This is a genomic window from Corynebacterium pilosum DSM 20521 = CIP 103422 (genome assembly GCF_000373805.1).
Classification (GTDB): Bacteria; Actinomycetota; Actinomycetes; order Mycobacteriales; family Mycobacteriaceae; genus Corynebacterium; species Corynebacterium pilosum.
This window is the reverse complement of sequence record NZ_KB892446.1, coordinates 1-46,327: the sequence shown is the minus strand read 5'-3', so window position 1 is coordinate 46,327 and position 46,327 is coordinate 1. Positions and strand designations below refer to the sequence as shown.

46 protein-coding genes and 1 pseudogene are annotated in these 46,327 nt (G+C 59.2%); 32 read left to right on the top strand and 15 right to left on the bottom strand.

Translation table 11 applies throughout. The annotated features are described in order from the left end of the window. Positions 1-277: helix-turn-helix domain-containing protein (locus B097_RS13255; protein WP_155879220.1), on the top strand; the 277-nt coding region annotated here is incomplete at its 5' end. Between the two features lie 15 nt (positions 278-292). On the opposite strand, the pseudogene B097_RS0104640 reads toward B097_RS13255, so the two are convergent. The 3 genes and pseudogenes from B097_RS0104640 to B097_RS0104630 all read right to left on the bottom strand — a co-directional run. Then, positions 293-574: pseudogene (locus B097_RS0104640) on the bottom strand (MFS transporter); the annotation flags it as partial. A gap of 133 nt (positions 575-707) precedes the next feature. Further along, entirely contained in the window at positions 708-2,024 is a 1,317-nt protein-coding gene (locus tag B097_RS0104635; RefSeq protein WP_018581375.1) for an AMP-binding protein, read from the bottom strand. Positions 2,025-2,216: 192 nt separating this feature from the next. Then, the gene (locus tag B097_RS0104630) at positions 2,217-2,822 is read right to left on the bottom strand and encodes a TetR/AcrR family transcriptional regulator (protein WP_018581374.1); all 606 of its coding nucleotides are present in this window, start codon (positions 2,820-2,822) and stop codon (positions 2,217-2,219) included. Positions 2,823-2,959: 137 nt separating this feature from the next. Between B097_RS0104630 and paaI the strand changes: the two genes are divergently transcribed. From paaI to B097_RS0104580, 10 genes are all read left to right on the top strand, one after another. Next, positions 2,960-3,412 carry a hydroxyphenylacetyl-CoA thioesterase PaaI gene (gene paaI, locus B097_RS0104625; protein ID WP_018581373.1) on the top strand — a complete coding sequence of 151 codons (453 nt, stop codon included), beginning with the start codon at positions 2,960-2,962 and terminating at the stop codon, positions 3,410-3,412. A gap of 153 nt (positions 3,413-3,565) precedes the next feature. Further along, positions 3,566-4,543 carry a 1,2-phenylacetyl-CoA epoxidase subunit PaaA gene (gene paaA / locus B097_RS0104620; protein ID WP_018581372.1) on the top strand — a complete coding sequence of 326 codons (978 nt, stop codon included), beginning with the start codon at positions 3,566-3,568 and terminating at the stop codon, positions 4,541-4,543. A gap of 26 nt (positions 4,544-4,569) precedes the next feature. Continuing rightward, complete coding sequence (paaB, locus tag B097_RS0104615; RefSeq protein ID WP_018581371.1) at positions 4,570-4,860, top strand: 1,2-phenylacetyl-CoA epoxidase subunit PaaB; 291 nt, start codon at positions 4,570-4,572, stop codon at positions 4,858-4,860. Then, positions 4,857-5,690 carry a 1,2-phenylacetyl-CoA epoxidase subunit PaaC gene (gene paaC, locus B097_RS0104610; protein ID WP_018581370.1) on the top strand — a complete coding sequence of 278 codons (834 nt, stop codon included), beginning with the start codon at positions 4,857-4,859 and terminating at the stop codon, positions 5,688-5,690. The genes paaB and paaC overlap by 4 nt, the downstream gene beginning before the upstream one ends. 19 nt (positions 5,691-5,709) lie before the next feature. Next, positions 5,710-6,249, top strand: a complete 540-nt coding sequence (gene paaD, locus B097_RS0104605; RefSeq protein WP_018581369.1) for a 1,2-phenylacetyl-CoA epoxidase subunit PaaD — start codon at positions 5,710-5,712, stop codon at positions 6,247-6,249. Then, a complete protein-coding gene (gene paaE, locus B097_RS0104600; RefSeq protein ID WP_018581368.1) occupies positions 6,249-7,403 on the top strand; it encodes a 1,2-phenylacetyl-CoA epoxidase subunit PaaE in 1,155 nt (384 codons plus the stop codon). Before paaD ends, paaE begins: the two co-directional genes overlap by 1 nt. 10 nt (positions 7,404-7,413) lie before the next feature. Further along, on the top strand, positions 7,414-8,199 hold the full coding sequence (locus tag B097_RS0104595; RefSeq protein WP_018581367.1) for an enoyl-CoA hydratase/isomerase family protein: 786 nt from the start codon (positions 7,414-7,416) through the stop codon (positions 8,197-8,199). A 14-nt stretch (positions 8,200-8,213) separates the two neighbouring features. Continuing rightward, positions 8,214-9,413 carry an acetyl-CoA C-acyltransferase gene (locus tag B097_RS0104590; protein ID WP_018581366.1) on the top strand — a complete coding sequence of 400 codons (1,200 nt, stop codon included), beginning with the start codon at positions 8,214-8,216 and terminating at the stop codon, positions 9,411-9,413. Beyond that, the gene (locus tag B097_RS0104585) at positions 9,414-10,169 is read left to right on the top strand and encodes an enoyl-CoA hydratase/isomerase family protein (protein ID WP_018581365.1); all 756 of its coding nucleotides are present in this window, start codon (positions 9,414-9,416) and stop codon (positions 10,167-10,169) included. An 11-nt stretch (positions 10,170-10,180) separates the two neighbouring features. Continuing rightward, the gene (locus B097_RS0104580) at positions 10,181-11,032 is read left to right on the top strand and encodes a 3-hydroxyacyl-CoA dehydrogenase family protein (protein WP_018581364.1); all 852 of its coding nucleotides are present in this window, start codon (positions 10,181-10,183) and stop codon (positions 11,030-11,032) included. Here B097_RS0104580 and B097_RS0104575 read toward each other — a convergent pair. Next, positions 11,029-11,436 carry a PaaI family thioesterase gene (locus tag B097_RS0104575; RefSeq protein ID WP_018581363.1) on the bottom strand — a complete coding sequence of 136 codons (408 nt, stop codon included), beginning with the start codon at positions 11,434-11,436 and terminating at the stop codon, positions 11,029-11,031. The two genes, B097_RS0104580 and B097_RS0104575, sit on opposite strands and share 4 nt — an antisense overlap. A 124-nt stretch (positions 11,437-11,560) precedes the next feature. Between B097_RS0104575 and paaZ the strand changes: the two genes are divergently transcribed. Then, on the top strand, positions 11,561-13,615 hold the full coding sequence (paaZ, locus tag B097_RS0104570; protein ID WP_018581362.1) for a phenylacetic acid degradation bifunctional protein PaaZ: 2,055 nt from the start codon (positions 11,561-11,563) through the stop codon (positions 13,613-13,615). Here paaZ and B097_RS0104565 read toward each other — a convergent pair whose 3' ends face one another. Then, on the bottom strand, positions 13,616-15,232 hold the full coding sequence (locus B097_RS0104565) for an alkaline phosphatase D family protein (protein ID WP_018581361.1): 1,617 nt from the start codon (positions 15,230-15,232) through the stop codon (positions 13,616-13,618). Positions 15,233-15,372: 140 nt separating this feature from the next. On the opposite strand from B097_RS0104565, the gene B097_RS12505 reads away from it, so the two are divergent. After that, complete coding sequence (locus B097_RS12505) at positions 15,373-16,911, top strand: purple acid phosphatase family protein (RefSeq protein WP_018581360.1); 1,539 nt, start codon at positions 15,373-15,375, stop codon at positions 16,909-16,911. A 31-nt stretch (positions 16,912-16,942) separates the two neighbouring features. Here B097_RS12505 and B097_RS0104555 read toward each other — a convergent pair whose 3' ends face one another. Further along, on the bottom strand, positions 16,943-18,058 hold the full coding sequence (locus B097_RS0104555) for an MFS transporter (protein ID WP_018581359.1): 1,116 nt from the start codon (positions 18,056-18,058) through the stop codon (positions 16,943-16,945). Between the two features lie 96 nt (positions 18,059-18,154). Here B097_RS0104555 and B097_RS0104550 point away from each other — a divergent pair, with 96 nt between their 5' ends. The 3 genes from B097_RS0104550 to pth (B097_RS0104540) all read left to right on the top strand — a co-directional run bounded on the left by B097_RS0104550 (position 18,155) and on the right by pth (B097_RS0104540) (position 20,919). Next, positions 18,155-19,492, top strand: a complete 1,338-nt coding sequence (locus B097_RS0104550) for an MFS transporter (protein WP_018581358.1) — start codon at positions 18,155-18,157, stop codon at positions 19,490-19,492. Positions 19,493-19,661: 169 nt separating this feature from the next. Beyond that, complete coding sequence (locus tag B097_RS0104545) at positions 19,662-20,315, top strand: 50S ribosomal protein L25/general stress protein Ctc (RefSeq protein WP_018581357.1); 654 nt, start codon at positions 19,662-19,664, stop codon at positions 20,313-20,315. Between the two features lie 58 nt (positions 20,316-20,373). Then, positions 20,374-20,919 carry an aminoacyl-tRNA hydrolase gene (gene pth, locus B097_RS0104540; protein ID WP_018581356.1) on the top strand — a complete coding sequence of 182 codons (546 nt, stop codon included), beginning with the start codon at positions 20,374-20,376 and terminating at the stop codon, positions 20,917-20,919. Between the two features lie 60 nt (positions 20,920-20,979). On the opposite strand, the gene B097_RS0104535 is transcribed toward pth (B097_RS0104540), so the two are convergent. Both B097_RS0104535 and B097_RS0104530 read right to left on the bottom strand, forming a co-directional pair. Next, a complete protein-coding gene (locus tag B097_RS0104535) occupies positions 20,980-22,356 on the bottom strand; it encodes an FAD-dependent monooxygenase (protein WP_018581355.1) in 1,377 nt (458 codons plus the stop codon). Positions 22,357-22,420: 64 nt separating this feature from the next. Next, on the bottom strand, positions 22,421-23,782 hold the full coding sequence (locus B097_RS0104530; RefSeq protein ID WP_018581354.1) for an MFS transporter: 1,362 nt from the start codon (positions 23,780-23,782) through the stop codon (positions 22,421-22,423). Between the two features lie 64 nt (positions 23,783-23,846). Here B097_RS0104530 and B097_RS0104525 point away from each other — a divergent pair, with 64 nt between their 5' ends. The 5 genes from B097_RS0104525 to B097_RS12500 all read left to right on the top strand — a co-directional run bounded on the left by B097_RS0104525 (position 23,847) and on the right by B097_RS12500 (position 29,087). Then, positions 23,847-24,623 (top strand): IclR family transcriptional regulator, encoded by a 777-nt coding sequence (locus B097_RS0104525; RefSeq protein WP_018581353.1) that lies wholly within the window; start codon positions 23,847-23,849, stop codon positions 24,621-24,623. A gap of 133 nt (positions 24,624-24,756) precedes the next feature. After that, a complete protein-coding gene (locus tag B097_RS0104520) occupies positions 24,757-25,875 on the top strand; it encodes a cupin domain-containing protein (protein WP_018581352.1) in 1,119 nt (372 codons plus the stop codon). Positions 25,876-25,878: 3 nt separating this feature from the next. Further along, the gene (locus B097_RS0104515) at positions 25,879-26,706 is read left to right on the top strand and encodes a fumarylacetoacetate hydrolase family protein (RefSeq protein WP_018581351.1); all 828 of its coding nucleotides are present in this window, start codon (positions 25,879-25,881) and stop codon (positions 26,704-26,706) included. After that, on the top strand, positions 26,706-27,422 hold the full coding sequence (locus B097_RS0104510) for a maleylpyruvate isomerase family mycothiol-dependent enzyme (protein WP_018581350.1): 717 nt from the start codon (positions 26,706-26,708) through the stop codon (positions 27,420-27,422). Before B097_RS0104515 ends, B097_RS0104510 begins: the two co-directional genes overlap by 1 nt. 363 nt (positions 27,423-27,785) lie before the next feature. Continuing rightward, positions 27,786-29,087, top strand: a complete 1,302-nt coding sequence (locus tag B097_RS12500) for an HNH endonuclease (RefSeq protein ID WP_051078014.1) — start codon at positions 27,786-27,788, stop codon at positions 29,085-29,087. Between the two features lie 18 nt (positions 29,088-29,105). Here the strand turns inward: B097_RS12500 and B097_RS0104495 are convergent, their stop codons facing one another. Genes B097_RS0104495 through B097_RS0104485 form a run of 3 tightly spaced genes read right to left on the bottom strand, consistent with a single transcriptional unit; the run spans position 29,106 to position 32,510 of the window. Beyond that, the gene (locus B097_RS0104495; RefSeq protein ID WP_018581348.1) at positions 29,106-30,158 is read right to left on the bottom strand and encodes a hypothetical protein; all 1,053 of its coding nucleotides are present in this window, start codon (positions 30,156-30,158) and stop codon (positions 29,106-29,108) included. A 19-nt stretch (positions 30,159-30,177) separates the two neighbouring features. Then, positions 30,178-31,560, bottom strand: coding sequence for a DUF5129 domain-containing protein (locus B097_RS0104490; RefSeq protein WP_018581347.1), 1,383 nt, complete (start codon positions 31,558-31,560; stop codon positions 30,178-30,180). After that, positions 31,557-32,510 (bottom strand): nitronate monooxygenase, encoded by a 954-nt coding sequence (locus tag B097_RS0104485; RefSeq protein WP_018581346.1) that lies wholly within the window; start codon positions 32,508-32,510, stop codon positions 31,557-31,559. The genes B097_RS0104490 and B097_RS0104485 overlap by 4 nt, the downstream gene beginning before the upstream one ends. 11 nt (positions 32,511-32,521) lie before the next feature. On the opposite strand from B097_RS0104485, the gene pth (B097_RS0104480) reads away from it, so the two are divergent. Beyond that, complete coding sequence (gene pth / locus B097_RS0104480) at positions 32,522-33,157, top strand: aminoacyl-tRNA hydrolase (protein ID WP_018581345.1); 636 nt, start codon at positions 32,522-32,524, stop codon at positions 33,155-33,157. A 184-nt stretch (positions 33,158-33,341) separates the two neighbouring features. Beyond that, complete coding sequence (locus tag B097_RS13560; RefSeq protein ID WP_018581344.1) at positions 33,342-33,506, top strand: hypothetical protein; 165 nt, start codon at positions 33,342-33,344, stop codon at positions 33,504-33,506. Between the two features lie 78 nt (positions 33,507-33,584). Here the strand turns inward: B097_RS13560 and B097_RS0104470 are convergent, their stop codons facing one another. Beyond that, positions 33,585-34,139, bottom strand: coding sequence for an NADPH-dependent FMN reductase (locus B097_RS0104470; RefSeq protein ID WP_018581343.1), 555 nt, complete (start codon positions 34,137-34,139; stop codon positions 33,585-33,587). Between the two features lie 108 nt (positions 34,140-34,247). Here B097_RS0104470 and B097_RS0104465 point away from each other — a divergent pair, with 108 nt between their 5' ends. After that, a complete protein-coding gene (locus tag B097_RS0104465; RefSeq protein WP_018581342.1) occupies positions 34,248-35,879 on the top strand; it encodes a peptide chain release factor 3 in 1,632 nt (543 codons plus the stop codon). Here the strand turns inward: B097_RS0104465 and B097_RS0104460 are convergent. Next, the gene (locus tag B097_RS0104460) at positions 35,876-36,736 is read right to left on the bottom strand and encodes a patatin-like phospholipase family protein (protein ID WP_018581341.1); all 861 of its coding nucleotides are present in this window, start codon (positions 36,734-36,736) and stop codon (positions 35,876-35,878) included. The genes B097_RS0104465 and B097_RS0104460 overlap by 4 nt on opposite strands. Positions 36,737-36,919: 183 nt before the next feature. Between B097_RS0104460 and B097_RS12495 the strand changes: the two genes are divergently transcribed. The 5 genes from B097_RS12495 (at position 36,920) to B097_RS0104435 (ending at position 42,346) form a co-directional block, all read left to right on the top strand. Next, positions 36,920-37,630 (top strand): ATP-binding cassette domain-containing protein, encoded by a 711-nt coding sequence (locus B097_RS12495; protein ID WP_040429376.1) that lies wholly within the window; start codon positions 36,920-36,922, stop codon positions 37,628-37,630. Beyond that, on the top strand, positions 37,627-38,370 hold the full coding sequence (locus tag B097_RS0104450) for an ABC transporter ATP-binding protein (protein WP_018581339.1): 744 nt from the start codon (positions 37,627-37,629) through the stop codon (positions 38,368-38,370). The genes B097_RS12495 and B097_RS0104450 overlap by 4 nt, the downstream gene beginning before the upstream one ends. 134 nt (positions 38,371-38,504) lie before the next feature. Beyond that, on the top strand, positions 38,505-39,899 hold the full coding sequence (locus tag B097_RS0104445; RefSeq protein ID WP_018581338.1) for an ABC transporter substrate-binding protein: 1,395 nt from the start codon (positions 38,505-38,507) through the stop codon (positions 39,897-39,899). A gap of 10 nt (positions 39,900-39,909) precedes the next feature. After that, positions 39,910-41,628, top strand: a complete 1,719-nt coding sequence (locus B097_RS0104440) for an ABC transporter permease subunit (protein ID WP_018581337.1) — start codon at positions 39,910-39,912, stop codon at positions 41,626-41,628. Between the two features lie 10 nt (positions 41,629-41,638). Further along, positions 41,639-42,346: an HNH endonuclease family protein gene (locus B097_RS0104435; protein WP_018581336.1), complete on the top strand. Its 708-nt coding sequence runs from the start codon at positions 41,639-41,641 to the stop codon at positions 42,344-42,346. 6 nt (positions 42,347-42,352) lie between these two features. On the opposite strand, the gene B097_RS0104430 is transcribed toward B097_RS0104435, so the two are convergent. Continuing rightward, positions 42,353-43,516, bottom strand: a complete 1,164-nt coding sequence (locus B097_RS0104430; RefSeq protein WP_048403093.1) for a YihY/virulence factor BrkB family protein — start codon at positions 43,514-43,516, stop codon at positions 42,353-42,355. A gap of 40 nt (positions 43,517-43,556) precedes the next feature. Between B097_RS0104430 and B097_RS0104425 the strand changes: the two genes are divergently transcribed. The 3 genes from B097_RS0104425 (at position 43,557) to B097_RS12490 (ending at position 46,171) form a co-directional block, all read left to right on the top strand. Beyond that, entirely contained in the window at positions 43,557-43,967 is a 411-nt protein-coding gene (locus B097_RS0104425) for a hypothetical protein (protein WP_018581334.1), read from the top strand. 111 nt (positions 43,968-44,078) lie between these two features. Further along, a complete protein-coding gene (locus tag B097_RS0104420; RefSeq protein WP_018581333.1) occupies positions 44,079-45,329 on the top strand; it encodes an NAD-dependent epimerase/dehydratase family protein in 1,251 nt (416 codons plus the stop codon). Then, positions 45,326-46,171: a glycosyltransferase gene (locus B097_RS12490; RefSeq protein ID WP_018581332.1), complete on the top strand. Its 846-nt coding sequence runs from the start codon at positions 45,326-45,328 to the stop codon at positions 46,169-46,171. Before B097_RS0104420 ends, B097_RS12490 begins: the two co-directional genes overlap by 4 nt. Here the strand turns inward: B097_RS12490 and B097_RS0104410 are convergent. Continuing rightward, the coding region (locus B097_RS0104410) for an integrase core domain-containing protein (protein ID WP_026254303.1) at positions 46,134-46,327 on the bottom strand (194 nt) is incomplete at its 5' end. The genes B097_RS12490 and B097_RS0104410 overlap by 38 nt on opposite strands.

Below are 46,327 nucleotides of genomic sequence, written 5' to 3'. Positions count from 1 at the left end.
CGAGGAGGGATTGTCGAAAAGGGAGATTATTCGCTGCCTGAAGCGCGCGATCGTCCGGGAGATCTACCGGGTCATATGCACCAGGCGCAGTACGCCACAGCCCAGGGATCTTCGTCGGGATGAGTTGAAAGAACTGCGTATCGCGAAGCATCTCACCCAGGTGGTTGTAGCGAAGCATTTGGGGTGTGCCCCGGCGAGGATCAGTGACATCGAGACTGGAAAACGTCCGTTGACGGAATTAGCATCGGCCTACGAAAAATTTCTGAAAAGCGCTTGACACAATATAGGAGCATCGGAAAAGAAAGGACACGCCTAGGGATGCCCAGGAAATGATCTGGGCCAAACTGGGGTTGTCGTTTGTGGCCGGGTTGAAATACTGCGTGGCGAAAATCAGGCCGGCCGCCTGAGCATAGATAAAGAAGTCGAACCACTCGATGGTGGTGCCTACCATCGCGCCGCCGAGCACTCGCTTGTGTTCATTGGTCAGCGATTCTTTTTGGGTTGGCGGTTCAGGCGCGAGCCGCGTCGCGGCTGTGGGCTCTTGGTGGTCATGCGCGGAAGCATTGGCGGTCATCAGAGTCTCTTTTCTTGAGATCGGGCACTGATGTGCTGATTAATTTGGAAAGAAAACACCGCGACACCACCAGGTGACGTAAATATATTGAATCGGTGGTGCGCGGTGCTACAGCGCTAGAAAGTGCGGGCTTTTACTTATCTTTCGGGCGGTTGTCGACGATGCGCTTCGCCTTACCTTCACCGGAATCGACGACATCTCGAACCTCAACATCGACGGTGATGCCGATACGGTCCTTAATCTGACGCTTCAAGGCCGCCTGAGACTTCTCAATTTCTTCGTCAGTCTTGTGCGGCGCGCGTTCTACCAACAGTGTGAGATGATCCATTCGCCCCTTCTTCGTGAGCACGCACTGGTAGCGCGGACGAAGGTTCTTATCCTCGACGATAAGTTCTTCGAACTGACTTGGGAAGCAGTTCACACCGCGCAGGATGATCATGTCGTCGTTACGTGCCGAAATGCGGTCGAGGCGACGCATCGCTCGTGCGGTGCCCGGAAGGAGCCTGGTCAGGTCATGAGTGCGGTAACGCACGACCGGGAAAGCTTCCTTGGTCAATGGGGTAATCACTAGCTCGCCAAACTCTCCGTCTGGGACCGGCTCCAGCGTGTCAGGGTCCAGGATCTCTGGGTAGAAGTGATCCTCCCAGATTGTCAGGCCGTCCTTGGTTTCGATGCATTCCTGCGCCACACCCGGACCCATGACTTCAGACAGTCCATAGATGTCAGTGGCATCGATTCCGAATCCTGCCTCAAGCTCGTGACGCATACCTTCAGACCATGGCTCAGAACCAAAAACACCGACGCGTAGCGATGTATCGCGAGGGTCTCGACCTTCTTTACGCATCCGGTCGAGAACATTAAGCATGTATGACGGCGTACCCAAAATGGCATCCGGCTTGAAGTCTTCCATGATCTGCAGCTGACGCTCAGTCTGTCCGCCGGAGGTGGGAATAGCTGTCGCACCAAGCTTCTCGACGCCGTAGTGCGCACCCAGGCCGCCAGTGAACAGACCGTAGCCGAAGGTGACCTGCACTTTGTCGCCTGGACGCACGCCACCCGCACGCAGGGAGCGCGCCATCAACTCTGCCCAGATCTGAATGTCGTTCTGGGTGTAAGCGACGACAGTGGGGAGTCCAGTGGTACCGGAAGAAGCATGCACTCGGGCGATCTGGTGCTGCCGTACCGCGAACATTCCAAACGGATAATTGGCGCGCAGAGTCGACTTATCGGTAAAGGGGAAAAGAGCGATGTCCTTCAGTTCCTTGAAGTCATCTGGATGGACACCCTTCTCGTCGAAAGCTTGACGATAGTGCCGCACGTTGTAGTAGGCGTGGCGCAGAGAGTTCGCCATACGCCGCGTTTGCAGCTCAGTGATTTCATCACGTGAGGCGAACTCAATGTTCGTAGAGGGGCCGTGGTGGGTGGAAGTAATGTCATACAAAGAGGGCACTGTAGGTCTCCCTTTTTTCGGATCGAGCAATGTAAGCGATTCATCGACTTACCGACCATCCGGTCAGTAGGTTGTGAGCCACGCTACAGAGATTTCCGATGTGATGTCTACAACACATAAAAAGGTGTGACGATAAATTTTCNCCCCACTACCCCCGCCTGCAAAAGACGTGAAAACAGTCTTTCACACGATCTATCTGCGGTTTCTCAATCCCAACGCGACAACAGCGAGGGTTTGCTGCGCGATCTCCTCGGGGGTAAACCTTCCATTTGGTTCATACCAATCCGCAATAGAGTTAACAGCACCAAAAATGATGCGCCCTGCGAAGCCCGGGTCCACATCGCCCCGCACTCCACCCTCTTCTTGCGCACGCCTTACCAGGTCAATCATGGCTCGGGTCAGCCCTCGGCGCTTTTCCATCGCCTCCACTTCCGCCTCCGAATTGCCTCGCAGCCGAAGCAAAAGGGTGACTTCAGGCTGACGTTCGCACAAGACCTTTACCGAACCGGTAATCACATAACGCAGCTGCTCGAGTGCGCCGCCCGGCAGCTCTTGCGCCTCCGCAACCACCGCCCCCAGGGACACAAGAGCCAAGTCCGTCGCCTCTTGCAAGATCTGCTCTTTCGAATCGACGTGATGATAAATCGCCGATTTGGAAATACCGAGCGTTTTCGCCAGAGCCCCCATAGATGTCGCCTCGTAACCGTGGACGTTGAACTCCTCGACGGCCGCCGCAATAACCTGCTGCCGAGAATATCCAGGGCGTCCACGCTGCCCACCCGCTCCACCGTTAGCCATAAATAAATACCTCCTGGTCGCTCGGTAAATTTACCTGGCTGCCCTACGATTACACGAAAACATGACGCAGGACACAATACTTTCGGTAAGCTCAAACGTTCAGGCGGCACCTCCACACCGAAAGGACACCACGACAAATGACTACCCCCTCCCGCCCCCCCTTCGCCGAAGACCTCAAATTTGGCCCTGGCCTGGAGTTTGTCGAAACGATGTACAGTCAGGACCGCTCCCTGACCACGTTGGACATCACCATCACAGACATCAGGCCGGGCTTCACAGAAGGCACCATGACAGTGACTGAAGAGCTATGTAACGGGCACAACACGATCCAAGGCGGCTTCCTGTTTACGTTCGCCGATGCTCTTTTTGCGGGCGCATGCAACTCGTCAGCAGGCGCGACTACCGTTGCCTCCCAGGTGAATATCCACTTCATCGCTCCCGCTTACGTTGGCGACGAGCTGCGCGGAGTAGCCAACGAACGGCGCAGCTACGGCCGCAACGGAATCACCGATGTCACGATTTACCGTGGCGACGCGATCATCGCTGAGTTCCGCGGCACCTCTCGCACCGTGGGAAAACCAAGCAAGTAAGGCTCACCCCAAACCCACTTTCCAACATTTGATCAACCCCATCTACCCCCACATTTCATGTGACCTACCCAAATTTCATTGACCTAGATCACAATTCGCCCATAAACTGACCGAACGATCGGTTATTTAATCCGAATTCCGAGGAGGATCATCATGACACCCGCTCAACTCAGTTCTGTAAAAGACGACGACGTTGCCGGACAGCAGCGTTTCGACGAAATCATCGAGGCGGATTCCCGCATCGAGCCAACCGACTGGATGCCAGAGGCTTACCGCAAGACCCTGACTCGCCAGGTCTCCCAACACGCACACTCCGAGATCATCGGTATGCAGCCAGAGGCCAACTGGATCACCCGCGCACCGTCACTGAAACGTAAAGCCATTCTGATTGCCAAGGTCCAAGACGAAGCCGGTCACGGTCTCTACCTCTACTCCGCTGCAGAAACGCTTGGCACCTCCCGCGACGAGCTCGTGGACCAGCTGCTCTCCGGCAAGGCTAAGTACTCCTCTATCTTCAACTACCCAGCACGCACCTGGGCAGACATTGGCGCAATCGGTTGGTTGGTCGACGGCGCTGCCATCTGTAACCAGGTCCCCTTGTGCCGTGCTTCCTACGCACCGTATGCCCGCGCCATGGTGCGTATCTGTAAGGAAGAGTCCTTCCACCAGCGTCAAGGCTGGGAAATCCTGTATGAACTCTCCCACGGCACCGAGGAGCAGAAGCAGATGGCACAGGAAGCGATCAACCGCTTCTACGGACCCGCACTCCAGATGTTCGGCCCACCAGACGCCGACTCCCCGAACTCCAAGCAGTCTATGGCATGGAATATCAAGCGTTTTTCCAACGATGAACTTCGTCAGCGCTTTGTCGACATGATCGTCCCACAGGTCGAAGCCCTGGGACTGTCCTTCGATGACCCAGACCTCAAATGGAACGAAGAGCGTGGCCACTATGACTACGGCGAGCTTGACTGGGATGAGTTCAAGGGCGTCATCAAGGGCCATGGTCCACTGAATTCGCAGCGCCTCAAGCGTCGTCGTGAGGCGTTCGACAACGGCGCATGGGTTCGCGAAGCCGCCGCGGCATATGCAAAGAAGAACCACGACGTCGATTCCAAGCTCATCGTCTAATCCCCACACGACACGAAGGAAAAACAATGTCTGATTCAAACAACTGGCCTCAATACGAGGTTTTCGTCCGCTCCAACCGTGGCCTCTCCCATGTCCACGCAGGTTCCCTGCACGCCCCGGATGCCACGATGGCTTTGCGCAACGCACGTGACCTCTATACCCGCCGCAACGAAGGTACGTCGGTATGGGTTGTCCCATCGGAGGCCATCGCATCCTCGGACCCTGATTCCAAGGGCGGCTTCTTTGAATCTTCCAACGGCAAGGCTTACCGCCACGCCACCTACTTCGAGAAGTCGGAAGGGGTGCCACACCTGTGAGCTTCGCAACGAACGACTCAGCAACCAAACAGTCTCAGGGGGACGCGATTACCCCGGAGGATGTGGTCGCAGGTGGCGTAATCGCTCCTGAGAAAACAGCAGAGTACGCCACCATGCTTGGCGACGATGCCCTCATGCTCGCCCAGCGCTTGAGCTGGTGGGTCTCCCGCGCACCCGAGATGGAAGAGGATATTGCTCTAGCCAATATTGCTCTCGACCTCATCGGCCACACCCGCTTCCTCTACTCCTATGCAGGAACTGCTTGGGGCAAAACCGAAGATGACCTCGCATACTTCCGCGATGAGGAGGAGTTCCGCTCTGCTGCAATCACCGAGCAAGAAAATGGCGACTTTGGTCAAACTATCGCACGCCAGCTAATCGTCAGCTACTACATGTTCGGCCTGTACACCGCACTGGAGAAGTCCGCCGACGAGACCCTCGCTGCCATTGCAGCGAAGGCTGTCAAGGAGCTGGAGTACCACGTAGACCACGCCAACCAGTGGATGTTGCGCCTTGGCCAGGGCACTGAAGAGTCTCACCGTCGCATCACCGACGGGATCCACTACATGTGGCCGTACGTCGACGAACTCTTCGAGGACCTGCCAATCCACACCGAGCTTGCCGGCGAAGGCGTAGCGGTGTTGCCGTCGACCCTGCGCGATGAGTTCGACACTCGAATCGAAGCCGTGCTCGAGGCAGCAGGCGTGGATAAGCCCGAAGTGCCACAGGCCGTCAGTGGCCAGCGTACCGGCCGTTACTCCGAGTACCGCGGCTTCATCTTGGCTGAAATGCAGTCTCTCGCCCGCCAACATCCAGGCGTGACCTGGTAATACACCCCTCAGGAGGATCATGATGGCTGGAGTCAACCTAGACCACCCGCTCCGTCCAACCGATGAGCGTGAGCGCCGCGTGTGGGATATTGCTGCGCAAGTTCCAGACCCCGAAATTCCCGTGATCTCGATTGCGGACCTGGGCATTCTCCGCAATGTCTATTTCGAGGAAGACACCGCAGTCATCACGATCACTCCCACTTATTCGGGCTGCCCCGCAATGGACACGATCACGTCGGACGTTTCGGATGCACTCCGCGATTCCAACGTGGAAGATTTCCGAGTGGACCTCGTCCTCAATCCCGCCTGGACCACGGACTGGATCACCAACCATGGTCGCGACAAACTGCGCGACTATGGGATCGCTCCTCCGCAGGGCCTAGCCGAACGCTCTTCGGGCCCGGTATTGCTCAAACTTGAGGCACCCAAGCCTATTACTTGCCCCCATTGTGGCTCTTCCAACACCGCCCAGATCGCGCGTTTTGGTTCTACCGCCTGCAAGGCGCTGTACAACTGCAAGAGCTGCTTCGAACCTTTCGATTACTTCAAGGTGCACTGATGACCACCCCTGCAAAGAAAAAAGCAAAGTTCAACACCCTGTCTGTTTCCCGAGTTCGTCAGCTTACGGACAATTCCGTGGAAGTTAGCTTCGATATACCGGAAGAACTGCAAGAAGATTACGACTACATTCCTGGCCAGTACGTGGCGCTGCGCGCCACCATCGATGGCGAAGAACTACGTCGTTCGTACTCCATTTGCGATATCCCGAACAAGGGCACCATCCGCGTTGGCATCAAGAAGGACCTCGGTGGCAAATTCTCCACCTGGGCTAATGAAGAACTCCAGCCAGGCGACACGATGGATGTGATGAACCCACAGGGCGCATTCACCTCCAAGATTCACGTCACAAGTCTGAACGACGCGAAAGAACTTGTAGATAAGGATCTCTCGAAGGTCGAATCCCCACATTTGGTCGCGATCGCAGCAGGCTCTGGCATCACCCCGATCATGGCGATCGCTACCGCCGTACTGGACGCTATCCCAGACGCAAAGTTCCAGCTGGTTTACTCCAACAAAGGTGGAAGCGATGTAATGTTCGCCGACAAGATCGGCGATCTTAAGGATAAATACCCAGCTCGTTTCGCGGTACACCACGTGCTTACCCGCGAGCAACGCGTCAATCCTCTTTTCTCCGGGCGCATCGATGATGAGAAGCTAAAGACGCTTCTCGACGAAGTCATCCGCCCCGAGACTGTCGATGAGTGGTTCCTCTGCGGTCCATTCGAACTGGTCCAGCTATGCCGCGACACTTTGAAGGATCGTGGCGTCGATGACAAGAACGTACGCTACGAGTTGTTTACCACTGGTGATCCTAAGAACGAGCCAGGCGGTAACAAGGGCCGTGCCGTGGTTGCGGATCCTTCCGGCAACAACATCGACATCCAATTCCAGCTCGATGGCCTCTCTGGGTCTGTGGAATCTCCAGTCTCAGCAAAGGAAACCGTGCTCAACGCCGCACTGCGTGTGCGTCCCGACGTTCCATTCGCTTGCGCAGGTGGCGTGTGTGGTACCTGCCGCGCCAAGGTTGTCGAAGGTGAGTACGAGATGGACGAGAACTACGCGCTCGAGGCTGACGAGGTTGAGGCTGGTTACGTATTGACCTGCCAGACCCGCCCCACCGGTAAGTCAATCACTGTCGATTACGACGCATAAAGGAGCCCCCATGATTGATCTTCATATCCACGATGTTGCTGAGGGCGCGAAATACGCAGAGGTCGTGCTCAATGATCCAGCAACGCTCAATGCCATCGCGGAACCGGACTTGCTAGAAATCTCTGAGGCCTACTCCGAGGCGGAAAAGGCTGGCGTGCGCGCCTTGTTGTTGCGTGGCGAGGGCAAGGGATTTTGCTCTGGGCGCAATATCAAGGGATTAGATCCGGCCGAGGATGATGCCACTGATTACCTTGCCAACAAGGTCACCCCGGTACTTAAGCAAATGAGCCAGTTCCCTGCCCCTACCTTTGCGGCCATCCACGGCGCGTGCTTAGGTGTCGGTTTGGGATTGGCGATCGCCACCGACATTGTGTACGTGGCAGATCGTTCCAAGTTTGGTTCCCCCTTTGCCAACCTCGGCGCGACGTTAGATTCCGGCGGCCACGCCTTATTCGTTGAACGCTTAGGTGCACACCGCGCAATGGACCTGATCGTCACTGGCGAACTGATCAGTGGCGAAGAAGCGGTAGCTGCCGGATTGTTCTCGCGAGTCATAGCCGCAGATGAATTGCTGGACTTCACCCGCGAAAAGGTTGAACGTGCAGCCCAGGGCGCCACCCAAGCCTTTTTGACCAGCCGCAATCTAGTGCATGACATCCGCGATAACGGTACGGGACTGTGGGCTTCCGTCGAGGAAGAAAACAAGGAGCAGGGCCGTCTTTGCTCCTCTGCTGATTACGCCGAGGGTTTTGCCGCCTTCAACGAAAAACGATCCCCAAATTTCACTGGCCGCTAGGAGGGACCACAACAATGACTAACGCATATCTCGTATCTGGAAAGCGAACCCCCGTCGGCCGTTACGGTGGCGCTTTGTCATCGGTCCGCCCCGATGACCTGGCTGCGCTAACCATCAAGACTGTTGTCGAGGAAGCCGGAATCGATCCATCGCTTGTCGACGAAGTAATCTTCGGCAACGCCAATGGCGCCGGTGAGGAAAACCGCAACGTCGCCCGGATGGCATGGTTGTTAGCCGGTTTCCCCGATACTGTTCCCGGTATCACCGTCAACCGACTGTGCGCTTCCGGTATGTCAGCCATCGCTCTTGCGACGGCAATGATTGAGTCCGGGCAAGCCGACATCATCGTTGCCGGCGGTGTGGAGTCGATGTCTCGTGCGCCGTGGGTCGTCGAAAAGCCAACGAAGGCATTTGCAAAACCGGGCGAGGCTTTTGACACGTCGATCGGCTGGCGTTTCGTTAACCCGATCTTCCAAGCAGAGGAGAAGACCACTTTCTCGATGCCGGAAACTGCCGAGGAAGTTGCCCGTGTGAAGAACGTTTCAAGGGAAGATGCTGACGCATTTGCCGTCCGGTCGCAGGAGCGTGCGCTAAAGGCCATTCAGGATGGTCGCTTTAAATCAGAAATCGTGCCCGTAGAGGTTAAGGACCGCAAGGGCAACGTGACGATCGTCGACACCGATGAGGGTCCACGCGACGGCACCACTGTGGAAGTGTTGGCGAAGTTGCGCCCCGTCGTCAAGGACGGTGAGGTTGTCACTGCCGGCAACGCCTCGTCGCTTAACGACGGCGCGTCTGCAATCATCGTGGCCAGCGAAGAGGCAGTAGAAAAATATGGCCTCCGGGCTCGCGCCAAAGTTGTTGCTAACGCTGCTTCTGGGCTGGAACCAGAGATCATGGGCATGGGTCCTGTCCCAGCAACTCGCAAGGTTCTGGAGCGCACCGGCTGGTCCATCGATGTTCTTGATGCGGTGGAGCTCAACGAAGCCTTCGCCACCCAGTCTCTCGCGTGCATGCGTGAACTCGGTGTGGAAGAAGACAAGGTGAACAGTTGGGGCGGGGCTATCGCTTTGGGCCACCCGCTGGGCTCATCAGGTTCCCGGATCACGATCACTTTGCTCAACCGCCTAGAGCAGGAAGGCGGCGCCCGTGGTGTGGCCACCATGTGTGTGGGCGTAGGCCAAGGCACCGCTATCGCGATTGAGAGGGTTTAGATGTCACTGGAGAATAATTTCACCGCCCTGAACTTACGCGAAGACGGGGACCTGCTCACCATCGAGCTTTCCCGCCCCGAAGTGCGCAACGCCATCGACCAGACCATGGTCGACGAGCTGCACGAGGTCTGCGCTTACCTAGAAGAAAATCCCAAGACGGCCATCATCATCGGCACCGACGGCGTATTCGCCTCCGGTGCTGACATCAGCCAGCTGAAGGAGCGTCGTCGTGCCGACGCCTTGCGAGGAATCAACAACACAATCTTCCATCGCATTTCTCAACTGCCCATGCCGGTCATCGCGGCCGTGGATGGCTACGCCTTGGGTGGCGGACTGGAATTAGCCCTAGCTGCAGATTTTCGTGTTGCCACGGAGCGGGCCAAGTTCGGCCAGCCGGAAGCCAACCTAGGCATCCTTGCTGCGGCTGGTGGCACCTGGCGTCTCAAGGCTGCTGTGGGTGAGCCACTGGCGAAAGAAATTTTACTTGCCGGCCGCATCATCGACGGCACCGAGGCCAAGCAATACCAGCTGGTTTCCGGACTTTCCACCCCAGAATCACTTTACGACGAGGCGTTAGACCTTGCCGCTCGCATCGGAAGGCTTGATCCCCTGGCGGTTCGCATCACCAAGAGCGTCATGGGCATGCCAGAATCGGCTCACCCACAGGTGGACAACCTGGCTCAAGCCATTCTGTTTGAGTCAGATGCGAAATTCGAACGCATGCAGGCATTCCTTGACCGCAAAAAGAACAAGTAAGGAAGTTTTTGATGAGTATTCCCAACAAAGTAGGCGTTCTCGGTGGCGGTCGCATGGGCAGCGGTATCGCGCATGCATTCTTGCTGGCCGGTGCTGAGGTCACCGTCGTCGACATTAACGACGACGCCGTAGCCGCCGCCGAGGCACGCATCACCAAGGACATCGATGGGTCGATCAACCGTGGAGTCATCGAGGGCACGACCGAACAGTGGTCGGAAAAGCTGCACTTTTCCACCGACCACGCCGCTTTCGCCGGCCACAGCCTGGTCGTGGAGGCTGTCCCAGAGTCCTTCGAGCTGAAGACCGATGCCTTTGCCAAGATCGCAGCAAACGCTCCCGAGGCGGTTATCGCGACCAACACCTCGTCGTTAAGCGTCTCTGATTTAGCAGCCACCGTTGCCAATGACGTGATCGGTCTACACTTTTTCAACCCGGTCCCAGCGTCCAAGCTCGTGGAAATCGTGGTGGCTGAATCGACTCCGGAATCGCTTGTCGACGAGGCCCGCGGCTGGGTCGAATCCATCAAGAAAACGCCGATCGTGGTGAAGGATTCTCCAGGTTTCGCGTCCTCGCGCTTGGGCGTGGTTATCGCACTTGAAGCCATCCGCATGGTGGAGGAAGGCGTAGCCAGCCCTGAGGACATCGATAATGCGATGGTGCTCGGTTATAAGTTCCCTATCGGTCCGCTGGCGCTTACCGATATCGTGGGGTTGGACGTTCGTCTAGGGATCGCGGAATATCTCGAGTCCACCCTCGGCTCCGTATTCACCCCGCCACAGTTGATGCGCGACATGGTCGAACGTGGCGAACTGGGACGCAAATCTGGGAAGGGGTTCTACGATTACTCGGAGTCCGCGCGTTAATCGGTTCGCGGGTTCACGATCGCGTTCGTGATGCGCGCCGTGCACAGCCGCTTCCCTGCGTCGTCCGTGAGGATGACGTCGTGGCTGGTCAAGGTGCGCCCCAACTTAATAGCGGTGGCTGTCGCAGTCGCGTAACCCTCGCGTCCCGACGAATGATGGGTGGCATTGATGTCCACCCCCACTGCGACTTTGCCCATCGAGGAAGCGTGAATCACCGCGGCCCAACTACCCACCGCTTCAGCGATGGCAACCATCGCACCACCGTGAAGCAAACCTAAGGACTGCCGATTTCCATCGATTGGAATCCGAGCAACAACCTTTTCGGCTGATTGCTCGAGAACTTCCACCCCCATTTTCTCGTCCAGTTCCCCGAGTGTGATTGTCCAGATCTCATGCTCGTTCATTTTTTGCAGTTTACACAACCTCTACACACGAAGTGTGATCTTCGTTATACTAGCCCAAAATGCCTACCGTCCGGTCGGTCATAAAATCAGGAACACAGCTCACAACCCGAAAGGCACCTCATCAATGACTCTTGTACAGAGCTTTCTGCAAGGTAAGTGGATCACCCCGGAGAACCCAAGCCGCGTCAACGAAGTTGCAGATTCTTCTACCGGCGAGATCGTAGCCCAGGTGTCCACCGACGGTCTCGATTTCAAGGGAGCCGTTGAATACGGTCGCACCGTCGGCCAGAAGAATTTGAAGGCGCTGACCATCCATGAACGCGCGCTGAAGGTCAAAGAACTCGCGCTCTACCTCAATGAGCACAAAGAAGTTCTCTATGAATTAGCCAATAAGGCCGGCGCGAACAAGCGCGATAACTTCGTCGATATTGACGGGGGCATTTCTACCTTGTTTACCTTCTCCTCGAAGGGCCGCCGCGAGATGCCAAACTCCAATGTTGTTGTCGACGGCCCTCCCGAAATCCTCTCCAAGGATGCCTCTTTCCAAGGCCAGCATATTTACACCGCATTGACTGGAGTGGCCATCCAAATTAACGCTTTCAACTTCCCAGTGTGGGGCATGCTGGAAAAGTTCGCTCCGTCGTTCATTGCTGGCATGCCGACGATCGTGAAGCCCGCCACCCCCACCGGCTACATCACCGCCGAGTTGGTTCGTCTCATGGTCGAGTCCGGCATCCTGCCCGAGGGTTCCCTGCAGTTGATCTCCGGTTCTGCCGGCGACCTGCTCGATCATCTGGATTACAACGACCACGTCGCCTTTACTGGCTCTGCCTGGACTGCCGATAAGCTGCGCAACTCTGAGTCCGTGCGCAACAATGGGGTGCGCTTCTCTGCAGAGGCAGACTCTCTTAACGCTGCTATCTTGGGCCCCGACGCAACTCCCGACACTCCTGAGTTCGAGGCTTATGTCAAGTTGCTGTTCGCTGAGCAGACTTCCAAGGCGGGCCAGAAATGTACCGCTGTGCGCCGCGCGATCGTTCCGAACGACTTAACAGACGATGTGGCACAGGCGTTGAAGAAGCGTTTGGACGACAAAGTCGTCGTCGGCGATCCCCGTGATGCCAACTCCACTATGGGTCCACTGGTATCTGTGGAACAGGCGCAGGATGTGAAGGAGGCCGTCGAAACGCTTATCGCTGATGGTGGCGAAGTGGTCACCGGCGACATCGACAACATCGACAGCGCGTTCTTCCCTCCTACAGTTCTTCAGTTCGAAGATGCGCGCGCCGAGCGCGTTCATGACACCGAGGCCTTCGGCCCCGTCGTATCCATCATCGGATACTCGGATATCGACGACGCCATCGAGCTGGCTGCATTGGGCAAGGGTTCCCTTGTCGCGTCTGTAGCCACCAACGACCCAGAGACTACTCGCAAGTTCGCGGAGGGAATCGCTGCCCACCACGGCCGACTTCACTTCATCGACCGTGAGGACGCGAAGACCTCTACAGGCCACGGTTCGCCGCTGCCCCACCTAGTTCACGGTGGTCCAGGCCGTGCTGGCGGCGGCGAGGAGCTCGGTGGTGTGCGTGGTATCAAGCACTACATGCAGCGCACCGCAATCCAGGGCTCACCGAATCACCTCACCGCCATCACTGGCGAATGGCACACCGGCGCCAAGGTCCAGCGCGTCACACGCGAAGATGTCGAGAACGGTGCCCAGCACCCATTCCACAAGGATCTGGCGACGTTGAAGATCGGTGACCAATTCGCCTCCCCGCTGCGCAAGGTGAACCTGGAAGACATTCTTGACTTCGCTAAAGATACCGGCGACACCTTCTACGCCCACGTGGACGAGGAAGCAGCGATGAAGAACCCATTCTTCCCACGACGCGTAGCACACGGCTACCTGCTAGTGTCTTGGGCTGCAGGTTTGTTCGTCGAAGGCCGACCAGGCCCAGTTCTGCCGAACTACGGCCTTGAGAACCTGCGCTTCGTCCAGCCTGTCACCTACGATGACTCCATCCGTGTTGAGCTAACAGCGAAGCGGATTACTCCACGCGTGACCGACGAATACGGAGAGGTTGCATGGGACACCGTCTTGTACAACCAGAACGATGAAATCGTCGCGGTCTACGACGTGCTCACCCTGGTCGAAAAGGTCTCCACCACCTACGCCTAATCAGCGCACAAACCCTTCACCAACTCGCCAAGTCTTGGCTACCGCCAAGTGCACTGGCGAGTTGTTTTCTTCCACGTCCCGCACCCGGTAGTACTCCATGTCCACTTCGTCGGGGCGCACACGCGCGATCGAGTAGCCGTGCGCATCGAAGTCGAGGTGCCTGACCCAAGGGTTCGCATCCGTGATGACCTTTTCAACCGCGTGCGAGGTGGAATTGTCTTCTGGGTGGTAGATGCCGGTGTGCGTGGTAAGGATTTCGTCGACATTAGGTGCACTTATCGACGTACACACCATCTCGCATCCGACATTCACAGCACCGTGGTTGATCTCGTTTGCCCATTCGGAGTGAATGTCGCCGGTGAGGAAGAGGACGTTGGCGCCGTGGCTGAGCAGGACGTCGAGAAGCCTATTGCGGTCGGCGACGTAGCCGTCCCACTGGTCCGAGTTCACGGCAATACCGGTGGAGCGCTGACTGATCCACGTCATCGCCTCCTCCGTCTCGGGGGTACCGATGGTAAATAGCTTCATCGGTGCCATCATCACCGAGTTAGCCAGCACATTCCACTGCGCGCTGGAGGTGGCTACCTGCCCGCGCAGCCATTCGAACTGTTCTTGCCCGAGCATGGTGCGCGCCCCGTCGGCGAAGTGCGCAATCGTGGTTTCTTGATCACGGTAGGTTCGCAGGTCCAGCACCGTGAGGTCGATGAGGTTGCCGAAGCGCAGGTTGCGGTAGATGTGCCCACCTTCGCCAGGGCTGGTGGCGCGGACGGGGAGCCATTCGAAATAGGCTTGCATCGCCGCGTTTCGACGACTGATCCAGTCACCCTCGGCCCCCTCCGTGTGGTTTTCGGCGCCCTCGCGCCAGGAGTTGTTCGCGGTTTCATGGTCGTCCCACACTACGATCCACGGCGCGGCGGCGTGCGCTGCCTGCAGGTTCTCGTCGGTGCGGTAACGTCCGTAACGGATGCGGTAATCCTCCAAGGTCAAGATTTCCCACTCCGGGTGATGCATGCGCGCCACACCCTTTTTACCTGCGTATTCGCCGGTTGCGTACTCGTAGATGTAATCACCGAGGAACGTCACCACATCGATCTCCCCGGCGCGGGCGCGCGCAGCCATGTCAGCGTAGGCGGAGAAGAAACCGGATTCATAGTTCGCACACGACGCTACGGCAATGTTGAGTTGCGCCACGTCCGCTTCAAATGCCGGCGCGGTTTTTGTTCGCCCCACCGGGGAGGTTTCGCCGAGCGCAGTGAAGCGATAGAAGTAGATGGTGTTCGGTTCCAGGCCATAAGGGTCCACGTGCACGGTGTGATCGTGCACCGCAGAGGCAGTGGCCGTCCCCGATTTCACGATGGAGCTCATCGCTTCATCCCGCGCGATTTCCCAGGTGACCTGCACGTCCTCCCCCAGTGTGGAGCCGGGCAGGGCATCGTCGTTAAGCGTGACCCTGGTCCACAGGATCACGGAATTCGGCAGCGGGTCCCCGGAAGCAACGCCGTGGCGGAACACGTTGGCGGCGCTTGACGACGACACCTGCGCCCGTGCCGGTGCTGCGGTGAGCGCGGCGGCTGTGAGTGCGGAACTGGCAAGGAATGTACGGCGAGTGAAAGACATGAGGCCACTGTGACCCGCACTTTTAGGTTCCTCAACCGGAGCAACGGGGAGTTCGACAAAGCTTAATGAGAAGTTCTTCGAACATTTACTTGACAGTGTTTAGATCGCCATAGTTCCCCGTATCAGCAAAGGATTGTTCAATGCTTCGTACACGCGTCGTCGCCTCAGTGACTTCTATCGCACTCGCCGCCACCCTAGTTTCTACCCCAAACGTTTATGCGCAGTCAACCTCTGTGCGTGACCTTGTCATGGGCGTGGGCGCAGATGATACCTCCCTCAACTTCAGCTGGGTCACTCTGAAGGCTGGGCAGCAGTACCTGCGCATCGCCGAGACCAACAACCCCGAGTCCAGCCGCGATATCCCGGTGGAAAAGCAGATCTATAACGCTGCCGTTTATCACTCCAACGAGGTCACTGTCAATGACCTGAAGCCAGCGACCAGCTACACCTACCAGGCGGGCAGCGACGCTGTCGGCTGGACCGAGCCCGTCGAGTTCACCACCGACGATGGCGACGACGCCTGGAACTTCATCACCATGTCGGATGCCCAGATCGGCGTGGACGGCATCATCAGCGAGCAGGCAGCGAACTGGGACAAAGCCACTGTCACCGCGTTCGAGCGGTTCCCTGACTCCACGATGCTTCTCCACCTGGGCGACCAAGTCGAGGGCTGGGGCTTGCCGGTGAAACAGTATGAAGAGTTTGCGAAGCCCACCGCTCTGAAGCGCTACCCCACCGCAGTTCTGGAGGGGAATCACGAAACCTATGCTCCCTTGAGCCACTTCCGCCAGCGTTTCCACCTGCCCAACGAAGTCGATGAGAGCTCCAACTACTTTTTCGAGCGCAACAACATGCTGTTCATTGGCTTGAACTCGAACGAGAACGATGCCGCGTCCATTGAGAAGCACGCCCGTTTCATCCGCGAGACCATCGCGGAACACGGCACGGGTAAGGATTGGATCGTCGTCGGTATGCACCACGCGGTCTATTCGCAGGGCAGCCATAACTCTGACGCCGAAGTCCAGCGTCTGCGCGACGGTCTGGCGCCCGTGTTCACCAAAGAGGGCGTTGACCTTGTTCTAGCGGGCCACGACCACATCTACACACGCTCCCACCTGATGGAGGGGACGACCCCGGTCGAGCCAGAGCAGCTCCCCGAACGCGGCGATGTCCTCACCCCGAGCAATGGGCAGGTCCTCTACGTAACGGTCACTACAGCCGGTGGCGGAAAGTATTATGACTTCCACGACTCCTCTGGCACCGCGCGCCCCAACCTGCGCCGGGAGTTTGTTGCAGGCACCGACGACGAGTTGCCGGCCACTGCCTACTGGCGCCAGGACTACACGCCCGACTACACCAACGTGCAGGTCACCCCAGGGACCCTGACGCTGACCACGTATAACGTGAACACCCCGTATGTCGTGGACAAGGTCACGCTTTCCAAGGAGCAAGCGCCTGTCGACGAGCCGAGCGAGCCAGCCGACGAGCCGACCGAACCAACCGAACCAACTACGCCAGTGCAGCCCGCAGCCTCTGGCAGCATTGCAGGCTCCTCGGACGGCGGGGCGATCGCGCTTACGGTTGCCGGGATTGTTGCGGTGCTTGCCGCGGTTGGCGGTTTCGCTCTGCAGTCCGGCATGTTCGACGCGGTGCTGGATCAGCTGGGAATCCGACGGTAATTTCTGCCTGCATTGCAGGCGTCCTGCGGTTTTAGTGGGCCTGCCGGGTCCCCAGCAGGTTCACACCCGCGACGATGATCAGCACCGCCGCGGCAACCCCGAAGCCGTACCACGGCGCCACGTTGAACAGGGGCAGGAACAGCACAGGGGTGGCAGAATTACCGAAGAATCGGAACGCCTGGACCGTTGATAGCATCCGCGAGCCGCCTGGCGCGCGCAGCACAAGCATGTTCACACCCACCTGCACGGCTTGTGCCGCTAGGACGGTCACGCCCCACAGCACTGCCAGCAGCACCAGCGAGGGGCTGATCACCACCGCTATCAGCGACACGGCAGCAACCAGGAGCCCGGTCACGAGGACGGGGCGCGCACCGACGCGATCGGCAAGACCACCAACAAAGCGCGAGAACGCGAAGGCGGTGAGCCCGCCAACCATCACGATGGCGCCGCGCGTCACTGCGTCTGCCTCGAACCTTTCGCCCACATAAAGCGCCACGATGAAGCTCATCCCAATGACCGAAGCACCTACGGCGAATAAAGTCAGCATTGCGCGGAGGTGAGGCCAGCTCACGCGCTGTTTGGTGCCGGAAGTGTCGGGTTCATCGTCGGCACGCACGAAAGGCACGCGCACGACGACGATCAGTACCGCGATCAGGCCCAGGACCACGAACATCAGCCGCCATGACACAAGAGATGTCACGCCGGCAAGCAGCGGCGCGGAAAATAGCCCGAAGGATTGCATGGCCGCGTACGTTCCGAGCGCCTGGCCGAGTTGTTCGTCGGGGGTGATGTCGCGCAAGATGAGTTGCAGGAAGGGGGCGGTGAACGCGTTGCACAAACCGGCGATCAGGTACGCCACGACGAAAAGCCACCACACCGGGGTGAGCACGAGGACCACACAGGCCACGGCGATGATCGTGTATGCAACACGCACCACCACCGAGGGCGAGATGCCGCGGGCAAGGTGGGTGGAAAAGAGCATCATCACCGCGAAGGGCAGCATATAAGCTGTCATCGTCAGCGATGCCTGCGTTAGCGTAATGCCAAAATCGGCCGCGAATTCGGGCAGCACCACCGCCAGCGATTGGCCGGCAAAAGGCCCAAGAAATCCGCCGACCATAATGCAGGCGTAACGCAGCTTGTCCATGCATGCGATTCTAAACGGAAATTGTTGCCAGGCTTGAAACGTTAAGAGTGTGCGCTGCGACTACATACATGTACCCGTCCCCGTCCCAAGGAATCTATGGCCTCTGCTAGCACTGAGCGTCGCCGCGTGGTGGCTGCGACCACGATCGGTACCGCAATCGAGTGGTATGAATTCTTTCTTTACGCTGCCGTCGCCGGCTTGGTGTTCAACCAGCTCATGTTTGGCCCCTTAGGCCCCGGGGCGGCCACGGTCGTCTCCTTCTTGACGGTGGGCCTTTCCTTCCTCTTCCGTCCGCTCGGCGCTTTCCTCGCCGGCCATTACGCCGACAAGCTGGGCCGTCGTGTGGTGCTGATGGTCACGCTATTCGCGATGGGCGGGGCGACCACCTTGATCGGCCTTGTCCCAAGTTTTGAGGCAATCGGTGTGTGGGCGCCGGTTCTGCTAATCCTTCTGCGCATCGTGCAGGGGATCTCCGCAGGTGGCGAGTGGGGCTCGGCCGTCCTTTTGGCGGTGGAGCATGCGCCGCGGACGAAGCGCGGGTTGTACGGTGCGGGCCCGCAGGTGGGCGCACCGGCGGGTCTGCTCATGGCGAATGGGGCGCTGGCTCTGATGAACTGGCTGGCGCCCGGGGACGCGTTCATGGTGTGGGGTTGGCGCGTGCCGTTCCTCTTTTCTATCGTGCTGGTGCTTATCGGGTTCCTAGTCCGCATTGGGGTGGATGAGTCTCCGGTGTATACCGAGATGGCACAGGACCGCGCGGCCCGCCGTGTGCCGGCCAACCCGATCGGCACGCTATTTACGCGCCACTTCTCTCTGGTGGTTGCGGGGGCACTGTTGTTCGCCGCGAATGGAGTGGCGGGCTACATGATGGCTGGCGGTTATATCCAGAGCTATACGACGGGGCCCTTGGGCCTCGAACGCGGACCTGTCCTTTTGATCGTCACCGCCTCGGCCGCAGTGTGGATCGTTTCCACCGTGGTGGCTGGCGCGTGGTCGGACCGGATCGGGCGCAGGAACATGTTTCTGCTTGGGTTTGTGGTCCAGGCTCTCGGCGTCGTCGTTTTGTTCCCAATGGTCAACTCCGGCGACTACCTCCGCATCTTCGCGGCGCTGGCGTTCTTGTCTGTGGGGCTGGGACTGACTTATGGCCAGACCAGTGCCACCTACGCAGAGCTTTTTCCGGCCTCTGTGCGTGGGTCGGGCGTGTCCATCACTTATGCGATCGGTTCAATCCTCGGCGGGGCGTTTGCCCCGATGATCGCTGCGTGGCTTGTGGAAGCGACGGGCTCCACCGCCGGTGTCACCGCATATCTCCTCGTGGCCTCTGCGGTCGGCTTCGTCACTGCGGCATTGTTGCGCGATCGCACCGGCATTCCGCTGGGCCATGACGAGGAGAAGCGCCAGGCCCAGGGGCATTTCGTCTTCGCGCGCTAATTTGGTAAGATTTTCGCTTGTCTCGGCGAGGGCTGAAATAGGGCCGTTATCGACGCGATATGTATCACAGACTTTTAAGCCTGCGATCACTCGACGAGCATTGTCCGTATGAGTTGGTCGCAGGTTTTTCTTTTCGCGGCCCACACACTAACTATTGAAGGAGATTCACATGGCTGATACCCCAGTAATCAAGGCTGAGCTGCGCGAAGAGTTCGGCAAGGGCGCGGCACGTCGCCTGCGTCGCGAGCGTCGTCTGCCAGGCGTTCTGTACTCGAAGGACGCAGAGACCATCCACTTCCACGCTGACCTGCTGGAGATGCAGGCACTGGTGCGTAACGACGGCATCAACGCTGTTCTCGAGCTTGAGATTGACGGCGACCAGAACCTGGCTATGGTCCGCGCGATTGATCAGAACGTCCTGACCTTGGACATGGACCACATCGACCTGCTGGGCATTAAGCGCGGCGAAAAGGTTGAGGTTGACGTGAACATCGTCACCGAGGGTGAGAACGCACCTGGTTCCGTCCTGATCCAGGAGGCAGACGTGATCACCATCGAGATCGACGCTCTGAAGATTCCGGAAGAGATCGTCGTGTCCATCGAGGGCATGGAGATCGGCGACCAGATCCTGGCGAAGGATGTCAAGCTGCCTGAGGGCGCAACCTTGATCACCGAGGAAGAGGACCTCATCATCAACGTCACCTACGAAGAGGTCGACGAGGAGCTTGAGGAAGCAGCTGCAGAGGCTGAGGAGGGCGGCGCTGAGGCTGGCGCTGAGTCCGCAGAGGACGCTGCTGAAGAGGCAAGCTCGGACGAGGAGTAATCTCCCCCGAACCCGCCAGCTGTACGGCTGGCGGGTTTTTCTATGCCATGATTAGCCCGTGACTATTTTAATTGTTGGCCTTGGCAACCCCGGCCCGAAGTATGCCGACACCCGCCACAACATCGGTGTGATGGTGCTCGAGGAGCTTCTCGACGAGGTCTCCCCCATGCCCGCCACCCTCAGCGTGCACAAGAAAACCAACACGGAGATCGCCGAAGTGACAGCCGGGAGGCTTTTCGACGAACAAACCGTCCTCGCCCGCACCCGCAGTTATATGAATGAATCAGGCGGACCCGTCAAAGCGTTGGCCGGTTATTTCGGTGTCGCCCCCAAGGACATTTATGTGCTTTACGACGAGATCGACCTCGACTTCGGCCAGGTAAAATTCCGGCGCGGGGGCGGCGACCATGGGCATAACGGCTTGAAATCGGTGACCAAATCGCTCGGAACCGGCGACTATAACAAGCTAGCTGTCGGAATTTCCCGCCCGCCGGGCCGTCAACCAGTCGCTGACTATGTGTTGAAGCCTTTCAGCAAGAAGGAAGCTGGCGAGCTCCCCTTCGTCTGCAGCGGCGCGGTGGACGAGCTGCACCACGCCCTCTAAAAGAGATACGGCCCGGGCGCATGGTGCGTCCGGGCCAGTTGATCGTCGATAAGCGATCAGCTAGATGGTGATCTCGTCTTCAGATCCCTCTTCGCGCTGACGTGCGATCTTGTGCAGGTTGTACTCCCACTCAGCGAGTTCCTCAGGCAGCTGGCCCTTGGAAGGATCCTTGATGTAGGCGCGCTCTTCAGGATCGTATGCCCAAAGCCAGTCGGCGTACTTGTACCAGCCCGCCTTTTCAGCTTCGCGGAACAGCTCGTTGCGGATCAGGCGTGGCAGGCCGTCGACGTGCCACAGTTCGCCCCAGAAGCGGGAAGTGGTCTGGATGCGTGCACAGCGTGGCTGACGCTCATTGGAGACTTCGCGCAGCACGTCTGGCCAGTTCAGTTCGCCCTTTTCTGCTGCCTCGGCGGCGTAGAGCGCTAGGGTTTCCGCGTCTTCCATGGCCATGATGGCGCCGGAAGCGATGTACTGCAGTGGTGGGTGTGCTGCGTCGCCCATCACGATGATGCGGTCCGATGCAACCCAGTCCTCAAGCGGCTCGCGGTCAGCCATCTGCCACCAAGTGTGCAGCCACATGTTCTTCAGGCGGGTCTTCACGTTGTCGTGGGTGTGGTCGAAAGCGTTCTTAAACTCTTCGTTGTTGCCCCAGTCTTCCGGGGCCTCCTCGCCCTTGACCAGGGACTCCAGGTAACGCGGCGACTGGAACACTGCGACTTGGTTGAGCAGCTCGCCGCCGCGCAGTGGGTACTGAATGAAGTGGCAACGTGGGCCAATGTGGCCACGCACGTCCTTCAGGTTCTGGATTTCTGGGTCCGGATCGTCGGCAAGCTTCGAGGTGCCGCGGTAGGCGACATAAGCCGATGGGACAGGATCGTCCTCGACGATGAGCGGGCGGAAGATGGAGTGCGTTCCATCGAAGCCGATGAGCATGTCGCATTCGACGTCCTCGTAAGGCTTCTCAGTGTCGAAGTCAGCCAGGTGGACGGTCACGCCGTCGCCGTGGTCTTCGGCGCCGGTGACGAGGTAGCCGTTGACCAGGTTTGCGCCGTGCTTGCGCGCTTCTTCAACCAGCATGTCCAGCAGGTCAGAGCGGTGAATAACGAGGTACTCGCCGCCGTAGCGTTCCTTGAACTCCTCGTCGAAGTTCATCGTCAGGATTGGCTCCGAGGTGATGCCGTCGCGGAACTGCATGCGCTCTGGGATGAAGCCACCAGCCAGCGCCTTCTCCTTCAGACCCCAGGCTTCAAGCATCTTCACGCCGTGAGGACCGATCTGCAGGCCGGCGCCAACTTCTTTGAATTCGTAGTGACGTTCGTACAGGGTGACGTCTGCTCCACGCAGCGCCAGTGCCAGGGCGCCGGAGGCACCGCCAATGCCACCACCGACGATGACGATTTTCTGGCCAGCTAATTCGTTAGTCTTCTCGACGGACATGTGAAACCATCTTCCTTCCAAATGTATGGGCTGCGATACTTAGTGTATGGAATTGTGAGCCACTTTACTGTGGTTCGGTATGTGAAATGATCGTCGCGGTCTCCTGCTGTGCGGGCCCCACCTGGCGGCGACGAACGCCCGCCAGGATGAACAACGAGGTTGCAGACAGCAGCGCCGCAATAGCGAACATGAGGTAGTTGGAGTTGACACCCAGGCCCCAGGACAGCAGCAAGCCTGCCATCTGTGGTGCGACCACCGCGCCGAGACGGCCAACACCCAACGCCCAACCCAGCGCCGTACCACGCAGGTGGTGCGGGTAGAACTGGGTGACTGCAGCGATGATCAAGATCTGGGTTCCGTGCGTGCCGACGCCAGCCAGCACCAAGATTAGGTACACAGCCCAGATCGGTGGGCCAGTGACCAGGATGATCAGTGCGATACCTGCCACACCAGCCGCGACCGAACCGGAGAGAACTGGGCCGAACTTGTCGCCGGCCCACGCCGTGACGACGGAGCCAATGATCGCGCCCAAGTTGAGGGCAAGGGTGAAGTTCAAGGCTGCGCCGAAGTCGTATCCGTCCTCGGTCATCAGCTTCGGCAACCAGGTGCCCAAGCCGTACCAGGCCAGCAGCGTCATGAAGGTGGCAATAGCGAACCAGATCGTCACAGTGCGGTAGGTGGCACCCAGGATAGCGCCAAAGCCCGGCTTCTCATCGGAGGCTTCTTCACCCTGGTGGTGCGCGTCGTAGTCCGCGGCAATCGCTCGGTCGGACGGGATCACCTTCAGCGCAATTGGCAGTCCGACTACCAGCGGCACGAAGGCGATCAGGAACATCGTGCGCCAGCCCCAGTGCGGGTCGAACGGCACGATGAACTGGGCCAGGACCGCAGCGATCGAGCCGCCGAGCGGAACACCAGACATCATCACGGTGGACCAGGCCGACATCTTGTTCGGCGGAACGAGGTCGGATGTCATCGCGTTGACAGAAGGCACCAGCCCGCCCAAGCCGATGCCGGCGCACAGGCGGAACAGGGCGAAGATGACGGGACCGGGCGCGAATGCACAGGCAATCGTGAAGACGGACAGCACGATGACCGAACCGATCACGGCGAATTTACGCCCGATCTGGTCCGAAATACGTCCGATGAGCACGGCGCCGATCACCATGCCGGCGAACGCAGCAGAGCCGACGGTGCCTGCTTCTGCTGCGCTGATCCCCCATTCCTGCATGAGGGATTCCTGCACGGTTCCGTACACAATCAGGTCATAGCCGTCGAAAACGACGAAGAACCACCCGATCAGGACGGCGGCAAGACGGCGGCCGGAGATCCCGAGGATGGTGAATCTATCAGATTCCGATGCATAGTCGTGAATCTCAGGTTGCTCCGGAGTGGAGGAACCTGGAGAAGCAGAGAGTGAAGCCATAGCTACATGATCGACGTGATCGCAGTTACAATCAAAATTATTCCACATAGCGGAAGGAATGACCATGATCGTACAAGGACCCACCCAAGGACCACCCCCACGCGAGTATCTGCAGTCTGTAGACCTAGCGCTGAATCTGATTCTGATGTTGAGAGACAGCGGAAGCCTCACCATTTCGGGGGCAGCCGAGACCCTGGGGACAGCGCCGTCAACAGTGCATCGCTCGATGGCGATGCTGGTCTACCGCGGGTTTGCCACCCGCTCAGAATCACGCACCTATCTTCCCGGCCCCGCCATCTCGTCGACAAGCCTGGTGCCAGGCATGGGCTCGGAGCTGATCGAAGCAACCGCCGACCACCTCACCGCGCTCGCCGCCGAGTCCGGCGAAACCTGCAACTTGCAGGTCCTTGCCGGAAATAAGACCCATTTCCTTTACTCCGCGGAGGGTTCGCAGCTGGTGCGCGTCGGCACGCGCCGCGGACAGGTGATGCCTGCCGACGAAAATTCCGGCGGCCTGGCAATCTTGGCCGAGCTGTCACCCGGCGAATTGCGCGCCCTGTACCCAACCATGCCGGACGAGGAATTTGAGGATCTACGCAGGACTTTGCACCGCACCCGCACCCGTGGCTTCGCCTTGAATCACGGTTTATACGAACATGACGTGTCCGCCGTTGGCGCGGTTTTACGCAATGAGCTGGGAGATACGCTCGGCGCGATCACTATGTCCATCCCGACAACCCGGTTTCGGAATGTGCACCGCCAGTGCGCCGACATGCTAGTGAAGCACGTGCGGGACCTGAATCGTCGATTAGCGAAGTTTCGCCCACCAAATATGCACTAATTGGGGGTAGCCACCACTACCCCCGCCGAATAATTCCACATAGCGGAAAGGCTTTGAATCACGTTCCATATCCGCCTATGTTCGGAATCACAACCTGACGACGAAACCGTCACTGAAAACAGGAGGTAACACGATGAGTGATACTGATTACTCACAGGAACACGTCGAGTTCACCGCTCCGGAACCAACCCCCGAAGAGCAGGCTGAACTGGACGCAATGTACAAGCGCATGGATGAGCTGCACCTGAAGCCACTGTGGCGTCAGATCGGTGGCCTCATGCCGAACACCCCAGAGCCAAAGACCATTGCTTACCACTGGGACTGGGAAGCTCTTTATAAGGAAGCTCAGCGCTCCGGCGAGCTGGTTCCGGTCGGCCGTGGCGGCGAGCGTCGCGCAATCGGCTTGGCGAACCCAGCGCTGGACGGCAATACCTACGTCTCCCCGACCCTGTGGGCTGCTATCCAGTACCTGGCACCGGGCGAGAATGCTCCAGAGCACCGTCACTCCCAGAACGCGTTCCGCTTCGTCATCGAGGGCGAGGGCGTCTGGACCGTGGTCAACGGTGACGCTGTGCCAATGAAGCGCGGCGACTTCCTGATCACCCCAGGCTGGGCTTTCCACGGCCACCACAACATCGCAACTGAGCCGATGGCATGGCTGGACGGCTTGGACATCCCATTCGCCCACACCATGGACACTGGCTTCTTCGAGTACGGCACGGAAAAGCTTACCGACGAGGGCACCCCTGACTACTCGCGCGGTGAGCGCCTGTGGGCACACCCAGGCCTGCGCCCTGTCGCATTCCCTGGCAAGACTGTTTCCTCCCCGATCGGCCGCTTTGCCTGGGAGCACACCGACGCAGCGCTGAACCAGCAGCTCCAGCTTGAGGACGAAGGCTTCCCTGGCGTTGTCTCCCCTGGCCACGCTGCGGTGCGCTACACCAACCCAACCACCGGTGGCGATGTCATGGCCACGATCCGCGCTGAATTCCACCGCCTGCGCCCGAACGCTTCGACCGTTCCGGTCCATGAGGTTGGTAACCGCGTCTTCCAGCTGTTCGAAGGCTCCGCAACCGCGTATGTTGGTGATGAGAAGTTCGATCTGCAGCACGGTGACGTCTTCAACGTTCCATCGTGGAAGAAGTGGCACATCGAGGCCGGCGACGATGGCGCTGACCTGTTCAACTTCTCTGACCATCCAATCTTCGAGAAGCTCGATCTCGCACGTACCTACACTCCGGAAGGAATCTAAAATATGCGTCTAGCAACAATCCGTTCTAACGAAGGCAATTTTGCAGCTCGTCTCGAGTCCGAGACCACTGCAGTGAAGATCAACGACTTTGCAAACGTCGGTGAGCTCCTCAAGGAGGAGAACTGGGAGCAGATCGCTAAGGACGCTTCCGGCGAGACCGTCGAGTTCGCTCAGACCGACCTTGACGCTGTTGTTCCTGCTCCGAACAAGATTGTGTGTGTTGGCCTGAACTACGCCAACCACATCAAGGAGATGGGCCGCAACCTGCCTGAGTTCCCTACCCTGTTCGTGAAGTACCCAGATGCTCTGACCGGCCCATTCGACGATGTTCTGGTTCCTGAGTACGCAAACAGCGAGCTGGACTGGGAAGGTGAGCTGGCTGTGATCATCGGCAAGCGCGCTCGTCGCGTGAAGGCTGCTGATGCGCAGGATTACATCGCTGGCTACGCAGTGATGAACGACTACACCATGCGTGACTACCAGTACCGCACCCTACAGTGGCACCAGGGCAAGTCCTTCGAGAAGTCTGCAGGCTTCGGCCCATGGATGACCACCAAGGACGACTACACCTTCGGTGGCGAGCTGGCGACCTACCTCGAGGGTGAGAAGATGCAGACCACCCCAACCGATGACTTGGTCTTCGGCCCTGAGGCACTGATCGAGTACATCTCTCACATCTACCCACTGGATGCTGGCGACGTCATCGTCACCGGCACCCCAGGTGGCGTGGGCCACGCTCGCGATCCAAAGCGTTACATCGGCGACGGCCAGACCGTAAAGGTCGAGATCGACGGCCTAGGCTACGTGGCAAACAAGACGGTGTTCGAGTAATGACACAATCCTTCCACGACCTGCCCATTGAGGAGCGCCTTGCGCTGACCCGCCGTGGCACCGCCCACTACTCGGGCCAGTTGGCGCTCATTGACAACGCCGATTTTGGCCGCGACACTCTCCTCGACGGATGGGACGTGTCCCACCTGGCTGCACACGTCGCGTATAACGCTCGCGCACTGTGCAACCTGATGGACTGGGCTGAGACCGGGGTGGAGAACCCGATGTACTCCTCCCCTGACGCCCGCGGCAAGGAAATCGAGTTCGGCGCAACCCTGCGTCCTGACGCGATCCGCAACCTGCACGACCACACCCTGGTTCGCCTGGATGTGGCCTGGCGCGACGCCTCGGAGCACGCTTGGGAAGCCGAAGTAAAAACAGCTCAGGGGCGCACCGTCCCAGCCTCTGAGACCTTGTGGATGCGTACCCGCGAGGTGTGGATCCACGCTGTTGACCTGCACGTCAACGCCGGTTTCAATGACATCCCGCCCGTGATCCTGTCTACCCTTGTGCCGGAGATTGCCGGCAAGTGGCGTGGCGGCGATCTTGGCGAGGGAATCGTCATGATCAACACCGACACCGACGAGCGCATCGAAGTGTCTGGAACCCCAACCACTGAGGTTCGTGGTTCGCTTGCCGGCCTAGCCCGTTGGGCTTCGGGCCGCGGCGGCCAGGGCGTTAACGCTGACGCTCCGGAACCACCACGCTGGCTTTAGTCACTTATCGACGATCACCCGTCCCCGGCTTTACAGTCGGGGACGGGTTTTCGTCGTTAAGCACTGCCCGCTAAACCCGCAGGACGCCTGCAATGCAGGCGGATCTGCGCCCCTTCCGTCGACTTGTCGCGACAAGTGTGCAAGATCACAAAGCGACGTTTGATGCGCATAGCCTGCAAATCCTAGACACAAAACCGCAGGACGCCTGCATTGCAGGCACCCTAAAACCTATCGAACAGATGAACCAAGAGCAGTAAACCTATTAAAGTTCACCGCCTCACACCCCGAACACACAGGCGATGTCCGACCCCTTTTGTATAGTGCAGTCAAAGCATCAAAACATGCCTGCTACCAGGGGGAACAATGACTACCGCAATCGATCATCCACACGCGCTCCACCACGTTTCTGATTCAGAGCTCACCCAGGAGCTCGCCCACGCACACCGCAGTTTCAGCACAGCGCACGCAACGCTGCTTTCCTTCATCGCAGAGTTTCACTTGCGCGATCTCGCGCTACGCCATGGCGCACGCAATACAGCGCATTACTTGAGCCGAGAGCTAGGTATGGCGGTTAAGACTGCCCAAGAATACGTCACGGTTGCCTGCCGGCTGCTCGACTTCGGCATGGTCAGCGCAGCTTTTCACGCAGGAGACATCGGCTATTCGAAAGTTAGGATTTTGGTTCGTTTCCTTACCGAAGAAAACGAGGAAGAGCTGCTGAAACTCGCGCTTGAGCTCACGTGCACGGAGTTGACCCAGGCATTAGCGGGGCATGGCCGTTCTGACGGCGAGGAGCAGCCGGAAGATCACTTCTCTGTCCGCGTTCGCGAGGATGGCTGGGTAGAAGTTTCTGGCCTGCTCCTGCCCGATGATGGAGCCTCCTTGCTTGCTGCCATCAAGCTTGGAGAAGTCGCTTTTTACCAGGATGTGGCCGGGATGAGTGAGGAGGAGGTCGACGAAGAATTCGATAAAATCATGGACGCAAATGGTTATTCCCTGTCCCACTTTGGTACGCCACCAGCGAAGATGATGCTGTCTTCCCTCCGCGGGATGCTGAACATCGTGCGCAGCAACCCGACCTCAACCACGCGCGCCCCAGCCGCCCAGGTCAACGTGGTGGTGTCTTCCGATGGTCACGCAGTGTTGCCGTACCAGCCCGGCGCGCAATCCTCCGAGGTGGCTGCCCTTGTCAACAATGCTGCGATGCGCTTGCTCATGACTGATGAGAAGGGCGTGATTGTCCACTATGGCCGTTCTCGTCGTTTAATTTCGGATGCACTGGCTAAGGCAATTCTGGCGACGCAGAACCACACGTGCATCATCCCTGGCTGCGACCACCAACGCTATATGGAGTTCCATCACATAGTGCCGTTTGAAGAAGGCGGAAAGACTGACGCGGAGAATCTTCTAGGCTTGTGCAGTTCTTGCCACATGATGGTCACGCACGGGATCATCAAGATCATTCAGCGGGGCGAGGATCTGCACTTCATCTTCCCCGACGATGTTGTCTTTACCTCCCATCGGCGTGGCCTGCCGGTGCGCAACTACGATCGGGTAGATCCGTCTATCTTCGAGCTGAATTGGGCGCGCAACTTCGGCGAGGCTGGGACTTTCGATGATTCACTTTTCGACGATCCCCTTCTCACGTTCAGCTTCGAGGATTGATGCCTGCTGGTCAGCGCACTAGCGCTCTGCGTCAACTAGGGCCATGATCTGGGAGCCACTTCCTTCCGGAAGTTGAAGGTCTAGTCCGATAGGTTCATTGGAAAGTGCACGTTCCACTAATGTGGCTGCGCGCAGTACCCGTGGGAACTGGACTCCTGCGGGCGCGACGGATGTGGGGTCGGCGATGAATACTTCAACGTGTCGGTCGAAGTGATCAAAGCGCTCGCCCAGGCGTTTCTTCACGATCCAGACGCAGAGGCCTACTTCGAATTGTACGGACTCCCCTGTCTTGGGCACGCGTTCATCGCGGTCGCGGAGTACAGCCCACGCGGCCTGTACAGCGTCGGGGAAACGGCCGCCGAAGGCGTCGTCGATAAGCGTGTCGACGCGCTGCTGGTCAGCTGCGCTGAGGCTGCGCCATGGGTTGGGGAATTGGAGGATGATACTGGCGAAGCACCGGATGATGCGTGCGAGAAGCTGGCGACGGTTCAGCTGTGAGGATACGGATACCCGAAACACAATAGGTCGGTCGGCAGGTGCGAGGAGTTCATCGCGGAATTCTGAAATGGCAGGTGTGGTCAGCGCGTCGATGGCCGCCCCGGGAAACTCGACTACTCCCGCTGGCTCGTCTGTCACGCGGATGTCCGTTGCTAGGCGTAGCGCCCCAACGCGTGCTGCGGCGAGGCGTTTACGAGTTCCGCGGATGCCGGAGTCTTTTCCTGCTTTGAACTCGGAGAGTGTTTTGCGTTCGCCGATTGCTTGGACGTCGCGGTCGGAGTACAGCAGTTCAGGAGCACCGGCTGCGTTGGTGAGCGAGATTGGTGTTGCGCCGGCGAGCGGCCAGCCGCCGACGTCGGCCCATTGGTCGCGGGTACGCATGAAGCGTGCGCCGGGGTTCTGCAGGGTGGCTAGGGCGGCATCGAAAGGTTCGAGGTTGCCCAACTGGGTTAGCCCGAACAAAAGCTGCTTGGCGTGGGTGACTTCGTCTTCGTCGTCAAGGCGGGGAAGGTCGCGCTCAACAGAGGAATATTTGTCTGGCCCAATTAATTCCACCATGGCAGATAGGTTCATGCCTACTACCCTAGCGGGATTACCACCCCGACGAACCGCCACCGCCGGAGAAACCCGAGCTAAACGACGTATTTGTCGATGTTTGCGCCGCCTCATGGGCCGCAACATCAGAGCTATGCCAGCTGGACAGCATGAAGAACGGCACATAATTGTTCACGCCGGTGCCGACGCGATAGTCGGAGTCGTAGAGGCGCGGAACAGTGCGCTCAGTCTTCCGCTTCACATCGCTAAACTCCTGCTCATCGATGGCGTCCAGCACAATGGCAACATCGCTGAGCAACACGATAAAGCGATCCAGGAAATCTTCTGCTTGGAGGTCGCGGCGCAGCTCGTCGACTTGTGTGATGTGGTCGCTCACGCGCTGGCGCAGCGAATCGGAATCGACGGATGTCTCGGCGTCGACAAGGTCCTTCTTCAAGTCGTCCAAGATCTGCAGGCGGGCCCCGGCATCGCCGTGTTCCACCTTGTACATCGTCTCAATATTGTTTTCGGCGGTGATGACCTGCAGTGTCGTTTCTTCTGCGGTGTTCAGCTCGTCGTAATGCGCGTAGAAAGTCTCGTCGTTAGAACTGGACTGCAAGCCGCGGAAGGACTGGACGGTGGTGTCCAGCTCTAGGAAGCGATCGCGTACGTCCGCCCACTCGGCGCGCATCTTCGAATTGGCCAGAGGTGAGGTCAGGGAGTGCGCGCGCACGTCGATGGCGTCGAGGCGCTGCGCCACGTCGGCGTAGTGCTCCATCACGTAGGCATAGTCGCTGCGAGCTTCTTCGATGCGTTCCTTGCGCTTCTTCCGCCGCGACGCCCACACCGCGGCGCCTCCGCCAGCGACCAGAACTCCTAAGCCACCTCCCAGGAAGAGCGCGCCGTTCCTGTCCGACACAGCGTGCTCTTCACGGTCTCGGGCAGCGGCGTCCATGTCACCGGCGTGGCGGACGCTAGCCAGCATGGCGGTGGCGGTTTGGCCGTCGCGCAGATAGTCTTTCGCCGCCTCAATCGAGCCATCTAGATGCGCGCCCTCCCTGATGTCCAGCGCCTCGCACACATCCTCACCACAGTACACGCCGTTCATGCGGGGGTCGAAGCCCACTGCGACGATCAAGCGCCCATCGGCGAAATGGTCGTCGTCCGGTGCGATGAGGTCAGGACGCTGGGCGCGCGCGAACTCTTCGACGGTGTCGTTCAGGTTCTCGTCGTTCGTCCCAAACAGCAAGTAGTCGACGTGGCTCACTTCACCTGGCAAGCCTTGGTTGGCGGTCTCGTCGTAAAGCCGCTGCTCTTCAGCCGGGGTGAGCATGTCGTCCGCGTCCTCCACGGTGACTTCCGGGGCGGCTTGGGCCCAGGCGGGTAGTGGCGCGGAGAGGACGATCACGGCTGCTGCCGCGACGCACGCGAGACGTTTCATGATCGTGAGGGTAGCAAACTGCGCTCTATCTCGCGGGCCGGTCCCGCAATCAGTGCCTCCGAATTTTCGCCCACCAGGCAATATGCATACGACACTTCCTCACGCCGGTCCTTCAGCATCGGGTTCAGGTGCGGATAGAGTGGCGGGAGATTCGGGTGGGCGTCCGTAAAGGCGGTGGCCAGGCCGCGCGCATATCGTCCGGAGAAAGCACGGGTGCTTATCGACGATCCACCCGCCGCCAAGAGCTCACGGTTGAACAGGGATGTGCCCGCTTCGTCGGCAAGCAAAAATGCGGAACCGCAGGAGACACTGCATGCCCCAGCTGCGAGAAGCCGGGCGACGTCCGCGGAACTACGTGCGCCGCCGGCAGCGACTAGAGGCAGATCAGTGACTGCGGCGACGGCCTGGAGGAGATCAGGAAGTGGTCGCGGGTCAGGTTCATCGTGGATCGTCCAGGTACCACGGTGCCCGCCCGCTTTGGGGCCTTGGACGATGAGGCGGTCGTTGCCTCGTCGAGAAGCGGTGTCCGCGTCGGTGGGATTAGTGACCGTCGCCCAGGCTTCCACCCCTCGGGCGTGAAGCGCGTCGATCTGCTCCGCAGTGAGGCTACCGAACATGGTCGATACCGCAGCAGGGCCGTGGCCTTCGTCGATAGCTGACAGGACAGCGGCAAACTTCGCCTCGAAGCCGTTGCTGAGATCCACCGCTGGAACCTCGACGCCGAGTTCGTCCGCCATAGCTTGGACGGCGTGGCGGTCGGGAGTTTCCTGCTGCGGGCAGAACAGGTTCACCCCGTAGGAGCCGCGGGTCCGCCGCATCTGGTCCCGGGCATCGTCCACAGAACAAGTACCAAGGGCAAGAAAACCGAACTGGACGGCGTTGACAAGCTCGGGCGTGCTCGGTCCGCCGGCCATGGGCGCTGCGATGACGGTAGGCAGGTGCTGAATCATGGCCCCAGCATATGTGGAAGAATCAAGGCGTGTTCCAATTTCTCAAACGCACCTTTACTGCCAAGCAGTCCACGCACAGCCCGCTCGACGGCGTGCAGGCCGAATGGCTCGTGGTCGGTTTAGGCAACCCCGGAGCAAAGTACGCGTCGACCAGGCATAACGTGGGTTATATGGCTTTGGACGAGTTGATTGACGACGAGTCGCTGCGCCCAGTCCCCGGGGTGAAAGCCACGGTGGCGGTTCGCGACGAGGTGGTACTGACGACCGCGACAACGTTTATGAATAATTCCGGGGAAGGCGTGGAGCCGGTGGCCCGTGCTCTGGGGATCGAGCCAGACCACATCATCGTGATCCACGACGAGCTTGACCTTCCTCCGGGAAAGGTTCGCCTGAAGCTAGGCGGCAACGAGAATGGACATAACGGGCTGAAGTCGATCACGGAGCACCTGGGCACCCGGGATTATGTTCGGGTGCGCATCGGGATCGGCCGGCCGGATGCCGGGCAACCAATACCTGAATGGGTGCTCAGCCCAGTCGACGGCGGCCCCGAGTTCGACCAGCAGATCGCACTGGCGGCAGAAGCGGTCACCCTCATCGTGGAAGAGGGGCTGGCGAAGGCCCAGAACAAGGTCCATTCCCGGCCCTGAAGATTAAATTTCCTTCACCTAACTTTCACTTCGGCCTCATAGTGGCTGACCAGCGCTTTTATGAATTTCAGGTAAACGCCACAGTGATTGCCAAGGTTCAAAAGTGGTGTTTAAGTAGAAATCGACCCTGGGAAGTTTCCCGGGGGAACTCACTCGAAACACTCACTCGATTGGAGCCCACATAATGAACATCCAGGCAATTATCGCCTCCATCATGGCGGCGATCGCATCGATCACCGGCGGCATCGGCTCGTCCGTCCCAGACTTTGGCCACATTATCAACCAGATCTTCGACTGGGATGACTGGGACGACGACAACGACGATTGGGACGATGACTGGGACGACTAATCCCTAAGCAGTTCTGACAAGAACAAAAGCCCGGCCCCCTCCCCCTGCACTCTGGGAAGGGGCCGGGCCTTTTAGGCTTTACTTGTTCAGCTGCTCCACGAGGCGCTCGGTCTCGTTGAGGATATTTTCTAGCTCCTCGCCGCGGCGATCGTTCGGGGTGACGTTGCCCTGACCATCAAACTCCGTAAACATGGACAGGTCGATCTGGTTGCGCACGTCCACCATCTGGAAGTTCGCCACGATGGTACGCCAGTGTTCCACGGCGCGGACCGCACCGACAGAACCGTAACCGACGAAAGCGACCGGCTTGCCTGCCCACTCAGAACCCAGCGAGTCAAAAGCATTCTTCATTGCACCAGGTACGGAGTGGTTGTACTCAGGGGTAACGAAGATGAAACCGTCGCACTCGTCGACTGCCTGAGACCAGCGGGTGACATTCTCGTCGTCGTACTGCTTGTTCGCGGCACCGGGGACCACGGCGGCGTCGAGAAGCGGCACGTTAAACTCCTTCAGGTCCAATACCTGGTAATCGGCGCCCGAACGCTTGGCAGCGGCGTCCGCCACCCACTGCCCAACGGATTCGCCCAGGCGGCCTTCGCGAATGGACCCGACAAAAATACCGATTGTTGCCATATTAAACACTCCTTTTGTTGACACGTATGCAACTGTCTCTTCTCATCATATATAAGAAGCGCAGCCCGGCTGGGGGTTTCGTGAGCATAGCGACTAGTCTTATCCCCTATGAGTACGCTTTCGGAAGCCACGCGGCGGCGCACCTTCGCCGTCATCGCCCACCCCGACGCCGGTAAGTCCACCCTGACCGAGGCGTTGGCCCTGCACGCCCACGTGATCACGGAGGCCGGCGCGACACACGGCAAAGGCAACCGCAAAGCAACCGTGTCGGACTGGATGGAGATGGAGAAGGACCGCGGCATCTCCATCGCTTCATCGGCACTGCAGTTCGAGTACAAGCCGGAAGGCTATGAGGGCGAGCCTTACGTCATCAACCTCGTCGATACGCCCGGTCACGCGGACTTCTCGGAAGATACCTACCGCGTGCTCTCAGCGGTCGATGCTGCGGTCATGCTGATCGACGCCGCGAAGGGCTTGGAGCCGCAGACACTTAAGCTCTTCCGCGTCTGTAAAGCGCGCGGCCTGCCGATCATTACCGTAATCAACAAGTGGGACCGGATCGGGCGCGAGCCTCTGGACTTGGTCGAGGAAATCGTCACCGAAATCGACCTGCAGCCAACGCCGCTGTACTGGCCCGTCGGCGAAGCCGGCGACTTCCGCGGGTTGGCACACGTCGACGACGACGGCGAGGTGGACAGCTACGTCCACTTCACGCGTACCGCCGGCGGCTCCACCATCGCGCCCGAGACCTTCTACTCCCCCGACGAGGCCGAGTCGAAGGAGGGCGACGCGTGGGAAACGGCCGTCATGGAAGCAGAGCTACTGGCCGGCGACGGCGCGGTGCATGACCAGCAGATGTTCGAGCAGTGCATCACCTCGCCCCTGATCTTCGCCTCCGCCATGCTGAACTTCGGCGTGCACCAGATTCTGGACACCTTGTGCGCGATCGCGCCCGCACCAGAGGGCCGCGCTTCAGACCCGGCGGCGGTGGAAGCGTCGACAAGCGCCATGGACGAATTCCGCGAACTTGACGACGAATTCTCCGGCGTCGTCTTCAAAGTGCAGGCCGGCATGGACAAGTCCCACCGCGACACCCTGGCCTTCATGCGCGTAGTCTCCGGCGAGTTTGACCGCGGCATGCAAGTGACCCACGCTCAATCGGATCGCAGCTTTTCGACGAAGTACGCGCTGACCGTCTTCGGGCGTACCCGTGACACCGTGGATACCGCATACCCTGGCGACATCATTGGCTTGGTGAACGCTGGATCGCTGGCGCCGGGTGACACCATCTACTCGGGCAGAAAAGTACAGTTCCCACCGATGCCGCAGTTCGCGCCCGAATACTTCCAGACCCTACGCGCGAAAAGCCTGGGCAAGTACAAGCAGTTCCGTAAGGCACTGGAACAATTGGATTCCGAGGGCGTGGTGCAGATCCTGCGCAACGACCTGCGTGGCGATGCCGCACCGGTCATGGCCGCGGTGGGCCCGATGCAGTTCGAAGTCATGCAAGCCCGCATGGAAAACGAGTACAACGTGGAAACGGTCACCGAGCCCGTGCCCTACTCCGTTGCGCGCCGCACCGATGCCGAATCCGCCGAAGAGCTAGGCCGCCAGCGCGGCGTGGAGATCTTCACGCGTACCGACGGCGAACTCATCGCCCTGTTCGGCGACAAGTGGAAACTGGCCTTCATCGAGCGCGAACACCCAGAGCTGACCATGGAACCGCTGGTGGCGGACTAGAGGAACTCCTCCCACGCAGGCCACTCGCGCTCCATTTGCTTTTCCCCTAGCGCGTAGGAGGCCTCCAGGCGGTCGATGCGCCGCTCGCCCACGTTCACCGGCATGACATCCGGGAAGAAGACCTGCGCGCGGCCCTGCTCCTCCAGCTCGAGGATCCGCTTCTTTGCGTTGTTATAGCGATCCGGCCTGGTGATTTGGGCCTCCGCCACCGCCGGGTAGGTGCGGTACAGGCGCCTCAAAGCCTGCGGGCGGCGCACCTGCGGCTTCCAGTAGTCGCGCGGGCGCGAAGCAAGGACCAGGAACTTCTCATACCCGGCGCGCTCTGCGGCATCGATCAGCAGGCCGCCGGAGGAGCCCAAAGCGCCGTCGACATAGGGCACGCCGTCGATATAGCGCATCGGCATCATCAGCGGCAGAGTTGAGCTGGCCCGCACCATCGCCAAGATGTCTTCGCGTTCCTTAATGTCAGCGCGTGTCCAGGACACGGTGTCGCCGGTGTCCGCACGGCAGGCGTCGATATGCACCTCGCACGGGTTGGCTTGAAAAGCCTCCCAGTCGAAAGGAATCGCCTCCTGCGAATTCTCGTAGATAAATTCGGCGTTGAAGTAACCGCTGCCACGGATCAGCGATTGGAAACCACCAAACTCTGGGTGGGTAGCAAAGGTGGTGAAGGAGTCCTTGGCGCGTTTCGCGTCGTGCGAGACGAAACTTGAAAGATGCGAGGCACCAGCCGATACTCCTCCAACCCATCCGAAATGAACGTCATGCTCAATCAGTGCAACGATGCAGGCTGCGGTATAAGAATTTCGCATACCGCCGCCTTCAATCACAAGGGCGGTATCCGTAGCGTCAATCATGTTTAGCCAGTTTACATTGTCGAATTTCTACCAGGCCCGCACCGCCAGTGGATCACAAAATGAAAATCCTTAATGGAGTGAAGCTGAAAATTCCGCCGCCATTCTTGGCATTTCTTCCTTCTATGAACGTTCCCCACCCCCACTTGGGTACCACACTATTGCAAACGGCTACCGTTACCACTTGTGGAAAACTGCAACACCTCTCTCACACACGTCACTATTGCCGTAGCTGGTGGCGATAGTGACGTGCTTGTCGACGATGTCTCGCTGGCCTTGCCACACGGCACACGGACCGCGCTCATCGGACGCTCAGGCTCCGGAAAATCCCTCATCGCTGCGGCGCTAACTAGACGCCTTCCGCACTCCATGGCACTGACCGGGAGGGTGCAAGCACCCCGGCGCGCGATCCTCATCCACCAGGATTCTTCCGATGCACTCAACCCAATCGTCCGGGTAGGTCAGCAGCTCTCTCACACGGGGGCAGCCGACGAGGCGATCGTCGATACGCTCCTTCAGCTTGGCTTTGAAGACCCAGATGCTGTGAGCAGTTGCTTTCCTGCCGAACTATCAGGCGGGCAAAGGCAACGCCTCACCATCGCGATGGGCCTCTTAGCGGGAGCCGAATTGATCATCGCCGACGAATCTACGACCGCCCTCGATCCAGTAAATCAACAGGCTGTCACCGAAGCTTTGAACGCCGTAACAGATGCTGCGGTCCTCTTTATCACTCATGACATCGCATTGGCCGCTGCGTGTTGCGATCGCTTATACGTATTGGACGCAGGCCGCATTGTGGAATCCGGCAGACTCACAGACGTGGTAGCCCACCCCTCCAGTCATGTCACACGCGCCCTCATGACACAGGCGCGATCGCGTCTTGCGGTGAGTGCATGAGGGGGCTTGAAGCACGCAGCATTGTCGCTGGATATACCCGTGACACACCGGTTCTGCATGACGTGGACTTTGCAGTGCGTCCTGGCGAACGCGTGGCTGTCATTGGCCGTTCGGGTTCCGGAAAATCCACCTTGTTGAAGGTGTTGCTACGCCAGGTGGCACAACAATCAGGCACGGTCACACTGAACGGAGTAACTGTGCCGACTGGTTCGGTGCGAAGCATGCGCCCGTACAGACGCTTAGTGCAATACATTCCACAGGATCCGGCCTCTTCGCTGGACCCGCACCTGCCGGTGCGCCGCCTGATTGGCGACCCAATACGTCAGCTAAAAGAGCCTGGCAACCACCGAAAACTTGTGGAGTCTGCACTGGAAAGCGTGCATTTGGGCCCAGAGTTTCTTTCACGCCGCAGACATGAAATCTCCGGTGGGCAAGCCCAACGCGTGGCCATCGCCCGCGCGTTGGCTACAGGATCACGCTTCCTGCTTGCCGACGAACCGGTGTCCGGCCTCGACCTTCCTCTACGCAATGAGGTACTGAACACCCTAAGCGGCCTAGATGGCGTGGCCATCGTGTTTGTCACGCACGATCTGGACGCTGCCGTCGCGCTGTGTGACCGCGGCGTGGTGCTACACCGCGGCCGCGTTGTCGAAGAAGGCCCTATGCGTGGCCTCCTTAACGCCCCCTCTCATGAAGAAACTGCGGCCCTCGTTCAGGCCCTTCCCCGCTTACCTCTCTAGACGCAAAGGAAATTATGATGTTACGAAAACTAGGATCTGTTCTTGTTTTATCCTCGGTACTTTTTGCCAGCGGCTGTTTCTCCACCAGCAATTCCGGTGAGGGAAATAGCAGCAACCGTGTCTCGGTGGCGCACATGCAGCCGCCACGGTCTGGTCTCACCCCACTTTCCGACGATGCGTTCAAGCTCTCACGCTGGGCCACCGCCGAAACCCTCGTTCAGCTGGATGAAGAAGGAAACGCACAGCCAATGTTGGCCACCGAATGGGAACAGGTCAATGACACCACGTGGCGCTTTGCCATCCGCGACGGTGTCACCTTCCACGATGGCACCGAGCTAACTGCGGAGCGAGCCGCAGCCTCCTTGTCCTTTGCGAACGAAGCTTCGCCGAAACCGCGCATCTTGGACGGTGTGGATTTTACTTTTACAGCTGATGGCACAGATGTAGTCGTCGAGACAGGTGAACCTGACCCATTAACACCGCAGCGTTTATCATCGCCCCAGCTGTCGATCTTGGCGCAAGCCGCCTACTCTGCTGATACCGTCAATCCAGTCGGCCACGGCACCGGCCCGTTTGAACTGGTGAACGTCGATGGAACCTCGTCGGCAACATTGGATAAATACCCGGACTACTGGGGCGAACCGGCACAGGTGGATGGCATCGATGCACAATTTGTCCCCGATGGCACCGCTCGTGCCGCGGCGCTACGCACCGGTGATGCGCATGTGGTGGAAGCCATCCCCGTGGGCGCATTGTCTAGCGTGGACCCGGACACAATCTACGAGGTGCCCATGCCCCGCACCAATACTTTGTATTTGAATACCGAGTCCGGCCCATTCGCGGACCCTGCCATCCGTGCTGCAGCTGAAGCCGCCATCGACCGCGCCGAACTCGTCGGTAATGTGTATGAAGGCCATGCTGACGAGGCTGCAGGTTTGTTGGGTCCCGCCTTATCGTGGGCCGCCCCGCTACGCACCACCACGGCGTACACAGATGAGATGGAGGACCGAGTTGAGCCTGCCTCGCCCGAGCAGGTAGCGGGAACCCCAATTACATTGGGTACATTTACTGACCGCGCTGAACTACCTGAGGTTGCGGTGCGTTTGGAGCAGCAGCTAGAAGCGGCAGGTTTTGACGTAGAGCAGGATGTGCGCGAATACCAATACATCGAGGCAGACGCTTTGGACGGCCAGTTTGATGCCTTCATCTTGTCGCGGGCCACAGTACTGGACTCCGGCGACCCGGTCGCGTACTTCGCTTCAGACTTTTCCTGCTCTGGCTCATTTAACATTTCTCAATTCTGCGATCCGCACGTGGACTCATTGATTGACAAAGCCTCCCGCATCGCGCCGGGCCCGGAGCGCCAAGCGGCGATCATGGAGGCCGAGGCTGCAATCCTGTCTCGAACAGCGGCGATTCCGTTGCTGCACGAACGCGTCATTCAGGGCGAAGCACCGAATGTGTCGGGGGTGGAACGCGATCCACGTGAGCGCATTCTGATCACCAACAAAACTACGCTGCAGAACTAGGGGCACGTGCATGGCCAGCATCGTTTCCCGCATTGTGGCAATAGTTGGGCTGCTCATCCTGATCGGCTTGCTGCCGTGGCTAACAACATCCAGCCCGGAATATACGGTTTTGCGTGCCCGATACTCAGAGTTACCAGTCACTGAAGAAAACTTGGCTGCGGTTCGCGAGCAGCTAGGTTTGGACCGCGGCCCTGTGGCCATCTTTGGCAGCTGGGTGGGCGGGATACTGCGTGGGGATTTGGGGACGTCCTGGGTGTCGGGCGCGCCTGTCGGCCCCGGCATGATCCAAGCTTTGGGTGTGTCACTGACCTTGATGGCGATCGCCTTGTCGATCAGCCTGTGCGTTGCTGTCCTGCTGTGTGCTCCGACGATCTACCGTGGTGTGCGTGGGTGTCCTGCCCGGGGTTCGGGTGCTCTCGCGGTGGCGCTGACCGCCCTCCCGGAGTTTTTACTTGCTACCGTCTTTCTGCTCGTGGGCGCGGTCTGGCTGGGATGGTTCCCACCATATGGGTGGCGCGACTTCAGTTATGCAGTCCTCCCGGCACTATCTCTCGGCGTTCCCGCTGGTGGGTATTTAGGACGCCTACTCTCGGACGCATTGGCCGATGCCTTCCGAGAGCGGTGGGTGGATACGTGGCGCCAAGTTGGTGTGTCTGGCACACGCCTGTTGGCCGCGGTGACTCGCCGCGCTTTACCTGGAGTATTCAGCCAGGTTGGCTTAACCGTGGTGGGCATGACCGGTGGAGCGGTAGCGGTGGAGCAAGTCTTTGCCATCCCGGGTTTGGGGCGCGCAACCCTCGGCGCTGCTGCAGCCCAAGACATCCCCGCGCTACAAGCTGGCGTGCTGCTTCTCCTAGCTCTGGCGGTGACAGTTGGCGTGATTTGTGAGGTGCTCCGCCGACAGCTTCTGGGGCCGGCCCATGCGTTGCAGTCTGCCCCAGTGCCAAATCCTGCAGCTTACCGACGACGACGTGACTATATTGTGCCCGCTCTCAGCGGCGGACTGCTGGCAGTCATGATCGTGGCGGGCATCGGACGAGATCCTTACTCAACGTCTCATGGCAGGCTAGAACCCCCGAGTTGGCGGCTACCCTTTGGCTCCGACTCTTCTGGGCGCGATTTGTTGGGGCGTGTGGCGCACGGAGCATTGGGAACCGTCGGCACCGCACTGTTGGTGGTAGTAAGTTGTTTGCTCATCGGGTTACTCGTCGGACTGGCTGGGCGAGCTGGAACTGGTTTTATGGAAGTGGCCAACGCTGCCCCACCGATTATTGCCGGATTAATTATGGCAGCGCTAACCGGACCTTCACTCTATGGAGCAGCCATTGCTGTTGCGCTGGTCAGCTGGGCGCCACTCGCCGCTCATACCGCAGCCTTGGTGGAGGAAGCGAAATCACGGCCGTATATAGCCATGCTGCCACTTCTGGGTACGGGGCCTGTACGCACGATGACACACCACGTCATTCCCGTCGTGCTACCGGCCTTGGTGCGCCACGCGGTGTTGCGGCTACCTGGTACTACTTTGGCAATCGCCAGCCTTGGGTTTCTCGGTTTGGGTGCTTCACCCCCGACACCAGAATGGGGTCTGATCCTGTCTGGTGCTGTTGATTATGCGCAGCGGGCTCCGTGGGCTGTCGTGTCATCGGCAAGCGCTTTGGTGCTTGTGTCCGTACTGGCTGTCAGCCTTACATCCCTACCACCGCGCGCTCGACGAAAATGTCCACGCTAAAGTGCTAAACATGGCATTGAGGCGGTTCATCTGGCTGCCGCTCACCACGCTTGTGGTGACGGTTGCGGTTGTGGGGTTGGTCTGGCTTGCTACTGCAGGAGAGCCGCCACAGACTTCGTCGGAAAGCGTTCCGACGAGCACCAGCGAACCTGTCGCCGACATGGAAACTGTCGCCCGGCAGCAACTCGATGAGCTCGAAGTCAAGGGCAAGGCCGGCAGCGGAGGATACTCGCGCGAGGCTTTCGGCGACGCCTGGACCAATAACAAGGGGCTGGCCTCCATCGACACTGCGTGCGATACGCGCAATGCGGTGTTGGCGCAGCGTGCCGATTACCTTGCGCTTGACGACGACGGCTGCACCGTGACCTGGGGCGTGATCTATGACCCCTACTCGAATACCACGGTCGACTTCAACCGTGGGGACGGCACCATTGAGATCGACCACGTGGTCAGCCTGTCCAACGCGTGGAACACCGGGGCGTTTCAGTGGGACGAGCAGAAGCGGCGCGAATTCGCCCACGACCCAGACAACCTCATTCCCACGTTGACCGAACTCAACCGCCAAAAAGGTGCCGGCGATGCGGCGACATGGCTGCCGCCGCACAAAGCGTATCGCTGCGAGTTTGCCAGCACGCAGATCGGGGTGAAACACAAATACGGGCTCTGGGTGGCACCCGCTGAGCATGAGGCGCTGCTGCGTCAGCTTGATACCTGCTAGGCCCGGTTAATCGTCGTCACGCGCCTGCTTCTTGAGGTCGCGTGCTGCTTCCTCAAGGCTTTGCTGCGTGGCGGCATACTTCAGCGCGGCCTTGCTGGAGCGCGGCGGGGCCTGGATGGTGCGCTCGGAATCATAACCTTGCTGCAGTTCCTTGACGCGCAGAATTTCGGCGTCCAGCTTCACGCCCGCGATGAGCACAATATTCATCACCCACAACGCGACCAGGGCGGCGATGACAGTACCCAGCACGCCGTAGGCGGACGCGCCCGCAAATAGGGCGAGGTAGCGGCCGAAGATCCACCACACCAGACCGATCACGATCAGCGCTGTGGCGGAGCCGAAAGTGAGCCAGCGGAATTTGCGCGGGCGAACGTTCGGGGCGAAATAGTAGAGGTTGGCGATCAGGATCATGCCAACAAGCGCGATCACGGGGAACCTGAGCCACTGCCAGATCGGCAGGAAAATGCCCAGCAGATAGTCCACGGCGCCGGTGAGCCCCAGCGGCTCGGCGACAGGCTCGAGCACGTTGACCACGATCGATTCGCGCAGCAAGAACGCGCCCAGCATGGCCACTCCACCAATCACGATGATGAAGGTGAGCCCCCACATCGTCAACCACGTGGGTACAACGGTGCGGCCTTCAACGCGGCCATAGACCGTGTTCGAACCACGGGCGAATGCGCGCACATAGGCCGAAGAGGACAGCAACGAAAAGATAATGGAGAAGATCAGAGCGAAGGTGCCCTGCGCTGTGGATCCCACAACCGCTTGGACGGCGTCGCGCATCGTTCCGGCGATCTCATCGGGCACATAGTTGGCGATGAGTTCGTCGGTAAGCTGCGTGACTTCCTGCTCATTCTGCGCCAGGAACAGCGTGGCCACCGAATAGGCGGCAAGGACGGTAGGGGCAAAAGTCAGCAGCATGAAAAATGTGAGTACTGCGCCACGGTCCATGAAAGCCTCGAGGAAGAAATCGCTCCATGTGCGCCGCACCACAAGCTTCCACCCTTTGGCGGTGATGCGATTGCCTCTTTCCAGTGGGTTCGGCGGCTCCGCGCCGTGAGCAAGAGGCTGTGCATGGCTTCCACCAATGGGGACGATGAACTCCGTCGCCGTCGACGAAGACTCTTCTTCGGCGGAGATATCAGAGTGATCAGGCTGCTCATCCATATCTTTAGGGTACCGGTGGGCGATCGCTAGGATGAACGGCATGGGTATTTTGGACTCACTGCGTAACCTTCTCGGGGCCGATGCCGTCCCACGTCTTGTCGACTACCCTGAAGAACTTGCGATGACGGAAGTGGATGCCCTCGAGGTACACACCGCCCACATCACGCCCGATACCAAGGAAATCTTGGTGATCATCACCCTGGATCCGCGCGCGTTCCGCCTCGCAAAATCCACGACAGAGCCCCTGCGCATGACCTGTGGCAAGAACCGCCCCGTGACCTGGATTCCGGTACGCAAAGAAGCGCTCCCCGCACTTGACCCCACGCTGGGCTGGATCATTCCGCTGTCTCCCGCTACCCGCGAGGAGCTGAGCGCGCTTGACGACGACACCGCCGAAGTTGAACTTAAATCGGTCAACGTGGGGCTTGTGGTTACTGAAGTGGTCATCTGAAGTTCACTTTGGCCAGCAGGCAAACTTTCCGTCTAGCGAGTACGGTAGATAAACAGCGTAGTTTTATGACGCAATTTTTCTTGTCCGCTGAAATGTTTTGGAGTATTAAGAGTGAAGATCGCAATCTTGGGTGGCGACGGTTTCTGTGGCTGGCCAGCATCTCTACACCTGTCGGACGCGGGACACGAAATTACCATCGTGGACAATCTCTCGCGCCGCGCAATCGATAAAGAATTAGGTGCCGAATCTCTCACTCCGATCCGCTCTATCGAGGAACGCATCGAAGCATGGAAGGAAGTCTCCGGCAAGGAGATCGATTTCAAGAACTTCAACGTTGCAGAAGACTACGATGAGCTGCTGGATTTCTTGAAGACCTGGCAGCCAGATGCCGTCGTGCACTTCGCCGAGCAGCGCGCAGCGCCCTACTCGATGAAGAATTCGCGCAACAAGCGCTACACGGTGGACAACAACACCAACGCCACCCATAACCTGCTGGCCGCCATCGTGGACTCTGGCCTGGACATCCACGTCGTGCACCTGGGCACCATGGGTGTTTACGGCTACGGCACCGCCGGCATGAAGATTCCGGAGGGCTACCTGGACATCAAGGTTGAGGTCGACGAGGACGGGGACGGCAACCAGACCGAACCGCACCTGATCGACCAGCAGATCCTCTACCCCACCAACCCGGGGTCGATCTACCACATGACCAAGGTGCTGGATCAGACGCTGTTCGCCTACTACGCGAAGAACGACGAACTGCGCATCACCGACCTGCACCAGGGCATTATCTGGGGTACGCACACCCCGCAGACGGAACGCGACGAGCGCCTGATCAACCGCTTCGATTACGACGGTGACTACGGCACGGTACTCAACCGCTTCCTCATGCAGTCCGCAGTCAACTACCCACTGACGGTGCACGGCACCGGTGGCCAGACCCGCGCGTTCATCCATATCCGCGACATGGTCAAGTGCGTTGAGATCGCGATCAACAACCCGCCTGCGAAGGGCGATCGCGTGAAGATCTTCAACCAGATGACCGAGACCCACCGCGTGCGCGACCTTGCCAACCTGATCGCCGAGATCTCCGGCGCCACCGTAGAGATGGTCCCCAACCCACGCAAGGAATCCGCAGAGAACGAACTCCACGTGGTCAACGAGACCTTCCTGGATCTTGGCCTGAACCCCACCAAGCTGGCCGAAGGGCTACTTCACGAGGTGGAGGACGTGGCCCGCAAGTATGCGGACCGCGCGGACATGTCGAAGATTCCTGCCCGCTCCCTGTGGACGCAGAACCAGTCCGAGGGCGTGCCACCATCCATCGCTGAAAACGATAACGCGAAGGCATTGCCAGAATGAAGATCTCCATGTTCACGGAGGTCTTTCTGCCGAAGATCGATGGTGTGGTCACGCGTGTGACCCGCCATCTTGATCAATTGGCGGAAATGGGCCACGAAGTGCAACTTTTCGCTCCCGGTGATCCCCCGGAAACCTACGCGGGTTTCACGGTGCAGCGCGTCCGCGGTTTCTCCTTCAAACCCGTCTACCCAGAAATTACGGTCGGCCTGCCCACCCCTGCCATCGCCGAGCGCATGAAGGAATTCCAGCCGGACATCGTCCACGCGGTCAACCCGGTGGCATTGGCGGCCTACGGCGTGCTCTCTGCGCGCCGGCGCGATATTCCGCTCATTGCTTCCTTCCACACCAACGTGCCCGAATACACCGAATCTTTGAAGATCGGCTGGTTGCGGCAGCCCGCCGCGTGGTGGATCCGCAACTTGCACAACCAGGCGGAAATCAACCTGGTCACCTCGGCTCCGATGATGGAGAAGGCCCGCGATTCCGGGATGCGAAACATCAAGCTGTGGCCCAAGGCCGTGGACACCGTCGGGTACACCCCGCAGCGTTATTCGGCAGAGATGCGGGACCGGATGACCGGCGGGCAGCCCGATTCCCCACTGGTGGTCTATGTCGGCCGCATGAGTTTGGAAAAAGACCTTGACCGGCTGGTGGGCATCATGACCGAGTTGCGCAAGCAGGTCCCGAACGCCCGCCTGGCCATGGTCGGTTCCGGCCCGCAGGCCGACGACTTAAAGAAGATGCTGGACCCCGCGTGGACCACTTTCACCGGCTACATGAACCGTCACGGTTTTGTTGCCACCGTTAGATTGGCTGAGCCACCCTCTCAGGTGACTCGGTGATTGTAGCGTGCCCGGCCCAGTAGGTCTCCTCGTGCTCCGCGGGTGGGACCATCCCGAGGGTGGAGTGCAGTCGACGGGTGTTGTACCACTGCACCCACGACATGGTCGCCAGCTCCACGTCCACGATCGACTCCAAGCGCTCCGGGGTGAAGATCC

Bases quoted from the DNA above. Each gene is read 5' to 3' on its own strand.
- B097_RS0104630 (WP_018581374.1), bottom strand. From the start codon at position 2,822: ATGGCTAACGGTGGAGCGGGTGGGCAGCGTGGACGCCCTGGATATTCT.
- paaI (WP_018581373.1), top strand. From the start codon at position 2,960: ATGACTACCCCCTCCCGCCCCCCCTTCGCCGAAGACCTCAAATTTGGC.
- paaA (WP_018581372.1), top strand. From the start codon at position 3,566: ATGACACCCGCTCAACTCAGTTCTGTAAAAGACGACGACGTTGCCGGA.
- paaB (WP_018581371.1), top strand. From the start codon at position 4,570: ATGTCTGATTCAAACAACTGGCCTCAATACGAGGTTTTCGTCCGCTCC.
- paaD (WP_018581369.1), top strand. From the start codon at position 5,710: ATGATGGCTGGAGTCAACCTAGACCACCCGCTCCGTCCAACCGATGAG.
- paaE (WP_018581368.1), top strand. From the start codon at position 6,249: ATGACCACCCCTGCAAAGAAAAAAGCAAAGTTCAACACCCTGTCTGTT.
- B097_RS0104595 (WP_018581367.1), top strand. From the start codon at position 7,414: ATGATTGATCTTCATATCCACGATGTTGCTGAGGGCGCGAAATACGCA.
- B097_RS0104590 (WP_018581366.1), top strand. From the start codon at position 8,214: ATGACTAACGCATATCTCGTATCTGGAAAGCGAACCCCCGTCGGCCGT.
- B097_RS0104585 (WP_018581365.1), top strand. From the start codon at position 9,414: ATGTCACTGGAGAATAATTTCACCGCCCTGAACTTACGCGAAGACGGG.
- B097_RS0104580 (WP_018581364.1), top strand. From the start codon at position 10,181: ATGAGTATTCCCAACAAAGTAGGCGTTCTCGGTGGCGGTCGCATGGGC.
- B097_RS0104575 (WP_018581363.1), bottom strand. From the start codon at position 11,436: ATGAACGAGCATGAGATCTGGACAATCACACTCGGGGAACTGGACGAG.
- paaZ (WP_018581362.1), top strand. From the start codon at position 11,561: ATGACTCTTGTACAGAGCTTTCTGCAAGGTAAGTGGATCACCCCGGAG.
- B097_RS0104565 (WP_018581361.1), bottom strand. From the start codon at position 15,232: ATGTCTTTCACTCGCCGTACATTCCTTGCCAGTTCCGCACTCACAGCC.
- B097_RS12505 (WP_018581360.1), top strand. From the start codon at position 15,373: ATGCTTCGTACACGCGTCGTCGCCTCAGTGACTTCTATCGCACTCGCC.
- B097_RS0104555 (WP_018581359.1), bottom strand. From the start codon at position 18,058: ATGGACAAGCTGCGTTACGCCTGCATTATGGTCGGCGGATTTCTTGGG.
- B097_RS0104550 (WP_018581358.1), top strand. From the start codon at position 18,155: ATGGCCTCTGCTAGCACTGAGCGTCGCCGCGTGGTGGCTGCGACCACG.
- B097_RS0104545 (WP_018581357.1), top strand. From the start codon at position 19,662: ATGGCTGATACCCCAGTAATCAAGGCTGAGCTGCGCGAAGAGTTCGGC.
- B097_RS0104535 (WP_018581355.1), bottom strand. From the start codon at position 22,356: ATGTCCGTCGAGAAGACTAACGAATTAGCTGGCCAGAAAATCGTCATC.
- B097_RS0104530 (WP_018581354.1), bottom strand. From the start codon at position 23,782: ATGGCTTCACTCTCTGCTTCTCCAGGTTCCTCCACTCCGGAGCAACCT.
- B097_RS0104525 (WP_018581353.1), top strand. From the start codon at position 23,847: ATGATCGTACAAGGACCCACCCAAGGACCACCCCCACGCGAGTATCTG.
- B097_RS0104520 (WP_018581352.1), top strand. From the start codon at position 24,757: ATGAGTGATACTGATTACTCACAGGAACACGTCGAGTTCACCGCTCCG.
- B097_RS0104515 (WP_018581351.1), top strand. From the start codon at position 25,879: ATGCGTCTAGCAACAATCCGTTCTAACGAAGGCAATTTTGCAGCTCGT.
- B097_RS0104510 (WP_018581350.1), top strand. From the start codon at position 26,706: ATGACACAATCCTTCCACGACCTGCCCATTGAGGAGCGCCTTGCGCTG.
- B097_RS12500 (WP_051078014.1), top strand. From the start codon at position 27,786: ATGACTACCGCAATCGATCATCCACACGCGCTCCACCACGTTTCTGAT.
- B097_RS0104495 (WP_018581348.1), bottom strand. From the start codon at position 30,158: ATGAACCTATCTGCCATGGTGGAATTAATTGGGCCAGACAAATATTCC.
- B097_RS0104490 (WP_018581347.1), bottom strand. From the start codon at position 31,560: ATGAAACGTCTCGCGTGCGTCGCGGCAGCAGCCGTGATCGTCCTCTCC.
- B097_RS0104485 (WP_018581346.1), bottom strand. From the start codon at position 32,510: ATGATTCAGCACCTGCCTACCGTCATCGCAGCGCCCATGGCCGGCGGA.
- pth (WP_018581345.1), top strand. From the start codon at position 32,522: ATGTGGAAGAATCAAGGCGTGTTCCAATTTCTCAAACGCACCTTTACT.
- B097_RS13560 (WP_018581344.1), top strand. From the start codon at position 33,342: ATGAACATCCAGGCAATTATCGCCTCCATCATGGCGGCGATCGCATCG.
- B097_RS0104470 (WP_018581343.1), bottom strand. From the start codon at position 34,139: ATGGCAACAATCGGTATTTTTGTCGGGTCCATTCGCGAAGGCCGCCTG.
- B097_RS0104465 (WP_018581342.1), top strand. From the start codon at position 34,248: ATGAGTACGCTTTCGGAAGCCACGCGGCGGCGCACCTTCGCCGTCATC.
- B097_RS0104460 (WP_018581341.1), bottom strand. From the start codon at position 36,736: ATGATTGACGCTACGGATACCGCCCTTGTGATTGAAGGCGGCGGTATG.
- B097_RS0104450 (WP_018581339.1), top strand. From the start codon at position 37,627: ATGAGGGGGCTTGAAGCACGCAGCATTGTCGCTGGATATACCCGTGAC.
- B097_RS0104445 (WP_018581338.1), top strand. From the start codon at position 38,505: ATGCAGCCGCCACGGTCTGGTCTCACCCCACTTTCCGACGATGCGTTC.
- B097_RS0104440 (WP_018581337.1), top strand. From the start codon at position 39,910: ATGGCCAGCATCGTTTCCCGCATTGTGGCAATAGTTGGGCTGCTCATC.
- B097_RS0104435 (WP_018581336.1), top strand. From the start codon at position 41,639: ATGGCATTGAGGCGGTTCATCTGGCTGCCGCTCACCACGCTTGTGGTG.
- B097_RS0104430 (WP_048403093.1), bottom strand. From the start codon at position 43,516: ATGGATGAGCAGCCTGATCACTCTGATATCTCCGCCGAAGAAGAGTCT.
- B097_RS0104425 (WP_018581334.1), top strand. From the start codon at position 43,557: ATGGGTATTTTGGACTCACTGCGTAACCTTCTCGGGGCCGATGCCGTC.
- B097_RS12490 (WP_018581332.1), top strand. From the start codon at position 45,326: ATGAAGATCTCCATGTTCACGGAGGTCTTTCTGCCGAAGATCGATGGT.